The sequence below is a fragment of the Duganella margarita genome (assembly GCF_009857535.1).
Classification (GTDB): Bacteria; Pseudomonadota; Gammaproteobacteria; order Burkholderiales; family Burkholderiaceae_D; genus Rugamonas; species Rugamonas margarita.
Genome location: NZ_WWCS01000002.1, coordinates 279673 through 337343, shown reverse-complemented (window position 1 = coordinate 337343; position 57671 = coordinate 279673). Strand labels below are relative to the sequence as shown.

The 57671-nt window shown below is 65.3% G+C and carries 49 protein-coding genes, 1 tRNA gene and 1 riboswitch (2 of these 51 only partly in view); of the genes, 22 read left to right on the top strand and 28 right to left on the bottom strand.

Going from position 1 to position 57671, the window contains the following annotated elements; genetic code table 11:
- The 3 genes in view from GTP55_RS04070 to GTP55_RS04060 are tightly spaced (at most 58 nt apart) and all read right to left on the bottom strand, a layout consistent with a single transcriptional unit that may run on beyond the window.
- On the bottom strand, window positions 1-461 hold the 5' portion of the coding sequence (locus tag GTP55_RS04070) for a Fic family protein (protein WP_161043692.1). It extends 274 nt beyond the left edge of the window; 461 of the gene's 735 nt are visible here — the first part of the coding sequence; the start codon lies at window positions 459-461; its stop codon lies beyond the left edge, outside the window.
- A 58-nt stretch (window positions 462-519) separates the two neighbouring features.
- Window positions 520-1950, bottom strand: coding sequence for a chemotaxis protein CheW (locus tag GTP55_RS04065; protein WP_161043691.1), 1431 nt, complete (start codon window positions 1948-1950; stop codon window positions 520-522).
- Between the two features lies 1 nt (window position 1951).
- The gene (locus GTP55_RS04060; RefSeq protein WP_161043690.1) at window positions 1952-4402 is read right to left on the bottom strand and encodes a methyl-accepting chemotaxis protein; all 2451 of its coding nucleotides are present in this window, start codon (window positions 4400-4402) and stop codon (window positions 1952-1954) included.
- 251 nt (window positions 4403-4653) lie between these two features.
- Here GTP55_RS04060 and GTP55_RS04055 point away from each other — a divergent pair.
- The 7 genes from GTP55_RS04055 (at window position 4654) to GTP55_RS04025 (ending at window position 9978) form a co-directional block, all read left to right on the top strand.
- Window positions 4654-4730, top strand: a tRNA-Pro gene (locus GTP55_RS04055).
- A 73-nt stretch (window positions 4731-4803) separates the two neighbouring features.
- Window positions 4804-5412 (top strand): class I SAM-dependent methyltransferase, encoded by a 609-nt coding sequence (locus GTP55_RS04050; protein WP_161043689.1) that lies wholly within the window; start codon window positions 4804-4806, stop codon window positions 5410-5412.
- Window positions 5413-5429: 17 nt separating this feature from the next.
- Window positions 5430-6521, top strand: a complete 1092-nt coding sequence (locus tag GTP55_RS04045) for an AraC family transcriptional regulator (protein ID WP_161043688.1) — start codon at window positions 5430-5432, stop codon at window positions 6519-6521.
- A gap of 136 nt (window positions 6522-6657) precedes the next feature.
- Window positions 6658-8085 (top strand): S41 family peptidase, encoded by a 1428-nt coding sequence (locus tag GTP55_RS04040; RefSeq protein ID WP_161043687.1) that lies wholly within the window; start codon window positions 6658-6660, stop codon window positions 8083-8085.
- A 36-nt stretch (window positions 8086-8121) separates the two neighbouring features.
- Window positions 8122-8292, top strand: a complete 171-nt coding sequence (locus GTP55_RS04035; RefSeq protein WP_161043844.1) for a carboxymuconolactone decarboxylase family protein — start codon at window positions 8122-8124, stop codon at window positions 8290-8292.
- Between the two features lie 157 nt (window positions 8293-8449).
- Window positions 8450-8800 carry a CzcE family metal-binding protein gene (locus GTP55_RS04030; RefSeq protein WP_161043686.1) on the top strand — a complete coding sequence of 117 codons (351 nt, stop codon included), beginning with the start codon at window positions 8450-8452 and terminating at the stop codon, window positions 8798-8800.
- A 101-nt stretch (window positions 8801-8901) separates the two neighbouring features.
- Complete coding sequence (locus GTP55_RS04025; RefSeq protein WP_161043685.1) at window positions 8902-9978, top strand: porin; 1077 nt, start codon at window positions 8902-8904, stop codon at window positions 9976-9978.
- 9 nt (window positions 9979-9987) lie between these two features.
- Here GTP55_RS04025 and GTP55_RS04020 read toward each other — a convergent pair whose 3' ends face one another.
- A complete protein-coding gene (locus tag GTP55_RS04020; protein ID WP_229257723.1) occupies window positions 9988-10521 on the bottom strand; it encodes a DUF302 domain-containing protein in 534 nt (177 codons plus the stop codon).
- 97 nt (window positions 10522-10618) lie between these two features.
- A complete protein-coding gene (locus tag GTP55_RS04015; protein WP_202423523.1) occupies window positions 10619-11578 on the bottom strand; it encodes a GlxA family transcriptional regulator in 960 nt (319 codons plus the stop codon).
- A 154-nt stretch (window positions 11579-11732) separates the two neighbouring features.
- On the opposite strand from GTP55_RS04015, the gene GTP55_RS04010 reads away from it, so the two are divergent.
- Entirely contained in the window at window positions 11733-12497 is a 765-nt protein-coding gene (locus GTP55_RS04010) for an SDR family oxidoreductase (protein ID WP_161043683.1), read from the top strand.
- 3 nt (window positions 12498-12500) lie between these two features.
- Window positions 12501-13685 carry an MFS transporter gene (locus tag GTP55_RS04005; RefSeq protein ID WP_161043682.1) on the top strand — a complete coding sequence of 395 codons (1185 nt, stop codon included), beginning with the start codon at window positions 12501-12503 and terminating at the stop codon, window positions 13683-13685.
- Here the strand turns inward: GTP55_RS04005 and GTP55_RS04000 are convergent.
- Window positions 13682-14368, bottom strand: coding sequence for an alpha/beta fold hydrolase (locus GTP55_RS04000; RefSeq protein ID WP_229257722.1), 687 nt, complete (start codon window positions 14366-14368; stop codon window positions 13682-13684). The genes GTP55_RS04005 and GTP55_RS04000 overlap by 4 nt on opposite strands.
- 171 nt (window positions 14369-14539) lie before the next feature.
- Between GTP55_RS04000 and GTP55_RS03995 the strand changes: the two genes are divergently transcribed.
- Genes GTP55_RS03995 through GTP55_RS03985 form a run of 3 tightly spaced genes read left to right on the top strand, consistent with a single transcriptional unit; the run spans window position 14540 to window position 19392 of the window.
- Window positions 14540-17392, top strand: coding sequence for an ATP-binding protein (locus GTP55_RS03995; RefSeq protein WP_161043680.1), 2853 nt, complete (start codon window positions 14540-14542; stop codon window positions 17390-17392).
- Window position 17393: 1 nt separating this feature from the next.
- Complete coding sequence (locus GTP55_RS30335; protein ID WP_161043679.1) at window positions 17394-18677, top strand: MFS transporter; 1284 nt, start codon at window positions 17394-17396, stop codon at window positions 18675-18677.
- Between the two features lie 52 nt (window positions 18678-18729).
- Window positions 18730-19392 carry a response regulator transcription factor gene (locus GTP55_RS03985; RefSeq protein WP_161043678.1) on the top strand — a complete coding sequence of 221 codons (663 nt, stop codon included), beginning with the start codon at window positions 18730-18732 and terminating at the stop codon, window positions 19390-19392.
- A gap of 4 nt (window positions 19393-19396) precedes the next feature.
- Here the strand turns inward: GTP55_RS03985 and GTP55_RS03980 are convergent, their stop codons facing one another.
- From GTP55_RS03980 to GTP55_RS29745, 3 genes are all read right to left on the bottom strand, one after another.
- A complete protein-coding gene (locus GTP55_RS03980; RefSeq protein WP_161043677.1) occupies window positions 19397-20878 on the bottom strand; it encodes a PepSY domain-containing protein in 1482 nt (493 codons plus the stop codon).
- Entirely contained in the window at window positions 20866-22950 is a 2085-nt protein-coding gene (locus tag GTP55_RS03975) for a TonB-dependent receptor (RefSeq protein WP_161043676.1), read from the bottom strand. The genes GTP55_RS03980 and GTP55_RS03975 overlap by 13 nt, the downstream gene beginning before the upstream one ends.
- Window positions 22947-23135: a hypothetical protein gene (locus tag GTP55_RS29745; protein WP_229257721.1), complete on the bottom strand. Its 189-nt coding sequence runs from the start codon at window positions 23133-23135 to the stop codon at window positions 22947-22949. The genes GTP55_RS03975 and GTP55_RS29745 overlap by 4 nt, the downstream gene beginning before the upstream one ends.
- Window positions 23094-23312, bottom strand: a riboswitch (cobalamin riboswitch). Its footprint overlaps the gene before it by 42 nt.
- Window positions 23313-23409: 97 nt before the next feature.
- Between GTP55_RS29745 and GTP55_RS03970 the strand changes: the two genes are divergently transcribed.
- The gene (locus GTP55_RS03970) at window positions 23410-24231 is read left to right on the top strand and encodes a HoxN/HupN/NixA family nickel/cobalt transporter (RefSeq protein WP_161043675.1); all 822 of its coding nucleotides are present in this window, start codon (window positions 23410-23412) and stop codon (window positions 24229-24231) included.
- On the opposite strand, the gene GTP55_RS03965 is transcribed toward GTP55_RS03970, so the two are convergent.
- From GTP55_RS03965 to GTP55_RS03955, 3 genes are all read right to left on the bottom strand, one after another.
- Window positions 24164-27124: a sensor histidine kinase gene (locus tag GTP55_RS03965; RefSeq protein WP_161043674.1), complete on the bottom strand. Its 2961-nt coding sequence runs from the start codon at window positions 27122-27124 to the stop codon at window positions 24164-24166. The two genes, GTP55_RS03970 and GTP55_RS03965, sit on opposite strands and share 68 nt — an antisense overlap.
- A gap of 128 nt (window positions 27125-27252) precedes the next feature.
- Window positions 27253-28653 (bottom strand): methyltransferase regulatory domain-containing protein, encoded by a 1401-nt coding sequence (locus tag GTP55_RS03960; RefSeq protein ID WP_267876839.1) that lies wholly within the window; start codon window positions 28651-28653, stop codon window positions 27253-27255.
- 50 nt (window positions 28654-28703) lie between these two features.
- Window positions 28704-29594 (bottom strand): LysR family transcriptional regulator, encoded by an 891-nt coding sequence (locus GTP55_RS03955; RefSeq protein WP_161043672.1) that lies wholly within the window; start codon window positions 29592-29594, stop codon window positions 28704-28706.
- 87 nt (window positions 29595-29681) lie between these two features.
- Between GTP55_RS03955 and GTP55_RS03950 the strand changes: the two genes are divergently transcribed.
- Window positions 29682-30848 (top strand): mandelate racemase/muconate lactonizing enzyme family protein, encoded by a 1167-nt coding sequence (locus GTP55_RS03950; RefSeq protein ID WP_161043671.1) that lies wholly within the window; start codon window positions 29682-29684, stop codon window positions 30846-30848.
- Window positions 30849-30854: 6 nt separating this feature from the next.
- On the opposite strand, the gene GTP55_RS03945 is transcribed toward GTP55_RS03950, so the two are convergent.
- From GTP55_RS03945 to GTP55_RS03940, 3 genes are all read right to left on the bottom strand, one after another.
- Window positions 30855-32570, bottom strand: a complete 1716-nt coding sequence (locus tag GTP55_RS03945) for a glycoside hydrolase family 9 protein (RefSeq protein ID WP_161043670.1) — start codon at window positions 32568-32570, stop codon at window positions 30855-30857.
- Window positions 32571-32696: 126 nt separating this feature from the next.
- Window positions 32697-32936 (bottom strand): hypothetical protein, encoded by a 240-nt coding sequence (locus GTP55_RS29510; protein ID WP_202423559.1) that lies wholly within the window; start codon window positions 32934-32936, stop codon window positions 32697-32699.
- A 95-nt stretch (window positions 32937-33031) separates the two neighbouring features.
- Window positions 33032-33922 (bottom strand): LysR family transcriptional regulator, encoded by an 891-nt coding sequence (locus GTP55_RS03940; RefSeq protein WP_161043669.1) that lies wholly within the window; start codon window positions 33920-33922, stop codon window positions 33032-33034.
- A gap of 99 nt (window positions 33923-34021) precedes the next feature.
- Here GTP55_RS03940 and GTP55_RS03935 point away from each other — a divergent pair, with 99 nt between their 5' ends.
- Complete coding sequence (locus GTP55_RS03935; protein WP_161043668.1) at window positions 34022-34837, top strand: pirin family protein; 816 nt, start codon at window positions 34022-34024, stop codon at window positions 34835-34837.
- Window positions 34838-34859: 22 nt separating this feature from the next.
- Window positions 34860-35228: a DoxX family protein gene (locus GTP55_RS03930; protein ID WP_161043667.1), complete on the top strand. Its 369-nt coding sequence runs from the start codon at window positions 34860-34862 to the stop codon at window positions 35226-35228.
- On the opposite strand, the gene GTP55_RS03925 is transcribed toward GTP55_RS03930, so the two are convergent.
- The 5 genes from GTP55_RS03925 to GTP55_RS03905 form a co-directional block, all read right to left on the bottom strand.
- Window positions 35218-36012, bottom strand: coding sequence for an isocitrate lyase/PEP mutase family protein (locus GTP55_RS03925; RefSeq protein ID WP_161043666.1), 795 nt, complete (start codon window positions 36010-36012; stop codon window positions 35218-35220). The two genes, GTP55_RS03930 and GTP55_RS03925, sit on opposite strands and share 11 nt — an antisense overlap.
- Window positions 36013-36022: 10 nt before the next feature.
- Window positions 36023-38401, bottom strand: coding sequence for a DNA polymerase II (locus tag GTP55_RS03920; protein ID WP_161043665.1), 2379 nt, complete (start codon window positions 38399-38401; stop codon window positions 36023-36025).
- A 460-nt stretch (window positions 38402-38861) separates the two neighbouring features.
- Entirely contained in the window at window positions 38862-41363 is a 2502-nt protein-coding gene (locus tag GTP55_RS03915; protein ID WP_161043664.1) for a TonB-dependent receptor, read from the bottom strand.
- 151 nt (window positions 41364-41514) lie between these two features.
- Window positions 41515-42729 carry an acyl-CoA dehydrogenase family protein gene (locus GTP55_RS03910; protein ID WP_161043663.1) on the bottom strand — a complete coding sequence of 405 codons (1215 nt, stop codon included), beginning with the start codon at window positions 42727-42729 and terminating at the stop codon, window positions 41515-41517.
- A 13-nt stretch (window positions 42730-42742) separates the two neighbouring features.
- Window positions 42743-43447, bottom strand: a complete 705-nt coding sequence (locus GTP55_RS03905; RefSeq protein WP_161043662.1) for a histidine phosphatase family protein — start codon at window positions 43445-43447, stop codon at window positions 42743-42745.
- Window positions 43448-43531: 84 nt separating this feature from the next.
- Between GTP55_RS03905 and GTP55_RS03900 the strand changes: the two genes are divergently transcribed.
- Window positions 43532-44443, top strand: a complete 912-nt coding sequence (locus GTP55_RS03900; protein ID WP_161043661.1) for a LysR family transcriptional regulator — start codon at window positions 43532-43534, stop codon at window positions 44441-44443.
- Here the strand turns inward: GTP55_RS03900 and GTP55_RS03895 are convergent.
- Window positions 44415-45554 carry an MFS transporter gene (locus tag GTP55_RS03895; RefSeq protein WP_161043660.1) on the bottom strand — a complete coding sequence of 380 codons (1140 nt, stop codon included), beginning with the start codon at window positions 45552-45554 and terminating at the stop codon, window positions 44415-44417. The two genes, GTP55_RS03900 and GTP55_RS03895, sit on opposite strands and share 29 nt — an antisense overlap.
- 92 nt (window positions 45555-45646) lie before the next feature.
- Between GTP55_RS03895 and GTP55_RS03890 the strand changes: the two genes are divergently transcribed.
- Complete coding sequence (locus tag GTP55_RS03890) at window positions 45647-46564, top strand: LysR family transcriptional regulator (protein ID WP_161043659.1); 918 nt, start codon at window positions 45647-45649, stop codon at window positions 46562-46564.
- 30 nt (window positions 46565-46594) lie between these two features.
- Here the strand turns inward: GTP55_RS03890 and GTP55_RS03885 are convergent, their stop codons facing one another.
- Entirely contained in the window at window positions 46595-47236 is a 642-nt protein-coding gene (locus GTP55_RS03885) for a glutathione S-transferase (protein ID WP_161043842.1), read from the bottom strand.
- A 129-nt stretch (window positions 47237-47365) separates the two neighbouring features.
- Here GTP55_RS03885 and GTP55_RS03880 point away from each other — a divergent pair, with 129 nt between their 5' ends.
- Window positions 47366-47941, top strand: coding sequence for a TetR/AcrR family transcriptional regulator (locus tag GTP55_RS03880; protein ID WP_371868281.1), 576 nt, complete (start codon window positions 47366-47368; stop codon window positions 47939-47941).
- 25 nt (window positions 47942-47966) lie between these two features.
- Here GTP55_RS03880 and GTP55_RS03875 read toward each other — a convergent pair whose 3' ends face one another.
- From GTP55_RS03875 to GTP55_RS03865, 3 genes are read right to left on the bottom strand one after another with little or no spacing between them, the layout of a single operon-like run.
- Window positions 47967-48560: a PqiC family protein gene (locus tag GTP55_RS03875; protein WP_161043658.1), complete on the bottom strand. Its 594-nt coding sequence runs from the start codon at window positions 48558-48560 to the stop codon at window positions 47967-47969.
- Window positions 48557-50176, bottom strand: coding sequence for a PqiB family protein (locus GTP55_RS03870; protein ID WP_161043657.1), 1620 nt, complete (start codon window positions 50174-50176; stop codon window positions 48557-48559). Before GTP55_RS03870 ends, GTP55_RS03875 begins: the two co-directional genes overlap by 4 nt.
- Window positions 50169-51389 (bottom strand): paraquat-inducible protein A, encoded by a 1221-nt coding sequence (locus tag GTP55_RS03865; RefSeq protein WP_202423521.1) that lies wholly within the window; start codon window positions 51387-51389, stop codon window positions 50169-50171. Before GTP55_RS03865 ends, GTP55_RS03870 begins: the two co-directional genes overlap by 8 nt.
- Window positions 51390-51531: 142 nt before the next feature.
- Between GTP55_RS03865 and GTP55_RS03860 the strand changes: the two genes are divergently transcribed.
- Window positions 51532-52248: a substrate-binding periplasmic protein gene (locus GTP55_RS03860; protein WP_161043655.1), complete on the top strand. Its 717-nt coding sequence runs from the start codon at window positions 51532-51534 to the stop codon at window positions 52246-52248.
- On the opposite strand, the gene GTP55_RS03855 is transcribed toward GTP55_RS03860, so the two are convergent.
- Both GTP55_RS03855 and GTP55_RS03850 read right to left on the bottom strand, forming a co-directional pair.
- On the bottom strand, window positions 52241-53470 hold the full coding sequence (locus GTP55_RS03855; protein ID WP_161043654.1) for a M20/M25/M40 family metallo-hydrolase: 1230 nt from the start codon (window positions 53468-53470) through the stop codon (window positions 52241-52243). The genes GTP55_RS03860 and GTP55_RS03855 overlap by 8 nt on opposite strands.
- 11 nt (window positions 53471-53481) lie before the next feature.
- Entirely contained in the window at window positions 53482-54690 is a 1209-nt protein-coding gene (locus GTP55_RS03850; RefSeq protein ID WP_161043653.1) for a urate hydroxylase PuuD, read from the bottom strand.
- Window positions 54691-54806: 116 nt separating this feature from the next.
- Between GTP55_RS03850 and GTP55_RS03845 the strand changes: the two genes are divergently transcribed.
- Window positions 54807-55745 (top strand): LysR family transcriptional regulator, encoded by a 939-nt coding sequence (locus GTP55_RS03845; protein ID WP_161043652.1) that lies wholly within the window; start codon window positions 54807-54809, stop codon window positions 55743-55745.
- A 71-nt stretch (window positions 55746-55816) separates the two neighbouring features.
- The gene (locus GTP55_RS03840; protein WP_161043840.1) at window positions 55817-57565 is read left to right on the top strand and encodes an allantoate amidohydrolase; all 1749 of its coding nucleotides are present in this window, start codon (window positions 55817-55819) and stop codon (window positions 57563-57565) included.
- Here GTP55_RS03840 and GTP55_RS03835 read toward each other — a convergent pair.
- Window positions 57562-57671, bottom strand: partial view of an AraC family transcriptional regulator gene (locus tag GTP55_RS03835; RefSeq protein WP_161043651.1) — the 3' portion only. It continues 805 nt past the right edge of the window; only the last 110 of its 915 coding nucleotides appear in the window; the start codon falls outside the window, past its right edge; the stop codon is at window positions 57562-57564. The two genes, GTP55_RS03840 and GTP55_RS03835, sit on opposite strands and share 4 nt — an antisense overlap.

Sequence of the window (57671 nt, the reverse complement as noted above, 5' to 3'; positions counted from 1 at the left end):
GGATGCAATTGAACGCTCGCGTACCAGTCCAGCAAAGCATGCATCTGCGCCGGCACTTGCAGCGCATCCGGCGGCACATGGCGCGCACCGGCGATGACGACGTTGGTGCGGCGATAGATGCCGGCATTGGCGTTGTCGATTTCCTTGAGCACCAGCCGGTGCAGGTTGCGGATCTGCCACTCGCTGAGCGGCTCTTCATTGTGCACCGCGTCTTCCAGGTAGTAGATGGCGTCGCGGTGATTGATGGCTTCGAAATGTTCACGCAGCAACTTGCCGCCAATGGTGATCCCTTCCAGCACCACCTTGGTCTCCAGCAGCGTCAGCGTGTTGCCTTCGATCGCATTGGAGTGATACGTCCAGTTCACCACCAGCGCCTCGCGCAAGTTGCGCGTCACTTCGGGCGGCAGCGGCCGCAAATCGTCCAGCCGCCGCTTCCACTGATCGATGTCGTTCAGATTCATACGGCCTCCCAGCGGCTATGGTACACCGCCGCAGGGAGGCTGCAGGGGATAGACGCGATCAGGCCCGGCGCTGCAATAGCGTGGCGGCGTCGGCGATGCGGTAAGTGCTGCTGCCGCTTTCCTCATTCAGGATCAGCAACTCGACCGCCTCGCCGCCGCGCTGCATGCGCGTCAGCTCGGCGCCGCCCGGCGTAATCATCGACACTACCTGATCCACCGCCAGCGCCACCGGCGCAGCGTCGGTGCGCACCACCACCAGCGCCACCTTGCCGCGCCGCGTGGTTGTAGCCGTCGTCCCTGCGGGCGTCGCCCCGCTCCCGGCCGTTGTGCCTGCGCTTGCCTTGCGCAAGTCGCGCACCGCGATGGTGGCGCCGCGCCAATTCACTGTCGCCTCCGCACCACCCGGCGCAGGCACGCACTCCTCCTGCGCCACGTGCAAGACCTCCTCGCAGGCGTCGATGGGCAATGCCAGCTTGCCACCGGCATCCAGCACCACATAAGTCTGCTCATTGCGGCGCGCGACGCTGCCGGCTCCCGCCGGCGTCGCCAGATTGAGCGCGCCTTCCGGATGCATGGCAAACAACGCCTCCGTATCCACCAGCCGCAACGGCACGCCGTCGTCGCCCGTCACGGTGAGACAAGGCAGGCGTCCCGGCGCATCGTTGCGCACGCCTTGCAGACCAGCCGATAACTGGCGCAACTCCCGCACCGACTGGATCGGCAAGCCCAGCGCATGCTCGCCGCGCCGCAGCACCGCCAGCAACGGCGCCGGCGACGACGCATCGCTACCCAACAACCGCGCCAGCGGCAGCACGGCCAGGTGACCACCGCGCCACTGGCACAGCGCCACTCCGCTACCGCCAGGGAATGCTTCATGTTCGGGCATCGCCGTCACTTCGGCCACATCATCGGCGCGCAGCGCCAGGCATTCACCGCCCGCCTCCACCAGCGCCCAGGTGTGCCCATCATCGACACCGCTATCCTGTTGCTCCAGCACCGGCGAACTATCGACACCGGCCGCAACGCACCAACTGCGCGCCAGATCGAATAAATTATCCACCTCCAGCAACGCCAGCAACTCGCCGCTGTCAGGCAGCACGGCAGCACTGTGGAACAGCTGCTGCGGATCATCGTCATGACACAGACGCGTGACCGCGCTGGCCGGCAACGCCGCCAGCGGCTCCAGCACATCGACCTGCACGGCCGCCATGCGTTCACCGGCACGCAGCAGCACCACGCGCGTCCGGCGGCCATTTCCATCAGCACCGACGCCTGCCAGCGCTACCCAGCAAGCCAGATCGATTACCGGCACCGGCAAGCCTTCCACCGCCAACATGCCCAGCAAAGCGCCCTGACGGCGTGGCAGCGCTGTGTACTGCTCCGGCGCGGACAGGGCACGCACCACGCTATCGGCCGGAATGCCGATGCGCGCCGCGCCGATCCGCACGACCACATGCGGCGCCAGTGCGCCGTCGGCATGGGTAGCCATATCAGGCCCTGGCCGTCATGCGTTCGAGATCCTGCAACAGCCCGGCCACATCGCTGGTGGCGGCCGCCTGCGCGGCGGTCGACTGGTGAATGCTGGCGATCGATTCGCGCGTGGTCGCCACCGACTTGACGATGCGCGCAAAAGCCGCCTCCACCTCGCCCGACAGGCGCGTGCCCTCGTCCACCCGGCTCACGGTCTGGTTGATCAATTTGGAAATCTCGCGCGCCGCGCCGGCCGACTTCTCGGCCAGCTTGCGCACCTCGTTGGCCACCACCGAGAAGCCCTTGCCATGCTCACCCGCGCGCGCCGCCTCAATCGCCGCGTTGAACGCCAGCAGATGCGTCTGCGCGGCGATGTCGCCGATGGCGTCGACAATCTCGTGCACTTCGCCGGACGAGGTCTGGATTGCCTGGTTGGCAGCACGTGCCGAGTCGACCAGCTGGCCCCCCTCATGCGCCTCGCTCTGTGTCTGGCCGGCCAGACCGCTGGAACGCTCGGAGCCGCGCGCGATCTCGTTGATGGAATTGGTCAGCCCCGCCAGCAACTGCGCGATGGCCTGCACCTTCTGCGTGATGGCCTGTTCGCGCAGCACCTGATCGGTGATGTCCATGGCGAACTTGACCACCTTGTAAGGCTTGCCGTTGAAGTCCAGGATAGGATTGTAAGTCGCGAGAATCCACACCTCGGCGCCATGACGCGCGCGGCGGCGGAATCGGCCCGACTGGTACAAGCCCTGCGCCAGATTGGCCCAGAAGTGACGGTACTCGCTGCTTTGCACCAGCTCCGGTTCGCAGAACATGCTGTGATGCTGGCCCAGCACATCGCCCACCGTGTAGCCCAGCGTGCGCAGGAAATTCTCGTTGGCCGAAATCACCTCGCCGCGCAGGTCGAACTCGATCACCGCCTGCGAGCGGCCGATGGCGTCCAGCTTGCTCTTGATGTCGGCATGCAGGCGCTTCTGTTCGGTCACGTCGGTGGCGAACTTGACCACCTTGTACGGCTTGCCGTCGGCGTCGAAGATCGGATTGTACGACGCCAGTATCCAGATATCCTTGCCCTGTTTGGTGCGGCGCAGGAACTCGCCGGCGTGGAACTCACCGCGGCCGAGCCGATCCCAGAACGTCATGTACTCCGGCGAGTAGGCAAACTCCGCATCGCAGAACATGCGGTGGTGCTGGCCCTTGATCTCGTCCAGCCCATAGCCGATCACGGCCAGGAAGTTTTCATTGGCGGTCAGCACCCGGCCTTGCAGGTCGAACTCGATGACTGCCTGCACCCGGTCCACCGCCGCGTTGCGGCCGGCGGAATCGGCGGCGCGGGTCTTGGCGTCGGTGATATCGGTGGCGAACTTGACCACCTTGACCGGCTGGCCTTCGTCATCAAAGATCGGATTGTACGAGGCCTGCACCCAGATCACCCGGCCGTCGCGGGTCAGGCGCTTGAACTCGCCGGCGTGATAGCCGCCGCTGGCCAGCTGGCGCCAGAAACCGTGGTACTCGGTCGACTGGCTGAACGCCGGCTCGCACAGCATCGCGTGGCTGCCGCCCAGCAGCTCATCGGCGGCGTAGCCGAAGGCGTCGAGGAAGTTCTGGTTGGCATGCAGCACGCGGCCGTGCAGATCGAACTCCACCACCGCCTGTACCCGGTCCAGCGCGGCGACCTTGCCTTCAAATTCCAGATTGGCGTGGATCACGGTGGTGATGTCCGACGCGTATTCGACAATCTTGACCGGATCGCCGTCCGGTCCCAGCACCGCACTGTAGGAGCCGCTGATCCAGATGCGGCGGCCATCCTTGGTGACGCGGCGGAATTTGCCGACCTGGAAGCCGCCGGCGGCCAGTTGCTGCCAGAACTCCGCGTACTCCGGCGACTGCGCCTCGTCGCGGTCGCAGAACAGCCGGTGCGGCTTGCCCAGCACCTCCTCCGGCGTGTAGCCGAAGATGGCGGTGAAATTATCGTTCACCGACAGCACCGCGCCGCTGGTGCTGAACTCGGTCACCGCATGCACGCGGTGGATCGCCGCCATCTTGCCGTCGTGGTCAGCGGCGCGGGTCTTGCGCACCGTGATATCGCGCGCCAGCTGCACTACCTTGACCACCTTGCCGTCGTCGTCGAACACCGGGTTGTACGAGCCTTGCAGCCACACCAGGCTGCCATTGCTGGTGAGGCGCTTGTATTCGCCGGTGTCCGGTTGGCCCAGCGCCAGCTGGCGCCACAGGTCGCCGTAGGCTTCCGAGGCGATGAACTGCTGGCAGCAGAAGATGCGATGGTCGCGGCCGGTGATCTGGTCGCGCGTATAGCCCATCAGGTCGAGGAAATTCTGGTTGGCGTCCAGCACGCGGCCGTCGGGATCGTATTCGACCACGCCCTGGGTGCGGTTGATGGCGTCGAACACGGTGACGGCGCGCTGCATGGCAAGCGCGGGCGCCACGGCGGTGGAGAGATCGGTCATGTTGGTTTCCTGGTCTGGGCCCCGGTAGCGGCGCGCATCGAGAGGCGCAGCGACGGATGGTGAACCGGAGCGAGGGCGCGTAACGGCGCTCGACTAGGCCGGAGGGCGGGCACTGGGCTCAGCGGCGGAGAAGAAAATACTGTAGCAGTTAAATTTCCATGAAGCAAGAAATTTCGGACGGTTCATCGCGCTTTGCCGTCCGCGCCACAGTTGATAAGCGCAAGGAAATCTGGTGTAATTATCATCACAGTCGGGGCGTAGCTTAGTCCGGTAAAGCGCTACGTTCGGGACGTAGAGACCGGAGGTTCGAATCCTCTCGCCCCGACCACAACCAGCCAAAACCAGCGCTGCCGCCCAACTTCATCGCCCAGCCCGCACATACCTGCAAAAGACAGTCATTCATGGAAGACGCATCTACAGGGTGGGAGGCAATTGCCGAGGACTTCGTCGCGGCCCGCTCCGCTATTGGTAGCCAGGTCGTACGGCAATGGACGCAGGGGCTGACGCCACACAGCGAGGTGGTGGATATTGGCTGCGGTTCGGGCCTGCCCATTTCTCAAATACTGGTGGACGCCGGCTTCAACGTCTTCGGAATTGATGCATCGCCCACCCTGTTATCGATGTTCCGCCGCCGGTTTCCCGCAGCGCCTGCTGCTTGCGAGACGGTGCAGACGACCACTTTTTTCAGCCAACAGTTTGACGGCGCCGTTGCCATCGGCCTGGTCTTTCTGCTGTCAGAAGATGACCAGCGGACGATGATCGACAGGGTTGGACAAGCGCTGCGGCCGGGTGGCCGCTTCCTGTTCAGCGCCCCACGTACCCAATGCGCCTGGCGGGACCTTCAGACTGGCCAGCCGTCCTTGTCGCTGGGCGAGGCGGAATACCAGCGGCGGTTGCGACGTGCTGGTATGCTTCTCAAAGATATTTATGTCGACGAGGGCGGCAACCACTACTTTGACGCGGTAGTCGACGCGTCCAACGCAATTCCCACCGTCTCACGATTGCCCTGATGATACGCTTCGGTCCAATGAGCATTGTCCTGCTATGCGGCGTCTTGTACGGCGTCATGCGTGCTGCAATGCTGATATTTACACCGGCGAACCACCGCGCCAATCGCCTGCTGGCGGCGCTCATCGCCGTGTTGGCTCTATATACCGCGCCGTACATCATTGGTTTCGCCGGCTACTACGACGCCTGTCCGTGGCTGTCATTCGCCCCCTACAATCTCAGCCTGGCGGTCGGCCCGCTGGTGTATTTATACTTCAGCGCAATGGGCGGCGTCCCCGTGACAGGCCAGCGCCGCCGGCCTTTCCATCTGCTGCCGGCACTGTTACAGCTGCTGTACTACAGCTACCTGTTCGTCCAGCCGCTTGCCTTCAAAAACAACTGGGACACAGAGGTGCATCGGCCCTACGTGGAACCGGTTGAAACGCTGGGGCTGATGGCGTCATTAGTGGCCTATGCGATACTGGCCTGGCGGCAGTATCGTCAATCCGACGCCATGCTCAAAGAATGGGCACGTAATATGCTGGTCGCCGTGGGGCTGACGGTGACGTTCTGGCTCGCCCTGACGGCGGCCGAATGGGCGTGGTCGGGCCTCAGCTATTTCCAGCGCTTCCCGTTTTACCTATGGCTGGCAATACTGATCTCTTACCTCGGCACCGAGGGGTATCGGCACGGCGCCGTTGCTTTTCCGGTCCCGGCGCCGGCCGCGATTGTTCCCGCCGCGCCAGTTCCGGGCGCCACTGAAACCGGCAACCTGGCTGAATTGGGCGCACGCTGGCGCGCCACCATCACCGCCGAACGCTGGTGGCGCGATCCCGAGCTGACGCTGGCGACCCTGGCGCGCCGCCTCGGCACCAACACCACCACCCTGTCACGCGCGCTCAACGACGGCCTGGGCGTCAGCTTCACCGAGACGATCAACCGCATGCGGGTGGAGGCGGTAATCGTCGCGCTAAGCCAGCACCACGACCAACCGGTACTCGACCTCGCGATGGCGGAAGGCTTCAATTCCAAAGCGAGCTTTAACCGCGCATTCAAACTCTACACGGGCAGCACGCCGACCGAATACCGCCGCCAGGGCCCGCTGGCGACGCAGGTCTCAACTTCCGGATAGTCTCAGATCCCATATTTCATCGGCCGCAGGCGATTTTGCGACGCGTCGGACGTAGCGCATGGCTAGAGTAGGACACTCTGTTCACTTCACAAAGTCACCTATGTCCACTCCGCATTTCCAAAGTTTGCTCGGCTTGATGCTGCTGCTGATAAGCCTGTGCGCCAGCGCCGCCGATACGCTGTCTGCCGACCAGGCCCGGCGCGACGCGACCATCCTCGCCACCACCTTGCGGGCGCTGCATCCGGCACTGGACAAATACCGCAGCCAGGCCGAGGTCGACGCATCGTTTGCGCGCTTCCAGACGCGTGCCGGCGCCGCGCGCAACGCCGCCGCCATGTATCTGGCGGCGACCGAACTGGCGGCCTCGGTGCGCTGCGGCCACACCTGGACCAACGTCCTCAACCAGCAAGGCGCCATTCAACAGCGTCTGCTGGAAGCGGCGGACAAGTTACCGCTGACCATGCGCCTGGTCGACGGTCGCTGGCTGGTGATCGGCAGCGCCGTCGCGGGCATTGCTGCCGGCGACGAGCTGTTGACCATCGACGGCCACAGCAGCGCCGAGGTGGTAGCGCTGATGTGGCCCTATCTGCGTGCCGATGGCAGCAGCGACGGCAAGCGTTTGCGCCAGCTAAGCCACGACCGGCCCGATTACAGCATGATGGATATCGTCTGGCCGCTGCTGTCGCCGCCGGTGGACGGCGTCTACCGGCTGACGGTCAGGACCGGCGCCGGCGCGACGCGTGCCATCGACGCCGCTGCCACCACGCTGCGTGCGCGTGCCGCAGCTCTGCAGACACAGGGCATCCAGCCGCCGGCTGAAAAGTGGCAATTGCGGATTGACGGCGACCTCGCCGTCATGACGCTGCCGACCTTTGCGCTGTATCGCAGCACCTTCGACTGGCGCCAGTTTTTTGCCGACAGCTTCGCTGAACTGCGACAACGGCAAGTCAGCCGGCTGGTCATCGACATCCGCAATAACGAGGGCGGCGACGGCAGCATCGGCCTGGAACTGCTGACCTGGCTGGTCAAGTCGCCGATCACCGACGTCTCGGACCAGTCGGTGACGATGTACGAGCGCGTGCCGTACAAGCTGGCGCGTTATCTGGATACCTGGGACTTCGGCTTTTTCGACCGCACCGGGCAGGTCGATCAAATTACCGAGGGACCGCAGGCCGGCCGATGGCGTTTTCGTCCCAAGGCGCAACAAGCGCACACGGTCACGCCCCGCCCGAACCGCTACACCGGCAAGGTCTGGCTGCTGATCGGACCGGAAAACAGTTCGGCGACGTTCTCGCTGGCGCAACTTGCCAAGCGGTCTGGCGCCGCCACACTGGTCGGCCAGCCGACCGGCGGCAACCTGCGTGGCCTGAACGGCGGACAACTGGCCTGGGTCACGCTGCCTAACTCCGGCGTGGCGGTCGACATTCCGCTGCTGGCCACCAGTTACAGCGCCGATACGCCGGACGCCGCCATCACGCCCGATATCCTGGTGCTGCGGAGTTTTGCGCGGCAGGCGGCGGGGCGGGATGAAGAAATGGATGCCGTGCGCCAGCTTGCCCGGTAGTCCGTCCCTCAAGCCGCTGCAAGCAGTAGCGCCTGCATTGCAACAGTACGCCGGCGAAGCTACCACCTCAATCGCGCCATGGACAACGGTTTGACCCAGGCCCAGGCGTCGGAGCTGCTCACTCAGCTGGCTTTCTACTCCGTCTGGCCCTGCGTCTTCTCGGCCATGCCGGTGGTGAAGGAGGTGTTTGAAAAGCGGCCAGCATAAAATTTCATCATGAATTTTTCGACTGAAAAGTTTCCCCACAATTCATGCCATCCATAAATTGCTTGTCTATAATTTCAATCAGACGACATCGCAAACCAACCCTGTCGATGTCGCCGATAAAAACATAAACCAAAAATGAGCAAATCGGAGTAATCGCATGTCTAACTTTAAGAGCAACGTAATCACCCTGGCCCTGATTGGCCTGACTTCCACCGCCATGATGGCTTCCGCCCAGGCTGCCGGTCCGAGCGGCACCGCCGCCGACTACGGCACGCTGGCGCCGGCCACCGCAGCGGCCCGCACCATCGTCATCAACGGCGACACCAAGTGGGTCAATGTCGAAAACGGTGAGACCGTGCAGTTCAGCGTTGGCGGCCAGACCTTTACGTGGAACTTCAGCACCTTCCCAGGCACGACGTCCTTCGACCTGAGCAAGATCAGTCCAGCCGGCGTCCAGTTTGGCAATGTCCGCGTCTACGTCGCTTCCAACCCGCTCTACCGCGGTTAATCACCGCCCTGCGGCTCCGGGTCTCATCGCCCACCGATCCCCCGGAGCCTGACCAGTCCTGCGGCGCATTCGCGCCGTGACACCTCCCAAAAGGCAATACCATGAATAAAATCTGGTTGGCTACGGCCGTCCTGTGCGGCCTCGTCTTCAACGCCAGCGCGCAATCGAATGTCACCATCTACGGCATTGTGGATGCGGGCCTGGTGGCCGAACGCGGCGGCGCCGCCGGCAATGTCAGCAAAGTCACCAGCGGGGTCGGCTCCGTCTCGCGCCTGGGATTTCGTGGCGTCGAGGATCTGGGCGGCGGCCTGCAGGCACTGTTCATTCTCGAATCCGGCTTTAAAGTCGACACCGGCGAATCGGACGTCGCCAACGCCTTCGGCAACCGCCAGGCGCTGGTCGGCCTGAACAGCCGGTCGCTGGGCATGCTGACGTTTGGCCGGCAAAAGAATCCGCTGTACAAAGCCCTGGGCGAAGTCGGCGATCCGTTTGGCCTGGGCTATGCCGGCACCTCCAAAAACCTGTTCCCGCTGGTCGGCCCCAACACCCGCACCAGCAATACCGTGGCGTATGCGACGCCGTCCTATGAAGGCTTGTCAGGCGAAGTCACCTACAGCATGGGCGAACAGGCCGGCAGCCAGTCCGCCGGTCGCCAGTACGCCGCCGCGCTGGCCTACAGCAACGGCAACCTGAATACCCGGCTGGTCTACAACAGCCGCAACAGCGATAGCGCGACGCCGGGTGCACCGCTGGTGTCGCATGACCTGGGACACAACCTGCTGTTGGTAGCGAACTACAACTTCCAAGTGCTGAAGGCGTTCTTTTCCTACAGCCAGGACAGGGGCTACAACAGCGCCGTGCTACCGTCGGCGAACGCTTACGGCACCACGCCCAAGGCCAGCACCGACAGCACCGACCTGCTGATCGGCGCCACCGTGCCGGTCGGCGCGCGCGGCACCATCATGACGTCCTACCTGCACAAAAACGACAAGCAATGGGACCAGGACGCCAGCCAGTTCGGCATCGGCTATTCCTACGCCTGGACCAAGCGCACCAGCACCTATCTGGCATACGCCAAGATCAACAACAGGAACGGCGCCGGCTACACGGTCGGCAGCAATGGCGATCCGGGCAGCGGCAACGCCGCTTTCGACCTGGGCATGCGTCACTCGTTCTGATGCATCAGCTTAAGGCTTTACCGTGGCCGCGATCAGCGCTTCTGCTTTCAGCAATGGCGCGGCCATCTGGTCGGGCAAGCCGGCGCGCCGCACCAGTTCCAGCGCGGAGTGAAACGCCACCCGGGTAGCGCCGGCTTCGTCCTGCCGCACCAGCACCCGCAACGGCAGGTCGAGCGCCAGCGTTGGCGCAGCCTGCATGGCTGGCGTGCCGCCGCGCGGATTGCCATAGATGAGGACGGTGGCCGGTGGCACGCTCAGTCCGACAGCGGCCGCGCCGGCGCTATGGTCGATGCGCGCAAAGACGGTCATGCCGGCCGCTTCGAAGGCGCCGACCAACCGCGTCAATGTCGTCGGATAATCGTCTGCGCTCAACAGCTCTTGCGGCGCGGCGGCCGGGATTGCGGTGGTGGCGCCGTTCATGCCGTACTCCTGATGATCGTGGTCAATCTGGCCGGCGGCGCACGCCGGCGACAGGTCGGCGCTCAACGCCAGCACAAGGGCGCCGGCCTTCATGGCGGAGCGCGGTATCGGGATTTGCATCATGGACTCCTGGAATGGCATCAACCGCCATTGTAGGCAGCATCCGCGCACGCAGGCAGCCCCGAAAGGGGTTATACCTTTGGCCGGCGCGCGGCCCGGCTTACGATAAATAGACGTGTTCGTTGCGCGAGCGCGCCTGCTGCACGAACACTTTCGGCGGCTGGCCGAAAGCGCGCAGGAAGGCGCGGCGCAGGCGTTCCTCGTCGCCAAAACCGGTCAGGTCGGCGATGCGGCCGATTGACGAATGGCCCTGGTCGATCAGCGCCTGCGCCGCTTCCACCCGCAGCTTCTCGATCGCCTTGGCCGGCGCCAGCCCGGTCTGCGACTGGAACACGCGGCTGAAGTGGCGCGGGCTCCAGTGCACCTGCGAAGCCAGCTCTTCGACGCTCAAGTCGCGGTGCAGGTGGTCGCGTGCGTACAGCAGCGCTTCCTTGATGCGGTCCGAACTCGGCTCGATCTCGGCCAGTGCGGAAAATTGCGACTGGCCGCCGCTACGCCGGTGGTATACCACCATTGCCCGCGCTACCTTGCGGGCAATCTCGGCGCCCAAGTCTTGTTCCACCATCGCCAGCGCCATGTCGATGCAGGCAGTGACGCCGGCCGACGACCAGATCGCGCCGTCGCGGGCAAAGATCTTGTCCTCGTCCACCGTCAGCGCCGGATGCCGTTCCTGCAGCTTGCGGCCGAACGCCCAGTGGGTGGTGACCCGCTTGCCGTCCATCAGGCCGGTGCGCGCAAGGACGAAGGCACCGGTGCAGATGCTGGCGATGCGGCGCGTCACAGCGGCGCTGGCCAGCAGCGCCGCCTCCAGTTCCGGCTGCGCCCCCGGGCTGCCGAGGGCGCCGGCCACCAGCAGCGTGTCGTAACCGCCCCAGCCCAGTGGCAGGCTGTCGAGTGCCACGCCGCTGGAACTTTTCACCGGCCCGCCGGCCAGCGACAAGGTGGACAGTTCATACAGCGGCGCCGCCAGCAAGGTATTGGCGAACTCGAAAACCGTCAGTGCCGCCATGTCCAAGGCCTGAAATTGAGGAAAGATCACCAGGCCGATGCGCTTGCTCATCATCGTGTCCTTTTTTTATCAAAAAAGGTATTTTATGTCTTTTCTCGGCATTTGGCGCCATTTAAAGATGGCCTGAATTGCGTGTTTAATGTCCCCGCAGACGTTGGATGGCGGCGCAGAATGGCTTGCATCAACTCACTTGAAAGGCCATATCATGAAAACCAGCGGCAATACGATCTTCATCACCGGCGGCGGCTCGGGCATCGGTCGCGGCATCGCCGAAGCGTTCCATCAACTGGGCAACCAGGTCATCATCAGCGGCCGCCGCAAGGCGCTGCTGGACGAAGTGACCAAGGCCAATCCCGGCATGCACAGCGTCGAGCTGGACATCCAGAATCCGCAGCAGATCAACACGGTGGCGGCGCAGCTGGTCAAGGACTTCCCGAAGCTGAACGTGCTGTTCAACAACGCCGGCATCATGCCGTTTGACGATGCCGCCGGCGCCATCGACGACGACACCGCCGTCGCCACCATCAGCACCAACCTGCTGGGCCCGGTGCGCATGACCTCGGCGTTGCTGCCGCACCTGAAACAGCAGCAGGACGCGGTGGTGATCCACAATTCGTCGGCACTGGCGTTCGTGCCGCTGGCCAGCACCGCCGTGTACTCGGCCACCAAGGCGGCGATTCACTCGTACGCGCTGTCGCAACGCTTCGCCTTGCAGGGTAGCGGCGTGCGCGTGGTGGAAATCGCCCCGCCATGGGTCGATACCGACCTGATCTACAAAGGCGGCGATCCGCGCGCCATGCCGTTGCCGGCTTTTGTCGCCGACACCATGCAGAGACTGGCGCAGGGCCGCGATGAGGTCTATATCGACGGCATCCAGGCGCTGCGCGACAATCCCGGCTCTGGCGAGCACGGCTTTGTGCAGGGCTTCAACCAGCAGATGAAGGACAATCCGATCCCGGTTGGCCACTAAGCCATGGATGCCATCGCCCGTCCTGCCGTCCTGGCGCTACGCTCGCTGAGCCTGGCTTACTTCGTGCAGGCCACCGGCGCGCTGTCGGTGGTCGGCAGCCTGGCGGCGATTGCCGCCCAATGGGGACTCAGCGACGCCCAGACCGCGTTGCTGATCACCGTGTTCGGGGTCACCTTCGCGCTGGCCGCGCCGCTGTTGCAGGTGGCGTTCGGCCATCTGCCGCGGCGCCGCCAGGTGCTGATCGGGCTGGCGGTGTTCAGCAGCGCGGCGCTGGCTTTCGCCGTCGCGCCGGACTACCGCGCGCTGCTGGCGGCCCGGGTGGCAATGGGACTGGGCGCCGCGCTGATCGGCCCGGTGCTGGGCGCGCTGGCGGCCGGCCTGGTCGAACCCAGACAACAGGGCAGCGCGATCGCCATGGTGCTGCTGGGGCTGAGCATGGCCGGGCTGGTGGGCATGCCGCTGTCGGCCTGGATGGCGCAAGCGTGGGGCGCGCGGCCGCTGTTCGTGGCGGTGGCTGCGGCCGGCCTGCTGACGGCGCTGCTGATACGCCTGGCGGTGCCGGCACAGGCCGGCGGTCAGGCGATTTCGCTGACCACGCTGGGGCGGGTGCTGACCGATGCGGTGCTGTTGCCGGCCTACCTGGTGGTGTTCTTCATCGCCGCCGGCGCTTACACCACGTATGCGTTCATCGCGCCGATCATCCGCGACGTGTTCCATGGCAGCGCTCATACGGTTTCGGCCGGCATGGCGGTGCTGGGCATGGCCGGTGTGCTGGGCAACCTGTTCGTGGTACGGGCGGCCCGCCGCTACAGCGCCGACGCCATGCTGTTGGCCGGCATGGGCCTGCTGGCGCTGGACCTGCTGCTGTTGCTGGCGCCGCCGACGCTGGCCCTGCTGTTCGGCATGCTGCTGCTGTGGGCCTTTGCCACCGACATCATCTGGCCATCGCAGCAGCGCCGCATCGTGGAGTTGTCGGCCGAACTGCGCGGCGTGGCGCTGGCGGTGACGGCCTCGTTTGTGTTTGCCGGCATCGCCTTCGGTTCGGCGCTGGCCGGGCTGCTGTATGCGCGCTATGGCCACCACGCCAACCTGCTCGGCTCGTTGGGCTTGCTGTTGCTGGCGCTGGCCTTCCTGGCGCTCTCGGCGCGACGCGCGCAAATGCCGGGCTGGCCGCATGCCGCCGATTAGCGCAGGTCGCGCGCCGCGCGGTCGATCAGGGCGGCCACGGCGGCCGGATGAGATTCATGCACTGCATGGCTGCTGCGGGCTGCGGTCACGGCGGCGCCGGCGCGCTGCGCCATGAGCTGTTGCGCCAGCGGCGCAATCATATTGTCTTCGCTGGCCACCAGGTACCAGCTGGGCCTGGAACGCCACGCCGGCATGCCCACCTCGCCGGTAAAGGCGTCCAGTCCCAGCGGCTGCTGGGCGCTGGCCAGGAAAGCGGCGCGTTCCGCTTGCAGGTCGGCGGCGTAGGCGGCGGCAAACTTGGCCTGGTCCAGCCGCACGAACCCGCGCACCGGCGCCAGCATCGGCGGCAGCGGTGCGCCGGGCAACGGCAGGGCGCACAGTTTTTGCACCGACTCGCCGCTGTCGGGCGCAAATGCGGCCAGGTAGACCAGCCGCGCCACCTTGGGATGGTGGCCCGCTTCGGTAATCACCACGCCGCCGTAGGAATGGCCGACCAGCACCACCGGGCCATCCTGTAAATCCAGCACGGCCTGGGTCGCCGCCACGTCGGCCGCCAGCGAGGTGGTGGGATGCTGCACGATGTGCACCTGGTAGCCCTGGGCCGTCAGCAGTTGGTAGACCGGCTCCCAGCCGCTGCCATCGACAAACGCCCCATGCACCAGCACGACATTGTTGACGCGCATTGCTCTCCCCATCTTTTGTATGTGCCCGGCAGTGTGCGCGCTGCGTCAGGCGGCCGCAACCACCTAAACGGGTGGACCGGCCACGGCGCCGGCTGCGGGGCGGCTCAGTTAACTTCACGAAAATAAGTTAAAATCCTGAAGTATTTGCTCAATCACCGTGGTGCTTAATCAATGAATGCCGAGTGGCGCGCTCAATTTGGTCCGTTTACGCTGTCACCGGCCGAACGCCTGCTCGAACAGGATGGCGTCGCCGTCCGGCTGGGCGGGCGCGCGCTGGATGTGCTGATCGCGCTGGTCGCCGCGGCCGGCGCAGTGGTCGCCAAGCGCGACCTGCTGGCCACCGTGTGGCCGAATATGGTGGTCGAGGAAGGCAGCCTGCGCTTCCACATCGTCGCCATCCGCAAGGCGCTGGGCGACAGCGCCGGCCAGCACCGCTACATCGTCAACGTCGCCAACCAGGGATACAGTTTTGTCGCGCCGGTCAACCGCATCGCCGCCGCGTCGGCGCCGGCCGGCCGCGTGGCCGACGCCCGGCCGGACGCGCCGCTGCGGCTGCCGTCGCTGTCGACCCAGGTGCTGGGCCGCGACGAGGAAGTCGGCCTGCTGAGCGCCGCGCTGGCGCGTTACCGGCTGGTGTCGATCGTCGGCGCCGGCGGCATCGGCAAGACCACGGTGGCAATTACCGCCATGCATGCGGCGTCCGCGGACTTCGCCGGCGATGTGCACTTCGTCGATTTTTCCTGCATCACCGCAGCGGAACTGGTGCTAGCCACCCTGGCCGGCGCGCTCGGCATGGCCCACCGCGCCGACGATCCGCGCGCGCTCGAAGCCCATCTGGCCGAGCGCAAGGCGCTGCTGGTGCTCGACTGCTGCGAACACGTGATCGATGCCGTGGCCACGCTGGTCGAGAGCCTGCTGCGCCACTGCCCGGGCATCCGCGTCCTGGTAACCAGCCGCGAAGTGCTGCGCGCCGCCGGCGAGTACGTCTACCGCCTGCAACCGCTGGCCTGCCCGCCCGATGGCGATGGCCTGACCGGCGCCCAGGCGCTGGCCTACCCGGCGGTCAAGCTGTTTGTCGAGCGCGCCGCCGCCGGCGGCCTCGACTTCATGCTGTCGGACCAGGATGCGCCGCTGGTGGCGCGCCTGTGCCGCGACCTGGACGGCATCGCGCTGGCGATCGAACTGGCCGCCAGCCGCATCGACGCGCTCGGCCTGCACGCCGTCACCCGGCATTTTGACGCCGGCGCCTCGCTGTCGTGGCCCGGCCGCCGCACCGCCAACGCCCGTCACCAGACGCTGCGCGCCACGCTCGACTGGAGCTTCAACCTGCTGCCGGCCGCCGAACGGCGGCTGCTGCGCCGGCTGTCGGTGTTGACCGGCACCTTTTCGCTCGATGCCGCCCTCGCCATCTGCTGCCCGGAGCAGGACCAGTTTGCCGCGGTGGAACTGCTGGCCAACCTGGTGTCGAAGTCGCTGGTGGCAGTCAACGCCGGCGGCGCCACGCTGCGCTACCGCCTGCTCGACACCACCCGCTCGTATTGCCGCACCCTGTTGCAGGGGTCGGACGAACTGGCGGCGGTGACGCAGCGCCACGCCGAATTTTTCCAGCGCTGGATCGGCCGCCTCGACGGCCCGTCGCCGCACGCCGAGCTGATCGAACAAGACCTGCCCAATCTGCGCGCCGCGCTGGACTGGTTTCTGCGCGACCGCCAGCACGCCAGCCGCGCGATCGAACTGGCGGCGCAAACCTGCCCGCTGCTGCTGCAACACTCGCAGCTGGTCGAATGCTCGCGCTGGGCGCAGGCGGCGCTGCAGCACCTGCCGCCGGCGCTGGCCGGTTCGCAGCTGGAAATGCGCCTGCAGCGTGCGCTCGGTCAGGCGCTGATGTTCCTCGGCAGCGGCCGCAACGGCCGCGCCAGCGCCGCCTACCGCCGCAGCATCGCGCTGGCCGAGCAGCTGGGCGATTTGGCGGAGCTGCTGCAACTGCTGAGCGGCTACCTGGTGCTGCTGCATCGGGAAGGCGCCTACACCGAGGCGTTGGCCATCGCCCACCAGGCGCAGTCGCTGCTGCAGGGGCGGGACGATCCGCAGGCGCGCTTCATGGTCGATGCGCTGATGGGCGTCTGCCTGCACCTGGTCGGCCAGGTCGAGGCGGCCCGGCGGCACTGGGAAAACTGCTTCAGCTACGCGGCCAGCGCGCCGCACGTGCTCGATTCCAGCGTGGGCTTTGAATACCACATCCGCGCACTGTGCGGCCTCAGCCGCACGCTGTGGCTGAGCGGCCGTCCGGCCCAGGCTTACGCCCTGGCCGCCGAGACCATCCTCAAGGCCAAACACCATGGTCACGCGGTGACCTATTGCCTGGCGCTGATCTGGGCCGGTTCGGTGTACAGCTATGCCGAGGATGTCGAACGCATCACCGCCGTCGCCGACGAACTGGAACGGGTCGGCAAGCAGCATTCGCTGGAACCGTATCGCAATACCGCCGACATCCTGTACGGCCAGGTGCTGCTGCTGCAAGGCCAGCCGGCCGCCGGCGGCGAACGCATCCGCGATGCAGTGGAGTCGCTGCACGCCTACGGCTACGAGATGCTGACCAGCATGGCGCTGACGCTGATGGCCAGGGGCCTGTCCGACCTGGCCCTGCACGCGGCCAGTCTGTCGATGTGCGAACAGGCCGAAGCCACCATCCGGCGCGGCGGCGACCTGCTGCGCCTGCCCGAGTTCCTGACCACGCGCGGCAGATGCCAGGCCAATATGGCGCGCCCTGCCGACGCCGAACAGAGCTTCCTGGCGGCGATGGCGCTGGCGCAGCAACAAGGCGCCTGGTCGGAACAATTGCGCGCCAGCGTGGCGCTGGCGGAATTGCGCCTGGCGCAGGGCGATGCCGACGCGGTGGCGCCGCTGCTGCTGCCGCTGGTGGAGGCCGCCCGGCAAGAGCAGTCACCGGACCTGGCGCGGGCCCGCGCCCTGCTCGGCCATCCGCGCGGCGACGCCGCGCCCGGTGTCCCGGCCGCGCTCTAACATGGCCGCGACGCGTCCCGGCACCGCGATCGTCCTGGCCGCCGTGATCTGCAACGGGCTGGAGTTCTTCGATTTCGTCGCCTATGCGTTCTTTGCGCAAACCATCGGCAAGGTGTTCTTCCCCGGTGCGGGGTCCGCGCTGGCGTTGCTGCTGGCGGTCGGCGTGTTCGGTGTGGGCTTTATCGCCCGGCCGCTGGGCAGCATCGTCATCGGCCGCTATGCCGACCGGGCCGGCCGCCGCCCGGCACTGTTGCTGAGCGCCGTCCTGATGACGCTCGGCACGGTCGCGCTGATGCTGACGCCCGGCTACGCCAGCATCGGCCTGTACGCGCCGCTGCTGATCACGCTGTGCCGGCTGGTACAGGGTTTCGCCCTCGGCGGCGAAACCGGCCCCGCCACCGCCTTTCTGCTGGAGAGCGCGCCGCCCCACCAGCGGGCCACCTATGTGGCGCTGCAAATGGGCAGCCAGGGCATCGCCACCGCACTGGCCGGCGGCCTCGGCATGGGCTTGGCGCTGTCGCTCAGCGCCGCGCAGATGCAGGACTGGGGCTGGCGCGTGCCGTTTGCCATCAGCACCTTGCTGATCCCGGTCGCGCTCTACCTGCGCTTCCAGATGCCCGAAACGCTGCCCAGCCAGGCCGGCGCCGCCAGCGCCGCCACGCATCACGCCGGGCGGCTGCTGTGGCGCAGCCAGCATGTGGTGCTGGGCATCCTGGTGATTGCCGGCGGCACGGTATCGACCTACATCGGCAGCTACATGACCACCTACGGCGCTACCGTGCTGCACCTGCCGCCGGCCGACGCCCTGCAGACGGCCATCGCCACCGGCCTGACCATGCTGGCGGGCGCGCTGCTGGGCGGCCATCTGGCCGACCGCTATGGCCGCTGGCCGCTGATGTTCTGGCCGCGCCTGGCCACGGCGCTGGTCTGCCTGCCGATGTTCAGCTGGCTGATCGCGCACCCGCACGCCATGGCGCTGCAACTCATCTCGGCCACGCTGGCGCTGTTGACCGCGCTCACCGCCGGCGCCGTGCTGACCACCATTTGCGAACTGTTCCCGGCCACCCAGCGCGCCGCGGCGCTGGCGTTGATCTATTCCGTCGGGGTGTCGCTGTTTGGCGGCAGCGCGCAGTTTGTCGTCACCTGGCTGATCGCGCTGACCGGCGACCCGATGGCGCCGGCCTGGTGCATCGCCGCCACCAGCATCGCGGCGCTGGTGGCCACCTGGCGCCTGCCGGAAACCGGCCGCTCACAACTTACAACAAGCGCTAACTCGACGCGGTAGCGCTGACTGGCGATGATTACGACATGTCATCATTAATAGCCAGGAAATTGCAATGAACCTCAACGCAGCCACATCGCGCATCCATGTCGCCGTCCAGATCCGCGAGCCGCTGTTGCAGGCCGGCGCCTGCGCGGCGCTTCAGCAGGCGGGCGACCTCGTCCAGGTCGATACCGGCGGCACGCCGCAGCAGGTGCAGGTGCTGGTGGTGGACGGTGCCGCCATCCCCACGCTGCCGCAACACCTCGCCGCCGGCGCGCATACCTACGCCGGCGCGCGCGTGCTGGTGGTGGTGGCCTGCGCGCGCAACCACGCCATCGAATGTGCGTTCAGCCATGGGATACATGGCGTGATCCTGAGTACCGCCTCGGTCGAGGATTTTATTGCCGGGGTCAAGAGCGTGGCGCGCGGCGACTTCTTCCTGTGCCGCGACCTGGCGCGGCAAGCCCATCTGCCGGGGCGCAACACGCTGACCACCCGCGAGGACGATGTGATGCAGCTGCTGGCCCAAGGCCTGTGCAACAAATCGATCGGACGCCAGCTGGATATCGCCACCGAAACGGTGAAGTTTCACGTCAAATCCATCATGGTCAAACTGAACGCCAGCAGCCGCACCGAGGCCGCCAGCATCGCCATCTCGCAGGGACTGACCGAGCATTTTGCGTTGTCCCTGCCCAAGTGGAAAACCCCTGCCGGCCACTCCGGCAGCCACGCATAGAACGCTAACGCTTGCGCACGCGCCGCCAGCCCAGCGTCACGCCGGCCAGCGTAGCCGTGCCGCCCAGCAGGCACAGGCTGATGACCAGCACGTCCCACAAGGGCCGCGCGCGCAGCACGGCGGCGAAGTCCAGCTGGTGCAGGCCGTTGAACAGCCAGCGGTTCCACTGGCTGTTGCGGTCGGCGTAGCCCACCAGTTGGCCTTGGGCCGGGTCGATGTAGAACGTGGTGTCGTCGGCCAATGCAAATTGCGCGCGCAACACCGGCAGCACGGCGGTGTGGTGATGGCTGTAATGGTAGCTGTCTTCGCTGGTCAGCGTTTGCACTGACTGCAATTGCGCGCCGGGACGCATGGCCTGGATGGCGTGCAGCAGGCGTGCTGGCGGCAGCGGGCCGGCTGAGGCGCCGGTGTCGGCGTCCAGCAGTTGGCGCCGTGCGCGGTCCAACGCGCCCAGATACAGCTGGCCGTCGACGCGCCGCCATGCCAGTTCCAGTGCGCCGGGATGGCGCTCGACGATGTCTGCCGCTGCAATCGACAAATCGTCGCGGTTCAGGGGGCCGCCGGCGAATGCCAGCCGGTCCTGCGCAGTGACGCCCGGCGACGATAGCCAGTCGAACGGCGTGACCGACAGCCAGCCGCTGAACAGCCATGTCATCATCAGCACGCCGACGCTTAGTCCCAGCCAGTGGTGCCATGCCTGCCAGCCGCGATATGGCGAGCGTCGGCCGCCGGCGTAACGGCGGCGCAGGCGCAGGCGCTGGATGCCCAGCACCATGCCGAGCATCACCAGCAACAGGGCCGCGCCGGAGGTCCACATCACCACCTGCCGCCACGGCTGGCCGTGCGTGCGCAAGGGCGTGAAGTAGATCCAGTGGATGACCGACCCGGCCCAGTTCCAGGCACGCTCGCTGCGCGTGGTGTCGCGTACCAGTTCGCCGGTGCGGCTGGAGATGTAGAGCAGGCTGCCCGCCATGTCGTCGGCGTGCACGCGGTACAGCGGGCGGTGATCTTGCAGGCGGCCGAAGCTCCACTGGTCGATGTCGATCAACTCCGCCGACAGTGCCTGCGCGCCTGGCGCGGCGCTGCGGGCGCTGCTCATCGCCAGCTTCGGCGTCACCTGCACCGGCTGGCCGGTGTCGGCCCAGACCGACAGCCAATGACCATCGGCCTTGAAGTGGTAGGCCGGACGCCCTGCGACGGTGGTTATGCGTACTTCGGCCGGCAGCGCCGCCGGCGCGGCGGGATTGGCGCGATTGGGATGCGCGGCGGCCTGCCACGCTTCCCACGCGTTCAGCCGCACCAGCCGCGCATCGATAGGCGCCAGCCACGCCATGCGCTCCTGCTCCGTCAGCGACGGATACGGCACATACATCATGACGATGCCGGAACCGAACCACAGCAGCACCAGCAAGCCAAGCACGATGCCCAGCCAGCGGTGCCACAGGTGCAGCTGACGCTTCCAGAAGGCCACGATCAGTAACGCCACTGCACGGTCAACTCGGCATGGCGGCGATCACCCAGCAGATACTGGCTGTCGCTGTAAGATGTGCTGGCATACAGCTTGTCGGTCAGGTTGCGCAGGTTGAGCTGCACCAGCACATTGCGGCTGTAGTTCCAGCCCAGCGACGCGTCGAACGTCGTATAGGCAGGTATCGCCTGGCTGTTGGCGTTGTCGATGAAACGTTCGCCGACATAGCGCGCGCCGGCCGATGCGCGCCAGCCGTGGTCGCGATAATTGAGCCACAGATTGGCCGACACCTTCGGCACGTCTGAAGGCCGATTGCCGGCGCGCGACAGGTTGCCGCTTTCAATTAGCTGACCGAACTGCGCATCGGTGTAAGCCGCATTCGCTTCCAGGCGCCAGGCCTGGGCCAGCGCCACGCTGGCCGTCACCTCCGCGCCGCGCGAGGTTTGCGAACCGCCCTGCACCGACAACGCCGGATTGGATGGATCGCGCGTGATGATGTCGTCCTTGCTGATGTGGTACAGCGCCACCGTCCATTCGGCCTTGCCGCCGGCCAGCGATTGCTTGACACCCGCCTCCACCTGACGCGCGGAGGTCAGCTTGTAGCGGCTATTGGCCAGATTCAGCGACAGCAGGCTGGTGACCGGATCGCTGCCGGTGCTCACCTGGCCGTACAGCGAAGTATCCGCCGCCAGCTTCCACGTCAGGCCAAGGCGCGCGGCATTTGCTTGCAGCGTCGAGCTGAAACCCGCTGCGCCGAGCAGGCTGACACGATCGACCTTGTAACGGTCATGGCGCAGGCCGGCCAGCAACAGCAGGCTGTCGTTGATGCTGTAGGCGTCTTCCACATACAAGGCATTGGTGACGGTGTGGGTCGAGAAGTTCGGCAGCAGCGGGTCCGGGCTATCGAATACGCCGGGATCGAAGCCGGTCGGCGCCACGGTGGACGAACCGCCGTACGGCGAGTTATTCGTGTGCACGAAGTTGATCACGGCCGCTTCCCAGCCGGCCGCCACCCGATTGGCGCCGTCGTTCCAGCGCGCTTCCAGCCGGTTGCCGGTCTGCTCCTGATCGTGATGGATGGCGATGTAGTCGCTGCGCTCGACCGCATTGGCAGTGGCGTCGTAGTGATAGTACTCGGCGTTGCGCCAGTTGCGGCGCGCCTTCATGTACGCCAGCTCGTTGCTGATCGTGAGCGCCGGCGAATAGCGCCAGGTCAGGCGCGCCAGCGCCTTGTCGTCGGCAAAGTGGATATCGGCGTCGCTGACATCGTAGTTCTGGTCGCGCAGCGCGCGCGACAGGCCGCCGTTCACCAGCGGCGTGCCGAAGTAGCGCTGCGGCTTTTGTTCCAGATGGTCGAGCTGCAGGTCCAGGTCCAGATCGGGCGTCAGCGCGTAGCGCACGCTGGTCAGCACCTTGCCGTGACGCGCATCGCCACGGTCGATCAAGCCGTCGCTGTGGTCCGCGTAGGCGTCGATGCGAAACGCGCCGTGTTCGCCCAGCGCGCCCGTTCCGCCGACGCCGGCGCGTACCGCCTCGCCGCCGATGCCGGCCATCGCCTCGAACGAACTGTTACGGCCAGGCGCCTTGCGCACCGCGTTGATGGCGGCGCCGGTGGTGCCGCTGCCGTACACCACCGAGCCGGGACCGCGCAGCACTTCGATGTAATCATAGCCCCATGGATCGGCCGGATAGGTGGCGGTGCCGGAACCGACCTGCGGGCGCTGGCCGTTTTCCAGCAAGGCGATCGAGCCGTTGCCGGTGAAGCCGCGCGCCGAATAGGCCACGCCATTGCCGGGTGAGCTGATGTCGGTCAGGCCGGTGCTGCGGGTCACCGCATCCTTCACCAGCAGGTCGCCGCGCGCCTGCATGGTGTCGGCGCTGAGGATGTCGACACTGGCCGGCAGTTCCTGCGCCGTCAGATTGAGGCGGCTGGCGGTGCCGCTCTGGCGCGTCAGCCCCAGTCCGGGGTTGCTGGACGTGCCCTGCACGGTGACGGTCTGCATCTCGTCGCCCTGCTGGGCGAAAGCACCGGAGGCGCAAAGCAGGGAAACAATAACGGCAATGCTACGGGAATGCTTGGAATCGGTCATGACGACATCTCGATGATGAATGGTTGGCGGAATCCGCCGCGCAGACGCAGGCGCACCAACACCCACGCGGGAAAGCGCGCAATGACAGTGATGCATGCGGAGAGCGACGAACATCTAACAGGCAAAGCCACACCCCGGGCCTTGCGCATTAATCGTGACTGGCCGGTCTTCTGGCTGGCCTTCATCCTTCGCTGTCCTGGCCTTCCCGCGCGATGCGCAGTGGCGTTCGGTCAACGTCGTCAGGCTTACAGCAGCGGGGGCTGCGCCGGACTGGCGCGCGATGCAAATCGCGCGCGTCACCGGCTTCCCGTTTCACCCCGCAGCTGACAAGCATGCAGGGCACCATTCACGTATGAAGCCGAATTCTACCCGAACGCCCCCGCCGCTGTCATGGCTTGCAAGCGCCAGGACCGGATCATCTCTATAATTAACGCAACTAACTTGCATTAAGGATTGTATATGAACGAAGCGCTGCCGACAATCGAACTGGCCTTGCTGCTCGGTTTGCGCCATGGCCTGGCGCCCGATCACCTGGCCGCCATCGACGGCTTGACCATGCGCGCGCAGCCGGCCAGCGCGCCCTGGATGGGTGCCCTGTTCGCGCTGGGCCATGGCGCGGTGGTGCTGCTGATGGTAGCGCTGACCAGCATGGCGTCGGCCTGGCTGCAACCGGCGCCTGCCTTGCTGGGCGCGCTGAATGCCCTGGAATGGCTGCCCGGCTTGCTGCTGTTGACGCTGGCGGTGCTGAATGCGCGCGGCCTGATCTGGCCGCAGCAGGCACGCGGCCGCAGCGCGCTGGCGGCGCGCCTGCTGGCGCCATTGTCGGCGGTCGGTCCCGCGGTCGCGCTGGGGGTCGGTATGCTGTTCGCGCTAGGGGTGGAAAGCATGTTGCAGGCGTTCGCCTGGGGCTATGCCGCCAGTACGCTGGCGGGCGGCGCCTGGAGCGCATTGCCGGCGGCCGGCGTGTTCGTGCTGGGGATGGCGCTGACCGACACGCTGGACGGCTATGCCACGGCGCGCATCGCCGCCAGCGCCGGCGCCCAAGCCATTCAGCGCTTCCGCCGCCGCATCGGCTGGCCGATCGTCATCCTGTGCGCGGTCAGCGGGGTGCAGCTGCTGACCGCAAAACTGTGCGCCAGCTGCGCACCGGAAGAAGACTGGATGAACCGGCTTGGGCTGGGCATGGCGCTGGCCACGCTGGCGCTGTATGCGTTCAGCTGGTGGCGTGGCTGGCGGCCGGCCGGTAGGCCCGCGCGGCCGGAATCGAAAAGCACACGCTGACGCCGCCCTGCGCGCCCGGGCCGATGTCGATGGCGCCGCCGAGCCGCGCGATGCGCTCGCGCATGCCGATGATGCCCCAGTGGCCGGCGGCGGGCTGCTGGCCGATGCCGAGGCCGACGCCGTCATCGACCACCGCGCCTTCCAGCGCCAGCGCGCCGAAGTGCAGCGCCACCGCGATGCGGCTAGGCTGCGCGTGGCGCGCGCTGTTACAGACCGCTTCGCGCAGCACGTAGGCGATTTCGCCGGCGGCGTCGTCCTGCAAGGGCCGCACTTCACCGGTGGTGACGAAGCTGGTCGCCAGCTCGGCGCCGGCGGCGGTGGCGACCACCGCCGCCTTCAGTTCGGCGAACAGTTCTTCGCAGCTCGGCATGCGCCGCAACGCCACCACTTCGTCGCGGGTGCTGGCGACCAGTTGCTCGGCGTAGTCCAGCACCTTGTCGAGCTTGGATTGCAGGTCCGGCTCCTGCGGCATGCGCTCGTTGAGCGTATGGAAGCGCAAAATCAGCGTCTGCGCCGCCTGCAGCAGGTTGTCATGCAGGGAGCGGGCGATGCGGCCGCGCTCCTGCAGCGTGGCTTCCAGCCGGGCACCCGCGCGCGCCTCCGCCAGCGCCAGCGCACGCTGCTTGACGACGGCGATCCGCCAGCGGTACAGCAAGGCCACGGCGAGCAGCGCCAGCAGCGTGCACAGCACCTGGAACCACGCACGCTGCCAGAACGCCGCCTGGATGGTGAAGCGCAGCTCGGCGCCCTGCAGATTCCACACGCCGTCCTCATTGGCGGCGATCACCTGGAAATGGTAGGGGCCGGGACGCAGATTCGTGTAGTGCGCGCTGCGCTCGCCCGTGACTTCGCGCCAGCCGGCGTCCACGCCTTGCAGCCGGTACTTCAGGCGCACCCGCTCCGGCACCGCCAGCGAGGTGGCGGTGAAGCTCAGATCGATGGCGGTGGTGTGTTGCGGCAGCAGCATGCCGTTGGCCGGACGCCAGTCGTCCCGCCCCGCGCGCAGGTTCTGGATCAGGACCGCCGGGGCATGCGGATTGCGGGGGATGCCGGCCGGATCGATCCAGCCGGCTTGGGATACCGTGGCGTAATAGACGCGCCCCCGGCTGTCCACACTGAGCGACGGCAACGGCCGCACGGCGGCAGCAATGCCGCTGACCCCGTCTTCAAAGTTGAACAATTCGGTGGCCAGCGGCGCCGCCGGCGCGTGCCAGAATGCCTGCAGCGCGCTGGCCGCCACCACCACCAGCCCACTGTTGCAATGGATCCAGAGCTGACCGAGGCGGTCGCGCACCAGACCGCTGACCTGCTGGACCAGGCCGTCGCGCTCAAAGCGCAGGGCGCGCGCGCGGCTGCCGTCGATCCACGTCACGCCGTTTTCGCCGCCGACCAGCACGCGGCCGCCGACGTCGGCCATCGCCAGCACATTGCCCACCTGGACCTGGCCGGCCGGCAGCAGCGTCAGCGCCTGCGGCGTCAGCGTGCCGAGGCGGTTGTTGGTCAAGCCCAGCCACACCTGGCCACGGCTGTCGCGCAGCATGCTGATCGGGGTCGGATCCTGCAGTCCCTGCAGCCGCTGGTCCTGGCGCCATTGGCCGTGCTCAAGCGTCCACAGGCCATGGCGCGCAATCGACACCAGCAGCTTACCGTCCGCGTCCAGCGCCAGCGCCTGCACTTCGAATGCCTTGTCCAGCTGCGCGGGGTAGGCCCAGAACCGCTCGGCGCCGGCATGAAATTCCCATATGCCACCCGGCACAGCGACCCACACGTGGTCCGCCGCCGCGCGCAGTATCGCGGTCGCCGCCTTCATGCGGGTGGGCCGGCTGCTCCCGTCCGGGCGCACCCGCAACATCGGCTTGGTGTAGCCGCCCATCCACATTTCATCGTCCAGGCCTGGCTGCACCAGCCAGATATAATCCTTCCTCTTGACGCGATGAAAGCGCTGCAGGCGGAATTTCTCCACGCCCTCCAGCGTGGTCTGCCAGAAATTACCTTCCCGGTCACGGTACATGCTGACGCCCACGGCCCCACTGCCGGCGCCGGCGCCATAGCCGGACACCGGCGGATAGAATTCCGATTCGTACCAGGTGCCGTCGGCGCGCTGGAGCAGGCGGGAGAATCCCTCGCCGCGCGTCGCCACCACCGTGCCGTTGGGCCCTTCAACGATGGTCTGGTACAACTTCGCGTTGGCGAGTTTGAGCGGCTCGGACTTGCCGTCGGCGCTCAGGATGACAAAGCTGCCGTCGGCCCGCTTGACATGCATGCGCCTCATGAACAGATTTGCCGCGCCGCGTCCGCCGTATTTCATGACGAACCTGAAGTCTTCGGCGCCTTTGGGCAACACATAAATCTCGTCGCCGGTGAGGGCCCACAACGCGCCATCCTTGTCGAACCAGGTACTTTCCAACATCCCCGGGATCGCGCGGCGCCCCACGGCGATCCACTTGCCGTCTTTCAGACGTACCATGCTGGTGGTGGTGCCGGCGTACCAATTGCCGTCAGGGTCAACGCTGATGGTGCGCGTCGTACCGAGCGGAAAATCGACGCCGGCCACATAGTCCCGCGCCCCGCTGGGCGAGATGATGCTGATGCCGCCGAAATTGTAGCCCACGCCAACACTACCGTTGCGATGGACGTTCACGACATTGGTATTGATCGACAGCAGCTTGTGGCCGTAGATCTGGTTTTCCTGCTTGAATTTGATGCCGTCAAAGCTATACAGGCCGGTCGGCGACGCAAACCACATCAGACCATCGGCGGTCTGCTGGATGCCGATCGCAGCGCCAGGCGCGCCATCGACCAGCGTCCAGCGCCGGCGTTCGAACGACAGATCGTCGGCCGGCCCGGCCGCCAGCGCGGGCAGGCTGGCCAGCGCCCATACCAGGGTCCCCACCAACCGGCTCCACCGCATACTTCCCCCTGTTGTACGGAACGCAATCCTCCAGTATATAGGCTATGGCAGAGCTACATAAGGGGCACCGCGAGAAGTCCGCCAGCCAGACGGGCGGTGTGGGCCGCACCTCACAGCAGTTGCAGCGTGCGCCACAGCGGCAAGCCGGTGGCCAGGAATTCGCGTGCGTGGGACTCCAGCAGCGCCTGATTGTCCTGCTCCGATTGCAGCGTGACGCCGTCGCGTTGCAGGCGCCGTCCGCTCGGCGCCATGATCTGCCAGGCCACCCGCGCCAGGCCTTGCGGCGTCAACCCGGCCTGCTGCTGAATGGCCGCCAGGAACAAGCGCTGCAGGAAGTTGGCCGCGATGCCCGTACTTAGCAACGGCGCACACAACGCCTGATGTTCGTCGCCATAGCGGGTCTGCGCCGCCAGTGTGGCGTTCAGACGCGCCGCTGCGGCGTGGTCGGCGCCTTGCGCGGCAGGGAAATAAAACGCCGCCTGGCTGGAGGCCGTCAGCAATGCCGCCACCTGCACCAGTGCGTGGAGATTCTGTCCCGCCAGCGCCGGCAACTGCTGCAGTTCGGCCAGCGTGTGCGGGCGCTGCGCCAGCGTGTCGAACACCACGTTGTACAGTTCTTCGCGGCCATTCACTTCGCCGAGCGTCAATTTCATCTTGGCCGAGGCGGCGGCGCGCGGCACCGTCAGCGCCAGCCCGACCTGCGCCAGCAGTTCGCTCTGCCGGCGCGCGCCGATGCGCTGGGCGCCGCGTACGAAGACGTCCTTGCGAAAGCTGGTGTTGAGCAGGTAGTCCTTCAGCGTTTCGCGCATTTCCGGGTGCGGCAGGCGTTCGATCAGTTGCCGCTGTTCTTCGTTGAGGAACACCAGCGGATAGGCATACGCCAGGTCGGCCTGGCCGGCAAACGTCATCTTGGCCTCCGCCAGGTCGCGCGCCATGTCGGCGTGGAACAGCGGTTGCCAGTGCTTGTGCAGATACTCGTGCACCAGATAGTGCGGGCTGGCGGTGTTCAGGCTGTCGAGCCGCACCTTGAGTCCGGGATTGGCGGTCAGGTAGCCGGCCTTGACCGCCTCCAGCTGGGCGACGAATTCGGTCGCGCCCTTGATCTGCAGGTCGCTGCGGCTGGGGAAGGCGTCGGCATATTCCACCAGCAGGCGTTGCAGCGGCAGCGCCGGCGCCCAGCCCGGCATGGCGTTGTAGCTCAGGTAGACCACCCCGCCCGGCTTCAGGTAGCGGTTGATGAAATTGACGATGTGCCGGCGGTTCGCCGCCGTCACCCAGCTGTAGATGCCATGCAGCGTGATGAAGTCGAACTGCGGCAGCGCGGCTTTGGCCTGGCCATTGGCCAGTTCCTCGAAGCTGTTTTCCAGCAGCGTCAGGTTGGTCAGCTGTGCCTGTTTTGCCAGCGCGCTGGCGCCGGCCACGTGGACCGGGTTGAAGTCGGCCGCGTAGAACTGGCCGTTGGGATGGCTGGCGGCCACCAGCTGGGCGGTGAGACCGCGGCCGAAGCCCAGTTCAGGTTCGAATGCCGGTGCCCCCCATCACACTGAATTTTGTTAAAAAGTCATTGGAATTCCGCCACCAGGAAATCGATGAAGGCGCGCATCTTGGCCGGCAGGTTGCTGCGGCTGAGGTAGTACAAATAGAGGTCGGCCGGCGGCAGCGTGTAGCCGGGCATGACTTCGCGCAGGCGGCCGCTGGCCAGGTATTTGGCGGCGTCCCATTCGGAGCGCTGCACGATGCCGTGGCCGTCCAGCGCCCAGTTGAGGACGATGTCGCCATCGTTGCTGGAGACGGCGCCGCGCACTTTCACCAGTTCCACCGCGCGGCCTTTGTGCAGCCGCCAGGTGCCGTAGACGTCGTCGTTCTGGCGGTGCAGGATGCAGCGGTGGCGGTGCAGTTCCTGCGGCGTCTGCGGCTCCCCCGCTTGCTTCAGGTAGGCTGGCGAGGCGCACAGGAAGCGCCGGTTCGGCATCAGCTTGCGCGCGGTCAGGCGCGTGTCGGGCAGCTCGCCGAAGCGGATCGCCAGGTCGTAGGCTTCTTCCACCAGGCTGATCGGGCGGTCGGTCAGGTGCAGTTCCACCTCCACTTCCGGGTAGGCGTGGGCGAAGCGCGAGACGATCGGGGCGATGCGGGTGCGGCCGAAGCCGGGCGTGGCGTTGACGCGCAGCAGGCCCTTGGGCACGGCGCGGCCGCTGGCCACCGATTCTTCCATGTCGCGGATGCGGTTGAGAATGTCGCTGGCCTGCGCCAGGTAGGCCTCGCCCTCGTTGGTCAGGCTGATACGGCGGGTGGTGCGGTTGACCAGCCGCACGCCCAGCTTCTGCTCCATCTGGCTGAGGCGCTTGGTGACCGCCGGCGGCGTGACGCCCAGCTCGCGCGCGGTGGCGCTCATGCTGCCCAGCTTGGCCAGCAGGACGAAGAAGTGCAGGTCGGGCGCCGTTTCGATCTTCATTTTAAGTGAATAATGGTTTTAATTGCGGTTAATTATAAAGGATCGATTCAAGAGTAAGCTGTCACCATCTTGAACAGGAGAACCTCCATGCGCATCGTCGAAATCCGCGAAAAAACCGTCCCGATCAGCTCCCCCATCCGCAACGCCTACATCGACTTCAGCAAGATGACGCTGAGCCTGGTGGCGGTGGTGACCGACGTCATCCGCGACGGCAAACCGGTGATCGGCTACGGCTTCAATTCCAACGGCCGCTACGGCCAGGGCACGCTGATGCGCGAACGCTTTATCCCGCGCATCCTGGAAGCCGATCCGGCCAGCCTGGTCGACGACCGCGGCAACAATCTCGATCCGCACAAGATCTGGAACTGCATGTTCACCAATGAAAAACCGGGCGGTCACGGCGAGCGCTCGGTGGCCATCGGCACCATCGACATGGCGGTGTGGGACGCGGTGGCCAAGATCGAAGGCAAGCCGCTGTTCCAGCTGCTGGCCGACCGCTACGGCAACGGCCAGGCCGACCGCAATATCTTCGTCTACGCGGCTGGCGGCTACTACTATCCGGGCCAGGACCACGGCAAGCTGAAGGACGAAATGCGCAGCTACATCGACCGCGGCTACACGGTGGTCAAGAAGAAGATCGGCGGCGCTTCGCTGGATGAAGACCTGCGCCGCATCGACTCCGTGCTGAGCGTGCTGCAAGACGGCCAGAAACTGGCGGTGGACGCCAACGGCCGCTTCGACCTCGACACGGCGATCCGGTACGCCAAGGCGCTGTCGCAATACGATCTGTTCTGGTACGAGGAGCCGGGCGATCCGCTCGACTTCGAACTGCAGGCGACGCTGCGCAACTACTACCAGAATCCGATGGCGACCGGCGAAGACCTGTTCTCGATGCAGGACGCGCGCAACCTGATCCGCTACGGCGGCATGCGCGCCGACCGCGACTGGCTGCAATTCGACTGCGCGCTGAGCTACGGCCTGGTGGAATACCTGCGCACGCTGGACATGCTGCGCGAACACGGCTGGTCGCCGCAGCGCTGCATCCCGCACGGCGGCCACCAGATGTCGCTGAACATCGCGGCCGGCCTGGGCCTGGGCGGCAATGAATCGTACCCGGACCTGTTCCAGCCGTACGGCGGCTTCCCCGACGGCGTCAAGGTCGAGAACGGCTACATCCTGCTGCCGGAACTGCCGGGCATCGGTTTTGAAGGCAAGGCCGACCTGTACCGCGAGATGGTCAAGCTGGCCGGCTAGGCTTCACTACTGCGCCGCCGGCGTCAGCGCCTGCAGGCCGGCCGACACATACACCAGCGGCGCGTTCCAGTTGATGGCGATTTCGTTGCTGGCGTAGGAGCAGGCGTGGTCCAGGTAGGAACGCGCCGGCAGCGCCGACGGGTACGGCTGGGGACAGTCCTGCTTGTCCTGCTGGCCCGGCTGCGGGCCGCCCACCAGCCAGCCCGGCACCGGCGCGGCGATACCGTCGGCCACCGATGGCCGGTGATGCGGATGCAGCGCCGAACGCGCGCCGTAGCCGGTCACGAAGGACAGCTCGACGGCGTTGCGGCCCAGCACATAATCCAGCCCGGACTGGGCGGCGTCCAGATAAGCGCGCTTGCCGTTCAGGCGGTAGGCGTGCAGCAGCACCATGGCCTGGTTCAGCACCACGGCGTTACTGCCCCACACATAATCCTGTTTTTGCAGCGTGATGCCGTAGGGCGATTGCTGCCACGCGGCGGCCAGCTGCTGCGCCAGTCCGTCGACGCGGCGGGCGATCAGCGCCTGGTCGGCAGCGGCGCCGAGCGCCTTGCGGTGCCGTGCCAGCGACAGCCACGCCAGGCCGCGCACGTCGCTCCACGACGGCACAGTCGCCGCCAGGTCCGGCGCATGCAGCGCCTGGTAGTAGGCAGCGTCGCCGGTGGTGATGTACAGCTCGGCGGCGGCCCAGGCCTGTTCGTCGCTGACGTCGTTATCGGCGTATTCGCCGGTGGCGACGTCGGCCGGCTGGCGGTAGTAGTCGCGCGGATGGGCCTGCGCCCAGCGCCACGCCTGCTGCGCGGCCGCGCGCATGCGGGTTGACAGGGCCGCGTCGTATGGCGCGTAGACGCGGCTGGCGGTGGCCATGACGGCGGCGAAATCGAGCGCGGCGGCGGTGGTCTTCTGCACCACGTAGCGCGGCTGCGTCGCCTGCGCCGGCATCACCATGCCGTCGAAGCGCAGGTTGGTCAGCTTGTGGTAGACGCCGCCGTCGGCCGGGTCCTGCATGGTCAGCATCCAGTCCAGGTTCCAGCGCGCTTCGTTGAGAATGTCCGGCACGCCGTTGCCGCTTTCCGGCAGGTTCAGGCGCTGCGCCTGGAAGTAGGCCGGGAAGTCTTCGTAGGCGGCCAGCAGCGTGTAGGTCGAGATGCCGGAGTTGACGATGTATTTGTTGTAGTCGCCGGCGTCGTACCAGCCTTTCGGGCTGGAGATGCTGCTGCCGGCGGGACGCGACGGCGAGGCGGCGGAGACGTGGATCAGCACTTGCGTGTCCGGGTGGCCGGCGGCGCGGGCGTAGATGCCGGCATGGGCGGCGTCCAGCGCGATGCCGGCGCGGTTGAAGTAGTAGGCTTTGAGGGCGGCCGCGTTGACCGCTTGATAGGCGCTGGCGCTGATCTCGAAAGGCGGCGAGTCGGGCAAGCCGGCCACGCGCAGCTGGTAGCGGCCTGGCGTTTGCAGGCTGGCGAAGCGCGCCAGCCGTACCGTGTCGCCGGATTCCGGCACGTTGACGGCCGGGCCCAGCGTGCCGGATTGCACCACCGTATCGCTGCCGGCGCGCACGATGCTGAACGCGGCGGCAGCGCCTTGCGCTGCCGCCGCCGGCACCACCGCGACCTTGTCCGCGCCGGGCAGGAAGCCGAGCTGGTTGAGCTTGATGCCGTCGGCTGCTGTGGCGGTAACGCCCGCGCTGGCCAGCGCCAGCAGGGTGATGATCTGTCGCATATGTCTCCTCTGTTATTTTGAAACCGTTTTCAGAAGATCATCGCGTACTTTGGCCGCTAGCGCAATCGATTCCGGCAGCCGGCGGCGGCCGGCGCATCGGCCCCGGCCCCGGCGCAGGGAGGGCCGCTACTTGCGCGCGGTGCTGCGGCGACTGCTGCGGTGGGCGACGCGGTGCTTGCGGCGTGAGGCCGCGCGGCGCACCGGTTTATGATGGTATTTTTCGGTCTCGCCGCTTGCCGCGCGCTGCTTGTTGACGATGCGCGAGGCGACTTCTTCTTCCCGGCCTTTGTAGCGGCCCTCTTTCTTGAACTGGCGCTCCAGTTTCTGATATTCGTGCTCGCGCTTGGGACTGGCTCCGCGTGGCATGGCAACCTCCTTGTGTCAATGACTGAGGTGTTCCATCATGCACGCCGGCCGCCGCCGGGTAAGTTCGCTGCTTCACGCAAGCGCGGCTTACCGCGCTAGTTCTGCTTCAGGTGGTTGACGAACCAGCGCCCCGCCGGTCCCGGCGGGTGATCCTTCATATGAATCGCGTGCATCGAGAAGCCCGGCCCCAGCCGCGCGTGCAGCTCGATGTCGATGCGCACTAGCTTGCCGCTGCGCAGGTCGTCCTCGACCATGTGCAGCGGCATATAGCCCCAGCCCAGTCCGGCCTTGAGGAAGGCGTGCTTGGCGCCGAGATCGGCCAGGCGCCAGGTCTGGGTCGACATGACGCCGAAGTTGCGCCCGGCCGTCAGCGTGGAGCGGTCGGTCAGCACCAGCTGCACATGCTTGCCGGCCTCCTCGTGCGGAATCGGCCCGGCGAGCGCGGCCAGCGGATGAGTCGGCGCCACCACCGCCACCGCCGCCACGCTGAGCAAAAATTCCGAGGCGCAGCCGGCCGGAATCTCCGGCAGCGAACCGATGATGGCAACCCGGCAGTGGCCGTCCAGCAGCGGCTGCACCACCGCGCCCAGCGCTTCCACATACAGCCGCAGCGGCGTGGCGGGAAACTGCTGCTGGAACGCCTGCACCGCCGCCGTCAGCGTGGCGATCGGGAACATCACGTCCACCGCTACCGCCAGTTCCGGCTCCAGCCCTTCGGCCAGCGTGCGCGCCTTCGCCTTGAAGGCGTTCATGCCGTCTACCGCCGCGCGCGCCTGTTCCAGCAGGGCGGCGCCGGCTTCGGTCAGGCGCGGGTAGCGGCCGGTGCGCTCGAACAGCGCGAAACCGACCTGCGCCTCAAGGTTGGCCAGCGCGGTGCTGACCACCGATTGCGCGCGCCGCAGCTTGCGGCCGGCGGCGGAAAAGCTGCCTTCGTCGGCGGCGGCGATGAAAGTGCGCAATTGGTCGAGCGACATGGCGTCCAGCATCTATCTACTCCTTGGATATGATGCATCGAATTATATAGGCTACCCAGATGGATCGGCACGGACTAAGATGCACCTCATCATGCAACAACAGGAGCCATCATGAACCAACGTAACGTTGCTTTCCGCACCGCCGGCCATACACGTGGCCCGATCACGCGCCTGGCCAGTCCCGGCGATGCAGGTGAGCTGATCAAGCCTTTCGTCTTCCTCGACCGCTTCCACCTGCCCGTCGGCGACGGCGGCAAGATGGGCATGCATCCGCATTCGGGCATCGCCACCATCACGGTGCTGCTGGACGGCGCCATCGAGTACCGCGAGACCACCGGCGCGCAAGGCGTGCTGCGCACCGGTGGCGTCGAGTGGATGAACGCCGGCAACGGCGTCTGGCATGACGGCGGCCTGGCCGAGGGCGAAAGCGCACTCGGTTTCCAGCTGTGGCTGGCGCTGCCGCCGGAAGATGAAAACGGTCCATGCGACAGCCGCTACCTGTCTTCCGATCAGGTGCCAAGCGTGGGGCCAGCCCGCATAATCCTTGGTCGACATGGCGATGCGGCCAGCCCGATCCAGCCGCGTGCGTCGCTCAGCTATCTGCACGTCAAGCTGGCCGACGGCGAGCGCTGGACGTACACGCCGCCGGCCGGCCATACGGTGGCCTGGGTGGCGGTGGCGAATGGAGCGCTGCGTAGTGGCCGCACCACCATCGGCCGCGAGCTGGCCGTGTTCGAGGAAGGCGCAGCGGCGCTGGAGTTTGTCGCGGAAGGGGCGAGCGAGTTCGTGCTCGGCTCGGCGGTCAAGCATCCGCACGATCTGGTCACCGGCTATTACTCGGTGCATACCAATGCGGCGGCGCTGGCGCAGGGCGAGCAGGAAATCCAGCGCATCGGCAAACAGCTGCGCGCTGCAAACTTAATTTAATCATTCATCAGGGATCACGAACATGAACAACAACACCATCTCGATCATCGGCCGCGTGCTGCTGGCCACCATTTTCGTCTTCAGCGGCATCGGCAAGATCATGGCGCCGGCCGCCACCATCGGCTACATCGCTTCGTCCGGACTGCCGTTTGCCACGCTGGGCTTTGCCATCGCGGTGGCAGTGGAACTGGGTGGCGGCCTGGCGCTGGCGTTCGGCTTCCAGACCCGCATTGTGGCCGCCATCCTGGCTGCATTCTCGATCGTTACCGCGCTAGCCTTCCACAACAACCTGGCCGACCAGAATCAGCTGATCAATCTGCTGAAGAACTTCGCCATGGCAGGCGGCCTGTTGCAGATCGTGGCGTTCTACGGCAACAAGGCTAAGGCTTAAGGAACAATGCCTGCAGGTCGCCGTACGGCATGGCCCTGGCGATCAGCGGGCCGGCGCTGCCGGTGTCCAGGAAGCCCTTGGCCATGCCGGCGGCGACCGACCACAGCGCCTGAGAAATGCCGCTGCCGGCGCTCAGGCGCACCACGCCCAGTTGCAGCAATTCGGCCGCTGGCGGCAGGCCCGGCCAGTCCATGACGTTGAGCGGCAAGCCGGCGTCGGCGGCGACGGCCTTGATGTCGTCCGGCAGGCAGATGGCGGGCACGAACAGGCCGTCAGCGCCGGCGGCCTTGTACAGCGCGGCGCGCTGCAGCACTTCGGCCACGCGCTCGCCTTCCGGCGCCAGCCCTTTCAGATACACATCGGTGCGGACGTTGACAAAAATATCCCGCTCCGACTGCGCGGCCAACGCCTTGATGGCGCGGATCTTGTCGGCCAACAGCGCCGGCGCGTCGTTGCCGTCTTCCAGGTTGATGCCGGCCACGCCGACGTGGATCAGCCGCAGCACATTGCGCGCCACCTGTTCCGGGTCAGCCGCATAACCATTTTCAAAATCCACCGACAGCGGCACCGTGATCACGCGGGCGATGTTGGCCGCCACCGCGATGGCGCTGTCGACCGGAAGATGGTCGTTGTCGGCATAGCCCTGCGCCCACGCCACGCCGGCGCTGGTGGTGGCGATGGCGGCCGCGCCCAGGCTTTCGAACAGGCGCGCGCTGCCGGCGTCCCAGGCGTTGGGCAGGTGTAGCAGCTGGCGGCCATCGTGCAGTTGCTTGAATACGCTCATACAATCTCCATTAGAAAAGGCTGGCTTGCGCCGTGGTCAGGCTGGTGAAGCTGTCGTGCATCGGCTGCAGGATGGCGTCGGCAATCGGCTGCAGCTGCTTGGTCAGGTAATGCTCGTAATCGATATGCGAGCGCAGCGCTTCCAGTGGCTCGGGGCCGCCGGTGGTCATCACGTAGCTGATCCAGCCGCCGTTCTGGTAGCGCAGCGGGCGGCGTTGCGACTGGTTGTACTCGTCGGCCAGGCGCGCGGCGCGCACTTGCGGCGGCACGTTGACTTTATATTCGTCGAGCGGCTGGCGCAGGCGCTTGCGGTACACCAGCAGGTCGTCGTGGTCGCCCGCCAGCGTGCGCTCGGCGTAGTCGCGCACGTAGTCCTGGTAGGCCTGGTCCTTGAAGATGCGGGTGAACAGCCCTTGCTGGAATTGCTGCGCCAGCGGCGTCCAGTCGCTGCGCGCCACTTCCAGGCCACGGTAGATGACTTCTTCTTCGCCCCTGGCGTTGACCGCCAGCCCGGCGTAGCGCTTCTTGCTGCCGAGTTCGGTGCCGCGGATGGTCGGCATGAAAAATTTCTGGTAGTGGGTGTCAAACTCGATTTCGAGGTGGCAGTCGAGGCCGTGCTGTTCCTTCAGCATTGTGCGCCACCACAGGTTGATCTGGTCGGCCAGCCGCTGGCCGATCGCCAGCGCTTCGGCGCTCGGGTGCTCTTTTTTGAGCCAGATGAAGATCGAGTCGGTGTCGCCGTAGATGACGTCGTAGCCTTCGGCCTCGACCAGCTTGCGGGTCTGCTTGAGCATCTGGTGACCGCGCAGCGTCACCGACGACACCAGGCGCGGATTGAAGAAGCGGCATTCGGTGGCGCCCAGCACGCCGCAGAAGGAATTCATCAGCAGCTTCAGCGCGGTCGACAGCGGTTCGTTTTTGGCGCGCTTGGCGGCGTCGCGCTGTTGCCACAGGTCGGTGGTGATGGCCGGCAGGCAGTGCCGGTCGCGCGAGAACACGGTGCCATTGACGCCCTCCACCACCGTGGCCGGATCGGCCGCGATTTCGCCTTCCACCAGGCCGACCGGGTCGACTAAAAACGTGCGGATGATCGACGGGTACAGGCTTTTGTAATCCAGCACCACCACCGAGTCGTACAGCCCCGGCTTGGAATCCAGCACGAAGCCGCCCGGCGAAGCGCCGCCGCTGACATCACCGACGTTCGGCGCCACATAGCCTTCGCGGTGCATGCGCGGCAGGTAGTGGTGGTTGAAGGCGGCGATCGAGCCGCCCAGGTGGTCGGCCGGCAGCCCGGTGACGGTGGCGCGCTCGATCATGAAGGCCAGCAGGTTGGCCTTGGCGAAGATGCGCGTCACCAGTTCGCAGTCTTTGAGGTTGTACAGCGCCAGCGCCGGCTTGTCGTGCTGGAAGCGGCGCTCGATTTCGGCCATCTTGTCGTAGTCGTCGCCGATGTCCTTGCCCTCGCCCAGCATCGATTGCGAGACGTTTTGCAAGCTGTACGAGGGGAACATCCACGAGGCGGCTTTCAGCGCGTCGATGCCGTCGAGGACGATGCGGCCCGGCAGCGGCGCGAACAGGTAGCCCTGCTTGCCCGGATGTTCGCGCCATTCGATGCCCTTGCCTTCGCGCCCCAGCGCCAGCGGCACCTTGTATTTGTCGGCGTTTTTTTGCAGCACGCGCAGGTCGAACTGCACCACGTTCCAGCCGATGATGACGTCGGGGTCGTGGCGCGCCATCCAGCCGTTCAGGCGTTCGATCAGCTGGCGCGGCGTGGCGCAGTATTCGAGCTCGAAGTCGATGGCGTCGGCATCGGCATAGGCGGCCGGCGGTTCGCCCAGCATGTACACCTGGCGCTGGCCGCAGCCTTCCAGCGCGATCGAGTACAGGTCTTCGTAGGCGCTGGTTTCGATGTCCAGCGACACCATCCTGAGCGCCGGCCGGTAGTCGGGTGCCGGCTTGAGCTTGCAATTGTGGATCACGCTGCCGCTGGCGTGGCCGCCCTCGGTCTGCACGCCGGCGGTGATGAAGCGTTCCATCAGGTAGCGTTCGGGCGGGCGGATGTCGGCCTCGTACAACTTGATGCCGTGCTCGCGCAGCGTGCGCTCCAGCGCGGTCAGCTGCTTGTAGCGCGCCGCGTAGACGCCCACCACCGGCTGCTGCTGGAAGGTTTTCAGCGGCAGTTCGCGCAGCGCGATGCCGGCCTGCGGGCCGATCTGGGCGAGGATGGCGTCCTGCACCGCCGACTCGGCGAAAGCCACCGAGGTCTGCCCGGTCAGCCGCACCTTGCGCGGACCGGCGTCGGTGGCCAGCCAGAAATCGATCTCCGTGCCACTGGGCGTGTCGCGCCAGTGGCGGGTCAGGATGAAGCCGGTTTGTGCGGGATGCGTCATGCCAGAATTATACTGTATGTGCATACAGCCGGCACGTCCTGCCTTCGCCAAATCTGCCGGGCATATGGTTAGGGCTGCCCAATTCGCTCCCCTGTGGATTTCCTTCTATTTTCGCCCCTATTTTTCACTATTTTCATTTGCATTGAACTATTCCGCAAACTGTCGATCTAAATGGTAAAAAGCAGTGATACATAGAAGGAGAAATCGAATGAAAGCTGGCCGAACCGCCGCCCCGGCCACGCGACACCACGCCGGGCGCAGGCTGGACCTTGCCCGAGCGGCGCAAGTTCCGTTTCCGTATTGAAGACGTCGCATTTGAATAAAAAAAAGCCCGCTACGAGAGCGGGCTAAATCTATTTCCTTGGAGGAGAATAGAGGAGACAGGTGCAATCATGCCTGCGGCCAAAGTATTTATCCAATTTATATTGCTGATGCCAGAGATTCACACAACGCATAATGCTTAGAACTTCACGTCCAGCTTGACGCTGAAGTAGCGGAACACGTCACGCGGCGGCACCCAGCTGCTGGCCGACACCTGCGGCGACGTGGCGGTAGGACCGGCACGGAACGACGACGGTCCGCTCGAGTTCGCATTCGGAATATAGAAGCGATCGAACAGATTGTTGACGCGGAAGCTGAGCTTGTACTTGTCCTGCGGATCGCGCACGCCGAAGCCCACATCGGTAATGCTGTACGGATCGTTGACCGAGTTCGGATCGTTGTTGATATTGGTGTAATACTTGCTCTGATAGCGCACATTGGCGTTGACAAAGGCCCGCAGCGGCAGCGTCGGCACATTGAACTCATAGGTGGCGCCGATATTCAGCTTGATCTTCGGCGTGCCCGGGAAGTTGGAATGGTCCAGATTCTGCACGCCGGTGGTCGAGCCTGGCGCGATCGGGAAGCAGGCGCTGTTCTGGCCGGCGATCGAACCGTTGGCCGCCAGCTTGGTGCCGCCCACCGCCACATTGGTCGAATCGCTGTAGCACGGACCGTTGGCCCACTTCTCGATGGTCGGCAGCGTGAACGCCAGCGCCGCATTCACATTCAGATCCTTGGCCGCCAGCGCGTTCACATCCAGTTCAAAGCCATGGGTGGCGATGTTCGGAATCGAATTGAGCTGGCTGTAAATGGTCGGATCGTTCGGCAGCACGTAGGTCACGTTCTGCTGGTAATTGAAGAAATCCGACTTGAAATACGTGGCCGCAATCGACATGCGGTTGTTGAACAGATTGGCCTTGGTGCCCAGCTCGAAGCTCTGGCTGGTTTCCGGGCGAATCGGGAACGCCGCCACCGCCTTCAAACCCGAGGTCACGTCATACGCCTCGCCCTTGTAGCCGGTCGAGACCTGCGAATACACCATCCACTCCGGTGTGATCTGCTTCTGCAGACTGACCTTGCCGGTGGTGGCGCGGTCGCTGTTGCCGGTGCTCTGGAACTGGTCGACGCCGACCGGACCCGGCTTGAACGAGGCCTCGGTCAGCTGGTCGGTGTAGTAGTTGCGCTTGTAGTGGTAGCCGGAAATCTCTTCGTTGACGCGCAGGCCGCCGGTCAGCGTCCAGGTCGGCATGAATTCCCACGACGCCTGGCCGAACACCGCCTTGTTGGTGTTGTAGATGTCGGTGTAGTAGTTGGTCGGGCTGGACGGCGAGGTGGAGCTGCACACGGTTGGCGCCACGCAGTAGCCGCGAATGAAGTGGCGGTAGATCTCGTTATGCGCCAGCCACAGGCCGGCCACGTACTTGACGCTGCCACTGTCCGGCGACACATAGCGCAGCTCCTGCGTCTTCGAGCGGATGTCGTAGGTGCCGAACTGGTTGTTGCCCACGGTCGGAATAGTCGAACCGGCGACGGCGATGGTCGGCACGTCGGTAAAGTCCTGGTCGCGGAAGTCGTTGGCCAGGTATTTGCTCCACGATGAGATCGACATCAGCTGCGCCTCGTTCGGCAGCGTCCACGACACTTTCAGGCCGACGCCGCGGTCGCTGGAAATCAGCCCGGTCGGGAAATCGCGGCGCACGTTGCGGTTGTTTGGATCGTTGACGTTGATGCCGGCCAGCACCGAGGTGGCGGGCAGCAGCGGATTACCGTTCAGGTACACGCCATTCAGGCCGATCGGCGTCGTCACCAGCGTGCCGGCCGCCGCCGAACCGGTGCGCAGGTTGAAGCCGTTGACGGCGGTGACGCCGCGCGAGTTGTCCTGGAAGTTGTAGCGCGGCGACAGGTCCACCTGCAGCGTGTCGGTCGGATTCCACTGCAGCTTGGCCATAAAGGTCTTGCCGCCCGAACCGTTGACGTCCTTGCCGTCGGTCAGGTTGTGGAAAGTGCCCGGCAGGCGGCTCTTGCCGGCGTACAGGCGCAGCGCGAAGTGCTCGTCCAGCTGGCCGCCGGCCGAGGCGTTGACGCGCCATTCGTTGTCATTGGTCAGGTAGGTGCTGGCGCGGTACACCATCGGGCCGGAAATCGGCTTGGTGACGATGTTGACGGCGCCGGCCACCGCCGACTTGCCGAACAGCGTGCTCTGCGGGCCCTTCAGCACCTCGATGCGCGACACGTCGGCCAGATCCTTGAAGGCCTGGAACTGGGTGGCGATCGGGATGTCGTCGATGATCACCGCCACGTCCGACTCGACGCCGATGCCGACCGAGACGGTGCCGATGCCGCGCATGAAGATGGCGTTGTTGGCGGCGGTGGTGCCCGAGTTCAAGGTCAGCGAGGGCATCATCGCCACCACGTCCTCGATTTCGCGGATATTGGTGCGCTGGATTTCCTGCTCGCTCATCACCGAAATCGCCATTGGAACGCTTTCCAATTTTTCGACGCGTTTATTCGCGGTCACTACTACCGTCTCCAGCGTGCCGGGTTTGCTAGCCGATTCTTCTTGTTGCGCGTGGGCGTTCATCGACAGCAAGGCCAGCGCGAGGGCCGACGCCATTGGCGTCAGAAGGATAGGTTTTTTCATCGTCGTCTCCAGCTTTTTGTTTTAGTTAATCGTTTAACTTGCGTGGTGACAAAGATTAAAGCAGGCTTTTACAGATGTCAACACGAAGTCGACACCTGTGAGCAAGCCACGCAACAGTTTGACGGAAAACGATTACCTTACACTGGGCCGATCACTTGTAACGTGCTAGTTCCATTTTGCCGATCTGTGCCCGGTGCACCTCGTCCGGACCGTCGGCCAGCCGCAGCGAGCGGGCGCTGGCGTACGCGTGGGCCAGGAAGGGATCGGCCATGCCGCCGCCGCCCTGCACCTGGATCGCCCAGTCGATCACCTGGCAGGCCATGTTTGGCGCCGCCACCTTGATCATGGCAATTTCCTTGGCGGCCACTTTGTTGCCGACCGTATCCATCATATAGGCCGCGTTGAGCACCAGCAGGCGCGCCTGGTCGATCAAAATGCGCGATTCGGCGATGCGCTCCAGCGTCACGCCCTGCTGCGCCACCGGCTTGCCGAACGCCACCCGCGCCAGACTGCGCTGGCACATCTGCTGCAAGGCCCGCTCGGCCAGGCCGATCAGCCGCATGCAATGGTGAATCCGGCCCGGCCCCAGCCGGCCCTGGGCGATCTCGAAGCCCCTGCCCTCGCCCAGCAGCAGATTGCCAACCGGCACGCGGACATTGTCAAACACCACTTCCGCGTGGCCGTGCGGCGCATCGTCAAAGCCGAACACCGGCAGATGGCGCAGGATGGTCAGCCCCGGCGCATCGCGCGGCACCAGGATCATCGACTGCTGCTTGTGCCGGTTTTCATTGTGCGGATCGCTCTTGCCCATGAAGATGAACACCGCGCAGCGCGGATCGTTGGCGCCGGACGACCACCACTTGCGGCCATTGATTACATACGCGTCGCCATCGCGCACGATCGAGCTTTCGATATTGGTCGCGTCCGACGACGCCACCGCCGGCTCGGTCATGCCGAAGCACGAGCGGATGCGGCCGTCCAGCAGCGGCGCCAGCCACTGCTGCTGCTGTTCCGGCGTGCCGTAGCGCGCCAGCACTTCCATATTGCCGGTGTCCGGCGCCGCGCAGTTGAACACCTCCGGCGCCCAGTGCACGCGGCCCATGATCTCGCACAGCGGCGCGTATTCCAGGTTGGTGAGGCCGGCGCCATGCTCCGAGTCCGGCAGGAACAGATTCCACAGGCCGGCCGCGCGCGCCTTCAGCTTCAGCTCTTCCATGATCCTGGTCGCCACCCAGGCGTTGCCGGCGGCGCGATTGGCGTCCACCTCGGCATGAAAGGCCTGCTCGTTGGGATAAATATGCTCATCCATGAAAGCGCGCAGGCGTGCTTGCAGTTGCTGTACTTTCGGGCTGTAATCGAAATCCATGAAGTCTCCTTGATTATCGGTAGGTGACCGCACCAGGCTGGCCCAGCCATTCCAGATGCGCGTAGTTGTTCAGATAGCTCAGCGTGAACTGGCCGGGCCGCTGCATCAGCTTGGTGACGGCGCAATTGGCCAGTGTCCAGTTCAACTCCATCACCTGGAAATCCTGCAAGCCCAGCAGATGCTGCATCAGCGCCGCGATCACGCCGCCGGAGGTGAACACCATCGTGGTCTGCTGGCGGCTGTCGGTATCGAGCCGTTCCAACGCGCGCACGCAGCGGCGGCGGAAATCCGGCCAGGTCTCGGCATAGTCGCCGTCATGCCAGCCGCCCATCCAGCGCTGCATGGCGGCGCGGAACACATGCTCCAGCGCGCGCGGCGGATCGACATGGCTGGCCAGCAGCGCCTTGAACGCCGCCGCATCGGCAAACTCCGGGCAATGGCGCAGCAGCACCTCCTGATGATCGAACTCGGCGAAGTCGGCGTCGGTCACCCACTCGGTCTCCAGCAACTGCTTGCGCGGCACCATGGACAGGCAGGTATCGGCCGTCTGCCGATGCCGCACCATGCCGCCGGTAATCACCTTGCTGAAACTCTGGCGGGTGTTCGCATACCACTGCCCCAGCAGGCGCGCCTGCTCAAAGCCCAGCTCCGACAACTGATCATAATCGGCCTTGCCGAACGAGGCCTGCCCGTGACGCACCAGAAAAATTTGTCCCATCTCGCCTCCTCCGTCAGACCTGTAGCTTACCGGGGAGCCTATAATTCATCAAATGAATAGAATTAATTGAATTGGATAAATTCCATGCATCTATCAAAAGTCGATCTGAACCTGTTCATCGTGCTGGAAGCGATCTATGCGGAAGGCAGCATCACCCGCGCCAGCCTCAAAATGAACCTGACGCAGCCGGCCATCAGCCACGCGCTGAACCGCCTGCGCCAGCTGTTCGACGATCCGCTGTTCGAGCGCCAGGGCCACGTCATGACGCCGACGCCGTTGACCCGCTCCATCATCGACCAGGTGCGGCGCGCGCTGCGCGGCTTTGAAGTCACCCTGAGCGGCGCCGCCCATTTCGACCCCGCCAGCAGCGAGCGCAGCTTCTCGCTGGCGGTGCGCGACGTACTGGAGGCCAGCGTGCTGCCGGGCCTGATGGCCGGCATCTCGGCGGCCGCGCCGTCGGCCACGCTGAACACCCTGCAAGTGAGCCGGCGCGAACTGGAAAGCGAACTGGCGGCCGGCACGCTGGACGCCGCCATCGACGTGCTGTTGCCGCTGCCAAACGAGGTGCGGCGCGCGCAGCTGGCCGGCGACCAGACCGTGGTGCTGGTGCGGCGCGGCCACCCGCTGGTCAAGCGCCGCGCGCTGACGCTGGACACCTACCTGGAAATGGAGCACATCCAGACCAGCTCGCGCCGGCGCGGGCCGGGACTGGAAGATGTGGAACTGAGCCGGCAAGGCCTGCAACGCAAGATCCGCCTGCGCTGCCAGCACTACTTCGCCGCCTGCCGCGTGGTCAGCCAGACCGACCTGGCGCTGACCATGCCGGACCGCCTGGCGCGCATCGTCAACCAGCAATTCAACAACCAGATCCTGGCGCTGCCGCTGGCGATGCCGTCACTGGACGTCTACCTGTACTGGCACGCCAACGTCGACAACGACCCCGCCAACACCTGGCTGCGCGCCCAGATCACCGCCGCGATGCAAGCGGCCGGATAGCCACCACCGCCAGCGCCGCCAGCAGGGCAATCGCGCCGGAGACGTAGCCGATATTGCCCGCGCCCCAGGTCGAAATACTGCCGCCGCCAATCAGCGCGCCGAGCGCGATGCCGCCGTTGGCCGCCGACACATTGATGGTGCCGGCCAGCGCCTGCGCCTGCGTCGCCGCCTGCATCACGCGGATCTGGCATACCGGATACAGCGCCGTGTTGGCGATGCCCCACACCGCCAGCGCCAGCACAAACCAAGCGCCGCCGCCGGCCAGCGCCATGCTGGCCACCATGCCAACCGCCAGCACCGCGCAGACCACCGCCGTGGTCGCCAGCGGCCGACGGCCGGCCCACAGGCCACCCAGCCAGTTGCCCAGCAGCCCGATGGCGCCAAAGCCCATCAGCCACCAGCCGACCCGCGCCGGCGCCACGCCGGCCGACTGCTCCAGCATCTCCGCCAGATAGGTATAGCCGGTAAACATCGCCGTAAACACCAGCACCGACAAGGCGACGTTGGCCAGGAAGAACCGGCTTTTCAATATCTGCAACTGATCCGCCATGCATACCGGATGGCGCGCGCGCACCGTCGGCATGCACGCCGCCAGCAGCACGGCAATCAGCAGCGACAGCGCCGCCAGTAGGCCGAAGGCGCCACGCCAGCCGATCGCATCCGAGGCCAGCGTGCCCAGCGGAATACCGAACAACATGGCGCCGGAAATGCCCAGATACACCCGCGACACCGCGCGTCCGCCCTGCCCCGGCGCGGCGATCTGCGCCGCCGTCTCGCTGGCCGTGCCCCAGAACACCGGCAACGCCAGTGCCGGCAACAGCCGCGCGACCGCCAGCACCCAGCCGTTCGGCGCCAGCGCCGCCAAGCCGTTCGACGCCGCGAACAACAGCAGAATCGCAATGAACAAGCGCTTGCGCTCGACATTGGCCAGCCACGCCGTCAGAAACGGCCCGCACAGCATCACTACCACCGCGAACAGCGTCACCAGCTGCCCCGCCGTCGCCACCGCGATGTGCAGATCGCGCGCCAGCGCCGGCAGCAGGCCGACGATCAGAAATTCGGTGGTCACGATCACAAACGCGGCGACCGCCAGAAGAATAGAAGTAAACATGCCTTGACCCGGTAAAAAACACCGGCCATCATAGCCAAGAAAAATATTCCCATGTTGGACCATAATTCCACTCATTTATAGAAATAAATTCCATGAGCGCCACCGAACGCCTGAAAGGCCTGGAAACCTTCGTCGCGGTTGCCGACGCCGGCAGCTTCACTGCCGCCGCCACCCGGCTGCACCTGACCAACTCCGCAGTGGGCAAAGCCATCGCCCGGCTCGAAGAACGGCTGCAAAAGCAGTTGTTCGAGCGCGGCACGCGCCAGCTGACGCTGACCGACGCCGGCGCCACCTTCCACGCCTCGTGCCTGCGCATCCTCGATGAAGTAGCGCTGGCCGAACGCGCGCTGTCGGATGAAGACACTCTGCCCGGCGGCCGCCTGCGCATCGACCTGCCGGCCACTTTCGGCCGCATGAAAGTGCTGGCGCCGCTGCTGGAGTTCGCCGCCCGCCACCCGCACATCACACCGCACATCTCGTACACCGACCGCTTTGTCGACGTCGTCGAAGACGGCATGGACCTGGTGGTGCGGATCGGCGGCGACGACGCCTGGCCGGCGGCAGTGGGGTACCGCCATCTCGGCAATGAAGAACTGATCTTCTGCGCGGCGCCCGCCTTCATCGCCCGCCACGGCGCACCGCAGCGCGCGGCCGACCTGCCGCAGTACGACGCCATCCTGTACGGCCGCGCCGACGGCAGCACGCAACCGTGGCGCATCCAGGAAGGCGCCGCCCCGCTGGCGCGCCAGCATATCAACGGCCGCATGGTGTTCGGCCAGGCCGAATCGCAAGTGGCCGCCGTGGTCGCCGGCTTGGGCCTGGCGCAATTCCCCACCTGGCTGGTGGAACCGCAAATCCGCGACGGCAGCCTGGTCAACATCCTGCCGCAGCTGACCACCCAGGGTCTGCCGCTGCACTTGCTGTGGCAACGCAGCCGCGAACACACGCCCAAACTCCAGGCACTGCGTGCGCACTTCGAAGCGACGCTGTGCATCGATCCCCAGGCCTGAGGGGCATCGCCGCCGGCAGCGGCCAACTGTTTAGCTGGAAAACGCCGGCTGGGTGATCACGCTCTCACGCTGCTTCATCCGTTCGTACCAGGCCAGCAAAGCGCGGCATTCAGCGGGAATCTCCAGCTTGACGATGGCAGCGAACACCAGGCCACCGATCACCGTAATGTCGGCCATCGAGAACTCCGCACCCGCGATGAACGGTTGATGCTGAAGCACCGTGTCGAAGTAATGCATGCCACGGATCGCCTTGTCACGCTGCCGGAATCCCCATTCCGGATTCTGGTACAGCTCCACCGACGGCCCCAGGCCTGGCGTGCCATGGTGAAAATACACGCTGATCGCATCCAGCAATTCGATTTCGGCTCGCTTGCTCATCATGTGAATGATCCCCTGCTGCAGCGGCGTGGTACCGGTCAGGCTGGGAGCGCCATCGAGCGTATCGAAATATTGCGTGATGGCGGTGCATTCGGCAATCAGGGTCCCATCGTGCAGTTCCAGCACGGGCAGCGTTCCCGAGTAGTTTTTTTGCGCGATGAACTCGGGCGTCTTGTGCTCGCCCTTGTATAAATCGACCATCTTGAACTGGACTTGCGCCTGCAGCTTCTTCTCTGCAATGGCAATCCGCACACGCGTCGGATAGGGGCCGACCGGAAAATCGTACACCGTCATGGAAGTCATGATTACTCCTGAATAAAAATTGTTTGAAAGTTGCCTCGAATTACCTACCTAACGTTTGGTAGGTTAACGATAGTGCGTTATACATGCGCCATGTCAACACTTTTATCGGCTGGAGTGACAGTGAAGCTTGAAGCGGAAGCAAATTCGAGGGAAAAGATCCTGATGGAAGCTACCAGGATGGCCCAGGCGCATGGCTATAACGGCCTGAACATTCGTGATCTGGCCAGCGCTGTCGGCATCAAGGCTGCCAGCGTGTACCATCATTTCGCCGGCAAGGCCGATCTGGGAGCGGCAGTCGCCAAGCGCTACTGGGAAGACTCGGAAGCCACGCTGCAGGCGATGCTCGAAGAGTTGGGCGACCCGCTGGCCTGCCTGCGCCGATATCCGGATACTTTTCGCAAAGCCCTCGGCCGCGACAATCGCATCTGCCTGTGCAGCTTCATGGCGGCGGAAACAGACGATCTTCCCGACCCGATCAAGCTCGAAGTCCGCAAATTTGCCGAGGTGAATATCACCTGGTTGAAACAAGTGCTGACCGCCGCTGACAGTGTCCCGAGCGATCAATCCGTTATCCGTGCCCAGGCCATTTTTGCCGCCGTCGCAGGCGCTCAGCTGATCGCCCGCAGCCGGTGTGACATCGCAGTCTATGATCAACTGATCGCGGGTTATATATCAGCTGGCTTGATACCGTCCTAGCAGCGACCCGTCCTAGCAGCGACCTTTAGCAGCCAGATTTTTCTCCGGCAGCCAGCGCCCGCACGGCCTTGGCGATATCGCTGCCGATACGGACCACGGCGCGGCGGTGGCCAGCCACCAGCGCGTCATAACCGGCGCCCACCATCTCCTGCGCCACGCTGCGGCACGTCAGCACCTGGGTGCTGCCCACCAGCCGCACGCTCCACACCGCGTCGATCAGCGCATACCGCCCCGGCGCCGATTCAAAGCGCTGCACATTGGTGCTGATGCGGTACACCGGCGCATTCTCCGGCACCGGGGTGCGGAACGCATCGATCGTTCCCAGCTCGCCCGACACCGCCAGCGACAAGGCCTGGCCGATCTCCGCCGCCGGCGGCGCCGCCCAGCGCTCCTGCTCCAGCAGGTCCATGCGGCCCTCGCCGGTGGTCACCAGCAGCTGGTTGCGCGTCACCTGCTTCGGCACCGTCACCGCCGGCATCTCGATGTAATACGCCGCGCGCGCCGTCGGCGCGGCCACGCCCAGTCCATTGCTCAAACTGTAGAAATGCTCGGGCGGCGAACTCGCACAACCGCCCAGCACCAGCACCGCAACCATCACCGGGCCAAATACACGCATCATTTCGGATCTCCTTTTTTATCGACCTTACCGCGTATCAGCGCCTCCGGATGCCGTTCCAGATAATCGGCCAGCGCATCGAGCGACTGCATCGTCTGCGTCACCTGCTGCAACGCCTCGCGCAGGTCCGACTGCGCCGGCGAATCCTTCTGCAGCAGCTCATCGGCCTGGTGGAACGTCTTGCGCGCCGCCGCCAGCGTGTCCTTCAACTCCGGCACCACCTGCGCATCCAGACGCTTCATCAACACATCGGCGCTCTTCAGCGTATCGCGCAGATTCTTGCCGATCTCCTCGAACGGCACCTTATCGAGCTTGCGCGCGATGCTGGAAACCTGCGTCTGCAATTCGTCCAGGCTATTCGGCACGGTCGGCAGCTCCACCACCTCCTGCGTGGTATCGATCTTGGCCGGCGCCGCATTGGGGAAGAAGTCCAGCGCCACATACAACTGGCCGGTCAGCAGATTGCCGGTGCGCAGCTGGCCGCGCAGGCCGCGCGCCACCATCCGCTCCAGCACCTGCGTGCCGGCCGAACGGTCCTCATTGGTGCCCACCGTCTGGGCGAAACTGCGGCCTAGCCGCGCCGGATACATATCGACCGTTACCGGCATGCGGAAGCTCTTCTTCACCGGATCGAACTCCACGCCTACCGATCGCACCTCACCCAGCACAATGCCGCGGAAGTCCACCGGCGCGCCGGCCGACAAGCCGCGCAGCGACTGGTCGAAATACAGCACCGTGGTCACCGCCACGCCATCCGGCTCGCGCAGCGCGCTGGCCTGGTCGGCCGCCAGCAAAAACTCGCTGCCGCCCGGCGCCGCAGCAGACGGCTTCTGCCCGTTGACCGACTCGAACGCAATGCCGCCCACCAGCAGCGCCGCCAGCGACTGCGTATTGACCTTGAAGCCCGACGAATCGAGCCGCACATCGACACCGCTGGCATGCCACCAGCGCGAATTCTTGCCCACATACTGATCGTACGGCGCGGCGATGAACACCGACATCTTGACCCCGCGACCCTTCTCATCGAGATCGAAGCCGGTCACCTGCCCGACCTGGATGCGGCGATAGAAAATCGGCGAACCGACATCGATGGAACCGAGCGACTCGCCGTGCAGCACGAACGACGTGCCCTTCTCGTCGCGCGTCACCTGCGGCGGCTTTTCCAGCCCCGTGAATTCGTGCGTGGTTTCCTCCGACTTGCCGGCGTCGACACCGATGTAAGAACCGGACAACAACGTGTTCAAGCCCGTCACGCCGCTGGCGCCGATGCGCGGCTTGACCACCCAGAAACGGGTATCGGCTGCGGTGAAGCGTTTGGCCTCCTTGGTCATGTCGATCGTGACCAGCACCTTGGACAGATCGCCGTCCAGCTTGATCGTCTTGACCAACCCGATATCGACGTCCTTGTATTTGACCTTGGTCTTGCCCGGTTCCAGGCCGTCGGCGCTGCGGAAGCTCACCGTCACCGTCGGACCTTGGTCGATCACCATCCGCACCACCAGCATCACGCCGATGATCGCCGCCAGCAGGGGAATCAGCCAGACCAGCGACGGCATGCGGCTAGGCTTCTCCACTTCCGGTTCGGGCAACGGCGGCTGGCCGTTCTCGTTATCAGACATGCTTCTCTCCGTGTGTATCGATAGGATCCCAGATCAGGCGGGGATCGAACTGCATGGACGCGATCATGGTCAGCACCACCACCGCGCAAAACGCCAGCGCGCCAGGACCGGCCGTGATCACCGCCAGCGACTGGAAGCGCACCAGCGCCACCGTCAGCGTAATGACGAAAATATCCAGCATCGACCAGCGCCCCACAAACTCGACGACGCGATACAACGCCGTGCGCTGCAGCGGCTGCCAGCGCGAGCGCCGCTGCGTGGTCCACGCCAGCAGCGCCAGCGCCGCCAGCTTCAGTACCGGCACCACGATGCTGGCGATGAAAATAATCGCCGCCAGCGCCGGCGAACCGCTGGTCCAGAAGTAGACCACGCCGCTGATGATGGTGTCGTCCTCCTTGCCGAACAGCGAATGGGTGTACATCACCGGCAGCAGATTGGCCGGGATGTACAGGATCGCCGCCGCCAGCAAAAAAGCCCAGGTGCGGCCAATGCTGTCCGGATGGCGCCGATGCAAGCGCGCGCCGCAGCGCGCGCAATACTGGTGCCGCACCGTGTACTTCAGCGATTCCACCAGCCCGCAGGCGTGGCAGGCCAGCAGCGGCGCGCCCTTGGTCAACGCCGCGTAATGAAAGGTCTTCTGCGCCGCGCGGCGCCGGCCCGGCAAATGCTCGCCGATGTTCCACAAAATTTTCGGATCGAACGACACCACGATGGCCAGCATCAGCGTCAACGCGCCGAAGGCGAATACGCCCGGCTGCACAATCACCTCGGCCAGGCTGGTCATCTTGACGATGGTGATCAGGATGCCGATCATCAGCACCTCGGTCATGCCCCAGCGGCGCGCAATGCCCACCGCGCGCAGCAGATGATCGAAACCGGGCGGACGCCGGCCCTTGCGCAAGGAGAGTGTCACGTACAGCAAAGAGCCCAGCTCCACCGCCGGCAGCACCATCGTAAACAAGAACACCACCGTGGCCACCACCTCCATATGCTCGGTCCACAATACGCGGATCGCGCCCAGCAGCGTAGCGCTGGTGCTATAGCCGCCGACATCGAGTTGAACGATCGGGAAGAACTGCGCGATCAGAAAGGTGAACACCGCGCCCATGGTGATGGCCGCCATGCGGCTGGCGTCCGAGTAGATGCCGCGATACAGGACCGAGCGGCAACGCACGCAGAGCGCCTTCTCGCGCGGGCGTACCGGGCGGCGCATATGCAGCACGCCGCAGTCGTGACAACTGATTAAATCGTATCGGTGCACAGGTTAGCTGTTCGGTCAATAATGCTCATATCATACGGTATAGGCGGATCAGTTATCATAGGGTGCCATTCCAATAACAACAACGGATATCGCCATGCCCTGCCGTTGGTCCGCACTCCTGGCCACCACGCTTGCCGCCAGCGCCGCCGCGCAAGGCCCGGACACACTCATCTTCGGCACCACGCATGAAAGCGAGGCGGTGGTCTTCGTGTACGCGACCGACTACCTGCAACGGCTGTGCGCAGAAATCCACCAGCGCTGCGCGCTGCAAAGCCTGCCCGGCCGGCGCAGCGAAGCCATGCTGGGCGACGGCAGCCTGGCCGGGGAAATGGGGCGCGTCAAGGAATATGGCTACAAGCATCCACAATACCTGCGCATTGAGGAGCCGTTTGTGCAGACACACACATATGTCTTCACGCCAAGAGGCCAGCCGGCCATCAACAGCTGGGAAGAACTGGCCGCCACTGCGCGCAGCGTCAGTTACAAGCGCGGCATCTACACCTACCAGACCAAATTGGAAGCGCTGCAACCGCGCCTGCGGCCGCACGACGTCCAGAACGTACCGGCCTGCCTGGAGATGGTGATCAAAGGGAGGGACCAGGCGTGCGTCTACGACGACGGCAGCCTGAGTGCCGCCTCGCGCGCCATGCTGTCGCAGGGCCGCATCGGCAGGCCGCTGGAACAACTGGACCTCTACATCTACGTCGGCGCCGACCAGCGCGCACTGGTCGCCGGCATCAACGCCGCCGCCCGCCGCCTGCAAGCGCAAGGCATCAAAGAAGAACTGCGCCGCAAATACTTCGTCAGGTAGCGGCCAGGAAGTCGAACAGCGTGGCGGCGACTACCTTGGTGGCCTTGCGCAGGTCTTCCAGATTGAGGCGCTCGTCGGCCTTCTTGGCGTTGGATTCGGGGACGGTGCGCGGGCCGGCGCCGTAAAGCACGGCGGGGATGCCGTGTTCGCCGTACAGGCGCGCGTCGGCGTACAGCGGCGTGCCCTGCGCCGGGATTTTCTCGCCGATGAAGGTCTCGGCGTTTTGCTGGATGCTGGCCACCAGCTTCTCCGTGCCCGACAGTTCGCGCAGCGCGTGCGACAGCAGCAGGCGCTTGATCTCCAGCGTGATGCCGGGCATACCCTGCACCGCGTTCTCGATCAGCGCGCGCACCTGCGCTTCCACCGCCACCGGATCTTCTTCCGGAATCATGCGGCGGTCCATTTTCAGCACTACCTTGCCCGGCACCACGTTGGTGTTGGTGCCGCCGTCGATGCGGCCCACCAGCATGGTCGGCGAATCGATACCGGCGATCTTCGACTTGATCTTCTTCAGCTCCGGCAGCTGGTCATAGATGGCGTTCAGGATGCGCGTCGCCGCCTGCAATGCGTCATGCCCGGTTTCCGGCATCGCGCCGTGGCCGGACTTGCCATGCACCGTCACCTCCAGTTGCAGGCAGGCGTTGTGCGCGGTGACGATGTTGTAGCTGAAGCCCGCCGCGATCACATAATCCGGCTTGGTCAATTTCTGATCCAGCAGCCAGCCTGGCCCCAGCAGGCCGCCGAATTCCTCGTCGTAGGTGAAGTGCAGTTCCAGCCCGCCCTTGAGCGGCACGCCCAGCGCTTCCAGCGCGCGCACCGCAAAGATGTAGGTCGCAAAGTCACATTTGGACACCGCCGCCGCGCGGCCGTAAATAAAGCCATCTTCCACCACGCCGCCATACGGCGGATAAGTCCAGTTATCGCCCGGCGGCACCACGTCGCCGTGCGCATTCAGCGCCACGGTCGGCCCGCCCGCGGCGTAAGGACGGCGCACGATCAGATTGGTGATGCTCTGCATGCCGTGATCGTGCACCGCCTGCTCCGGCACCGCGTGCTTCTCGGCGGTCCAGCCATAGGCTTTGACCAGATCCGCCACCATCTCCGCGTGCGGCGCGTTGTTACCAGGCGGCGTATCGGTCGGCACGCGCAGCAGTTGTTGCAGCACGCCGACTTCTTCGCCGAAGTGGGCGTCGATCCATTCGGCCAGTTTTTGCTTGTTCATTACTCGTTCTTTCATTTGGCGCCGGACTCGTACCAGGCCGCGATCTGCGTCCGTTCCGCATCCGTCATATTGGTCAGGTTAGCCAGCGGCATCGCCTTGGTCTGCACGACCTGCTTGTAGATTTTTTCCGCGTTCTGATGGATCTCGGCGGCGTTATCAAATGCCACGCCCAGCGGCGCGGCCGCGAAACCGGCCTGCGTCGGATGCGCCGAATGGCACGCCACGCAACGCTGCGCCACCACCGCCTGCACCGTGGCGAAAGCCGCCGCCGGATCAGCCGCCGGCGCCACCGCCGCCGGTTTGGACGGCGCAATCGCCACCGCCACGCCGGCCAGCAGCAGCACGCCGATCACCGGATAACGCCACTCCACACGTCCTTTGTGACGCAGGTTGAAGAAGTGACGAATGAACACGCCGGCCGCCATGATAAACGCCAGCACCAGCCAGGCGCGGTCGTTCCGGTAGGTCATCGCATAGTGGTTACTGATCATGATGAACAGCACCGGCAGCGTGAAGTAGTTATTGTGGACGCTGCGCTGCTTGGCTTTCTGCCCGTGGATCGGGTCCGGCGTGCGGCCGGCCGACATCGCATCGACCATCTTGCGCTGGCCGGGAATAATCAGCATCAGCACATTGCCGACCATGATGGTGCCGATCAGCGCACCGATGTGAATATACGCCGCGCGTCCGCTCAGCACATGCGTCAGTCCATACGCCGTCGCCACGATCAGCACGAAGATCACCACGCCAAACCACAAGTCACGTTTGCCCAGTGGGGAGCGGCACAGCAGGTCATACACCGTCCAGCCGACAACCAGCGTGCCGATACCGATGCCGACCGCCTGCCAGCTACTGATATCGGCCACCGACTTATCGATCATCATCGCCTGCGCGTTGAAGTAGTAGGCGATGGTCAGCAGCGCAATGCCGGACAGCCAGGTGGAATAGGCTTCCCACTTAAACCAGTGAAGCTCCTTCGGCAGCTCGGCCGGCGCCACCAGATATTTTTGCGGATTGTAGAAGCCACCGCCATGCACCGCCCACAACTCGCCCGACACGCCCTTCTTCGCCAGATCCGATCCGGGCGCCGGCGGCCGGATCGAATTGTCCAGCCACACAAAGTAGAACGACGCGCCGATCCAGGCGATGCCGGTGATGATGTGCAGCCAGCGCACCAGCAGGTTCGCCCACTCAAGGCCATAAGGGATCAGATATTCCATGTATTTTTCTAGGTCAAAATGTGGCTAATTTACAGAAGATAAACGGATTTGATTCCGGCTACATGAACATTAGAGTATATTGGACATATCCATTCCCGTATAAACGAAACAAACTCATGTCCGCTTTGCCGCAACACCTGGACCTTCATCTGATCCGCATCCTCTACCTGCTACTGGTAGAGAAAAACGTCTCCCGCGTCGCCCTCAAACTGAATCAGCCGCAGCCCTCCATCTCCGCGTCCTTGCGCAAACTGCGCGAGCTGACCGGCGATCCTCTTTTGGTGCGCGGCGCGCGCGGCATGGTGCCGACCCAGCATGGTGAAAGCCTGCTTGCACCAGCAAAGCGCATTCTCGACGAAACCGAGAACCTGTTCCTCAAGAAGGCAGCTTTCGTGCCACAGGAAGAAGCACGCACCTTTCACGTGGCCGCGCCGGACTATCTGGACAGCCAGTTCCTGCCTAACCTGGTTGCGCTGCTGCGGCGCGGATCGCCCAACAGCCGCATCAAGATCCACAGCCTGGGCGCCGGCTCCGACTACGTGCGCCTGCTGTCGGACGGCGACATGGACCTGGTCATCGCCAACTGGGACGAGCCGCCCGAACACCTGCATATGTCCAAGCTGTTCGAAGATCCGATCATCTGCGTGATGCGCGCCGACTGTCCGTACGCGCTGCGCACGCCGGCCGACAAGATGTCGATGGACGACTACCTCACGCTACCGCACGTGGCGCCGACACAGATCCTGCCCGGCTACGTCGGCGTCATCGACGATTACCTGGAGCGCCAGGGCCTGCAACGCAACGTGGTGGTGGAATCGGCCTACTTCGGACTGATCCCCAATATGCTGGCGCAGACCGATCTGGTGCTGACCACCGGCAGCCAGTTCGTGCGCCACTACGAAAAGCAGATGCCGCTGAAGACCTACAGCGTGCCGGTGCAGTTCCCGCCGATGCGCTTCTACCAGCTGTGGCACGAGCGGGTCCACCAGGCGCCGGAACACAAATGGCTGCGCGAGCAGGTGGGCGCGGCTGCCAAGGCGCTGACGCAGAAGTAAGCGCAGTCATATAAACCGTAACGCATACCGCATATATCGCAGCGGTACTGGCGCGTTATGATGGAGCCATGATGACCACACTCCCAGACCTGAACAGCTGCGACAGCGCCACCTTCGTCGAACGCCTGCGCGGCATCTACGAGCATTCGCCATGGATACCGGAACGCGCCGCCGCGCACCGTCCGTTCGCCAACGTCACCGCCCTGAAGCTGGCCTTGCAGGATGTGGTCAGCGCCGCCACGCTGGACGAGCAACTGGGCCTGATCCGCGCCCACCCGGAACTGGCCGGCAAAGCCGCCGTCGCTGGCCAGCTGACGGCGGAATCGACCAGTGAACAAGCCAGATCCGGCCTGCACCTGTGCAGCGCTGAGGAATTCGCCACGCTGCACCAGCTGAACGCCGACTACAACGCCAAATTCGGCTTCCCCTTCATCCTGGCCGTCAAAGGCCCGACCGGACAAGGGCTCACGCGCCAGAGCGTCATCGCCACCTTCGCGCGCCGCTTGAAGAACCAGCGCGCCGACGAAATCGTCGAATGCCTCCGCCAGATCAAGCGCATCGCCGAGATCCGCCTCAACGACCTGCTGGCCGTGCCGCTGGCGTTCGGCCCTGCCATCATGCAGTGGAGCGAAGATCTGGCCGCATGGAGTGATGATGAAAACGCGCTGACCTGCGCCTACATGACGCCCGCCCATCGCCAGACCGCTGCCCAGCTGCTGGAATGGATGCGCGAAGCCGGCATGGACGCGCACATTGACGCCGTCGGCAACGTCACCGGCGTCTACCGCTCGGACGCACCAAACGCCAGGACACTGATCACCGGTTCGCACTACGACACCGTCCGCAACGGCGGCAAGTACGACGGCCGCCTCGGCATCCTGCTGCCGATCGCCATCGTTCGCCATCTGCACCAGCGCGGCGAAAAGCTGCCCTTCAATCTGGAGGTGATCGGCTTCGCGGAAGAAGAAGGCGTTCGCTTCAAGAGCACCTTCCTGGGCAGCACCGCCATCACCGGCCGCTTCGACCTGTCGCTGCTCGACCAGACCGACGCCGACGGCGTCACCATGCGCGACGCCTTGCTGGCCGCCGGCCACGACGTGGCGCGCATCCCCGCCATCGCCCGCAATCCGGCCGACTCGCTCGGCTTTGTAGAAGTCCATATCGAACAAGGCCCGGTGCTGCTGGAGCGCGACCTGGCGCTGGGTGTGGTCACCGCCATCGCCGGCAGCTCGCGCTACCTGCTCGACCTCACCGGCCTGGCCAGCCATGCCGGCACCACGCCGATGGCCATGCGCAAGGACGCCGCCGCCGCCGCCGCCGAAATCGTGCTGCTGGTCGAACAGCGCTGCGCGCAGGCGCCGTCGCTGGTCGGCACGGTCGGCCAGTTGCAGGTGCCGAATGGTTCGGTCAACGTCATCCCCGGCGCCTGCAAACTGTCGCTCGACATCCGCGCCGCCGACGACGCCGTGCGCCTGGCCGCAGTCAGGGATGTCACGGATGGCATCGCCGCCATCTGCGCGCGCCGCCAGATCGAATTCACGCTGCAACCGCTGCTGAACGCCAGCGCCGCACCGTGCGCGCCACGCCTGATGCAGCAGTTCGGCGACGCCATCGAACGCGCCGGCCTGCCGCGCTTCGACCTGCTGTCCGGCGCCGGCCACGATGCGATGGCGATGGCCGCCATCACCGACGTCGCCATGCTGTTCACGCGCTGCGGCAACGGCGGCATCAGCCACAATCCGCTGGAGACCATGACCGCCGATGACGCCGACATCGCCGCCCGCGTGCTGCTCGACTTCCTGCGCAGCTACCGCGACTAAGCTGCCACCTGATCGCGAACGTACTGGCGCGGCGAACAGCCCATCACGCGCTTGAAGGCGGTGCTGAAGGCGCTGTCGGATTCATAGCCCAGCGCCTGCGCAATCA

Bases quoted from the DNA above. Each gene is read 5' to 3' on its own strand.
- GTP55_RS04045 (WP_161043688.1), top strand. From the start codon at position 5,430: ATGAGCATTGTCCTGCTATGCGGCGTCTTGTACGGCGTCATGCGTGCT.
- GTP55_RS04040 (WP_161043687.1), top strand. From the start codon at position 6,658: ATGCTGCTGCTGATAAGCCTGTGCGCCAGCGCCGCCGATACGCTGTCT.
- GTP55_RS04030 (WP_161043686.1), top strand. From the start codon at position 8,450: ATGTCTAACTTTAAGAGCAACGTAATCACCCTGGCCCTGATTGGCCTG.
- GTP55_RS03910 (WP_161043663.1), bottom strand. From the start codon at position 42,729: ATGGATTTCGATTACAGCCCGAAAGTACAGCAACTGCAAGCACGCCTG.
- GTP55_RS04060 (WP_161043690.1), bottom strand. From the start codon at position 4,402: ATGACCGATCTCTCCACCGCCGTGGCGCCCGCGCTTGCCATGCAGCGC.
- GTP55_RS03840 (WP_161043840.1), top strand. From the start codon at position 55,817: ATGACCACACTCCCAGACCTGAACAGCTGCGACAGCGCCACCTTCGTC.
- GTP55_RS03915 (WP_161043664.1), bottom strand. From the start codon at position 41,363: ATGAAAAAACCTATCCTTCTGACGCCAATGGCGTCGGCCCTCGCGCTG.
- GTP55_RS03870 (WP_161043657.1), bottom strand. From the start codon at position 50,176: ATGTCTGATAACGAGAACGGCCAGCCGCCGTTGCCCGAACCGGAAGTG.
- GTP55_RS03875 (WP_161043658.1), bottom strand. From the start codon at position 48,560: ATGATGCGTGTATTTGGCCCGGTGATGGTTGCGGTGCTGGTGCTGGGC.
- GTP55_RS03940 (WP_161043669.1), bottom strand. From the start codon at position 33,922: ATGCTGGACGCCATGTCGCTCGACCAATTGCGCACTTTCATCGCCGCC.
- GTP55_RS03935 (WP_161043668.1), top strand. From the start codon at position 34,022: ATGAACCAACGTAACGTTGCTTTCCGCACCGCCGGCCATACACGTGGC.
- GTP55_RS03925 (WP_161043666.1), bottom strand. From the start codon at position 36,012: ATGAGCGTATTCAAGCAACTGCACGATGGCCGCCAGCTGCTACACCTG.
- GTP55_RS04005 (WP_161043682.1), top strand. From the start codon at position 12,501: ATGGATGCCATCGCCCGTCCTGCCGTCCTGGCGCTACGCTCGCTGAGC.
- GTP55_RS04020 (WP_229257723.1), bottom strand. From the start codon at position 10,521: ATGATGCAAATCCCGATACCGCGCTCCGCCATGAAGGCCGGCGCCCTT.
- GTP55_RS04000 (WP_229257722.1), bottom strand. From the start codon at position 14,368: ATGCGCGTCAACAATGTCGTGCTGGTGCATGGGGCGTTTGTCGATGGC.
- GTP55_RS03905 (WP_161043662.1), bottom strand. From the start codon at position 43,447: ATGGGACAAATTTTTCTGGTGCGTCACGGGCAGGCCTCGTTCGGCAAG.
- GTP55_RS03920 (WP_161043665.1), bottom strand. From the start codon at position 38,401: ATGACGCATCCCGCACAAACCGGCTTCATCCTGACCCGCCACTGGCGC.
- GTP55_RS03975 (WP_161043676.1), bottom strand. From the start codon at position 22,950: ATGACCGATTCCAAGCATTCCCGTAGCATTGCCGTTATTGTTTCCCTG.
- GTP55_RS03985 (WP_161043678.1), top strand. From the start codon at position 18,730: ATGAACCTCAACGCAGCCACATCGCGCATCCATGTCGCCGTCCAGATC.
- GTP55_RS03890 (WP_161043659.1), top strand. From the start codon at position 45,647: ATGAGCGCCACCGAACGCCTGAAAGGCCTGGAAACCTTCGTCGCGGTT.
- GTP55_RS04050 (WP_161043689.1), top strand. From the start codon at position 4,804: ATGGAAGACGCATCTACAGGGTGGGAGGCAATTGCCGAGGACTTCGTC.
- GTP55_RS03850 (WP_161043653.1), bottom strand. From the start codon at position 54,690: ATGGAATATCTGATCCCTTATGGCCTTGAGTGGGCGAACCTGCTGGTG.
- GTP55_RS03860 (WP_161043655.1), top strand. From the start codon at position 51,532: ATGCCCTGCCGTTGGTCCGCACTCCTGGCCACCACGCTTGCCGCCAGC.
- GTP55_RS03845 (WP_161043652.1), top strand. From the start codon at position 54,807: ATGTCCGCTTTGCCGCAACACCTGGACCTTCATCTGATCCGCATCCTC.
- GTP55_RS03950 (WP_161043671.1), top strand. From the start codon at position 29,682: ATGCGCATCGTCGAAATCCGCGAAAAAACCGTCCCGATCAGCTCCCCC.
- GTP55_RS03855 (WP_161043654.1), bottom strand. From the start codon at position 53,470: ATGAACAAGCAAAAACTGGCCGAATGGATCGACGCCCACTTCGGCGAA.
- GTP55_RS03895 (WP_161043660.1), bottom strand. From the start codon at position 45,554: ATGTTTACTTCTATTCTTCTGGCGGTCGCCGCGTTTGTGATCGTGACC.
- GTP55_RS03970 (WP_161043675.1), top strand. From the start codon at position 23,410: ATGAACGAAGCGCTGCCGACAATCGAACTGGCCTTGCTGCTCGGTTTG.
- GTP55_RS03865 (WP_202423521.1), bottom strand. From the start codon at position 51,389: ATGCGCCGCCCGGTACGCCCGCGCGAGAAGGCGCTCTGCGTGCGTTGC.
- GTP55_RS04015 (WP_202423523.1), bottom strand. From the start codon at position 11,578: ATGAGCAAGCGCATCGGCCTGGTGATCTTTCCTCAATTTCAGGCCTTG.
- GTP55_RS30335 (WP_161043679.1), top strand. From the start codon at position 17,394: ATGGCCGCGACGCGTCCCGGCACCGCGATCGTCCTGGCCGCCGTGATC.
- GTP55_RS29510 (WP_202423559.1), bottom strand. From the start codon at position 32,936: ATGCCACGCGGAGCCAGTCCCAAGCGCGAGCACGAATATCAGAAACTG.
- GTP55_RS04025 (WP_161043685.1), top strand. From the start codon at position 8,902: ATGAATAAAATCTGGTTGGCTACGGCCGTCCTGTGCGGCCTCGTCTTC.
- GTP55_RS03955 (WP_161043672.1), bottom strand. From the start codon at position 29,594: ATGAAGATCGAAACGGCGCCCGACCTGCACTTCTTCGTCCTGCTGGCC.
- GTP55_RS03885 (WP_161043842.1), bottom strand. From the start codon at position 47,236: ATGACGGTGTACGATTTTCCGGTCGGCCCCTATCCGACGCGTGTGCGG.
- GTP55_RS29745 (WP_229257721.1), bottom strand. From the start codon at position 23,135: ATGAAGGCCAGCCAGAAGACCGGCCAGTCACGATTAATGCGCAAGGCC.
- GTP55_RS04065 (WP_161043691.1), bottom strand. From the start codon at position 1,950: ATGGCTACCCATGCCGACGGCGCACTGGCGCCGCATGTGGTCGTGCGG.
- GTP55_RS03930 (WP_161043667.1), top strand. From the start codon at position 34,860: ATGAACAACAACACCATCTCGATCATCGGCCGCGTGCTGCTGGCCACC.
- GTP55_RS03995 (WP_161043680.1), top strand. From the start codon at position 14,540: ATGAATGCCGAGTGGCGCGCTCAATTTGGTCCGTTTACGCTGTCACCG.
- GTP55_RS03900 (WP_161043661.1), top strand. From the start codon at position 43,532: ATGCATCTATCAAAAGTCGATCTGAACCTGTTCATCGTGCTGGAAGCG.
- GTP55_RS04010 (WP_161043683.1), top strand. From the start codon at position 11,733: ATGAAAACCAGCGGCAATACGATCTTCATCACCGGCGGCGGCTCGGGC.
- GTP55_RS03945 (WP_161043670.1), bottom strand. From the start codon at position 32,570: ATGCGACAGATCATCACCCTGCTGGCGCTGGCCAGCGCGGGCGTTACC.